The organism is Variovorax sucrosi (assembly GCF_051216635.1).
Classification (GTDB): domain Bacteria; phylum Pseudomonadota; class Gammaproteobacteria; order Burkholderiales; family Burkholderiaceae_C; genus Variovorax.
In genome coordinates this window covers 447,426-503,273 of record NZ_JBPJZU010000002.1, presented here as the reverse complement: position 1 = coordinate 503,273, position 55,848 = coordinate 447,426, and the positions used below count along the sequence as shown (strand labels likewise).

Annotated in this window: 53 protein-coding genes and 1 pseudogene (2 of these 54 running past the window's edge); 30 read left to right on the top strand and 24 right to left on the bottom strand. The window is 68.4% G+C overall.

Going from position 1 to position 55,848, the window contains the following annotated elements:
• A protein-coding gene (locus ACSFBE_RS05425; RefSeq protein WP_435489351.1) for an MFS transporter crosses the window boundary here: on the bottom strand, positions 1-1,017 show its 5' portion. 336 nt of this gene lie to the left of the window's left edge; 1,017 of the gene's 1,353 nt are visible here — the first part of the coding sequence; its start codon is at positions 1,015-1,017; the stop codon falls past the left edge of the window.
• 188 nt (positions 1,018-1,205) lie between these two features.
• Here ACSFBE_RS05425 and cyoA point away from each other — a divergent pair, with 188 nt between their 5' ends.
• From cyoA to ACSFBE_RS05390, 7 genes are read left to right on the top strand one after another with little or no spacing between them, the layout of a single operon-like run.
• A complete protein-coding gene (cyoA, locus tag ACSFBE_RS05420; protein WP_435489350.1) occupies positions 1,206-2,291 on the top strand; it encodes a ubiquinol oxidase subunit II in 1,086 nt (361 codons plus the stop codon).
• An 18-nt stretch (positions 2,292-2,309) separates the two neighbouring features.
• On the top strand, positions 2,310-4,313 hold the full coding sequence (cyoB, locus tag ACSFBE_RS05415; protein ID WP_435489349.1) for a cytochrome o ubiquinol oxidase subunit I: 2,004 nt from the start codon (positions 2,310-2,312) through the stop codon (positions 4,311-4,313).
• Positions 4,306-4,947: a cytochrome o ubiquinol oxidase subunit III gene (gene cyoC, locus ACSFBE_RS05410; RefSeq protein WP_435489348.1), complete on the top strand. Its 642-nt coding sequence runs from the start codon at positions 4,306-4,308 to the stop codon at positions 4,945-4,947. The genes cyoB and cyoC overlap by 8 nt, the downstream gene beginning before the upstream one ends.
• Positions 4,944-5,345 carry a cytochrome o ubiquinol oxidase subunit IV gene (gene cyoD / locus ACSFBE_RS05405; RefSeq protein WP_435489347.1) on the top strand — a complete coding sequence of 134 codons (402 nt, stop codon included), beginning with the start codon at positions 4,944-4,946 and terminating at the stop codon, positions 5,343-5,345. The genes cyoC and cyoD overlap by 4 nt, the downstream gene beginning before the upstream one ends.
• Complete coding sequence (locus tag ACSFBE_RS05400; RefSeq protein ID WP_435489346.1) at positions 5,342-6,157, top strand: SURF1 family protein; 816 nt, start codon at positions 5,342-5,344, stop codon at positions 6,155-6,157. The genes cyoD and ACSFBE_RS05400 overlap by 4 nt, the downstream gene beginning before the upstream one ends.
• A complete protein-coding gene (locus tag ACSFBE_RS05395; RefSeq protein ID WP_435489345.1) occupies positions 6,141-7,490 on the top strand; it encodes an ATP-binding protein in 1,350 nt (449 codons plus the stop codon). Before ACSFBE_RS05400 ends, ACSFBE_RS05395 begins: the two co-directional genes overlap by 17 nt.
• Complete coding sequence (locus ACSFBE_RS05390; protein ID WP_435489344.1) at positions 7,480-8,037, top strand: response regulator transcription factor; 558 nt, start codon at positions 7,480-7,482, stop codon at positions 8,035-8,037. Before ACSFBE_RS05395 ends, ACSFBE_RS05390 begins: the two co-directional genes overlap by 11 nt.
• A 28-nt stretch (positions 8,038-8,065) precedes the next feature.
• Here ACSFBE_RS05390 and ACSFBE_RS05385 read toward each other — a convergent pair whose 3' ends face one another.
• Both ACSFBE_RS05385 and ACSFBE_RS05380 read right to left on the bottom strand, forming a co-directional pair.
• Complete coding sequence (locus ACSFBE_RS05385; protein WP_435489343.1) at positions 8,066-9,589, bottom strand: amidase; 1,524 nt, start codon at positions 9,587-9,589, stop codon at positions 8,066-8,068.
• A gap of 5 nt (positions 9,590-9,594) precedes the next feature.
• Positions 9,595-10,593: a Bug family tripartite tricarboxylate transporter substrate binding protein gene (locus tag ACSFBE_RS05380; protein WP_435489342.1), complete on the bottom strand. Its 999-nt coding sequence runs from the start codon at positions 10,591-10,593 to the stop codon at positions 9,595-9,597.
• Between the two features lie 110 nt (positions 10,594-10,703).
• Between ACSFBE_RS05380 and ACSFBE_RS05375 the strand changes: the two are divergent.
• From ACSFBE_RS05375 to ACSFBE_RS05365, 3 genes and pseudogenes are all read left to right on the top strand, one after another.
• Positions 10,704-11,617, top strand: a pseudogene (locus ACSFBE_RS05375) (LysR family transcriptional regulator).
• Between the two features lie 132 nt (positions 11,618-11,749).
• Positions 11,750-12,994 carry an NAD(P)/FAD-dependent oxidoreductase gene (locus tag ACSFBE_RS05370; RefSeq protein WP_435489341.1) on the top strand — a complete coding sequence of 415 codons (1,245 nt, stop codon included), beginning with the start codon at positions 11,750-11,752 and terminating at the stop codon, positions 12,992-12,994.
• A 157-nt stretch (positions 12,995-13,151) separates the two neighbouring features.
• Entirely contained in the window at positions 13,152-13,508 is a 357-nt protein-coding gene (locus ACSFBE_RS05365) for an HU family DNA-binding protein (protein WP_435489340.1), read from the top strand.
• Between the two features lie 80 nt (positions 13,509-13,588).
• On the opposite strand, the gene ACSFBE_RS05360 is transcribed toward ACSFBE_RS05365, so the two are convergent.
• Both ACSFBE_RS05360 and ACSFBE_RS05355 read right to left on the bottom strand, forming a co-directional pair.
• Positions 13,589-14,260, bottom strand: coding sequence for a glutathione S-transferase family protein (locus ACSFBE_RS05360; protein ID WP_435489339.1), 672 nt, complete (start codon positions 14,258-14,260; stop codon positions 13,589-13,591).
• Between the two features lie 40 nt (positions 14,261-14,300).
• The gene (locus ACSFBE_RS05355) at positions 14,301-15,059 is read right to left on the bottom strand and encodes an SDR family NAD(P)-dependent oxidoreductase (protein ID WP_435489338.1); all 759 of its coding nucleotides are present in this window, start codon (positions 15,057-15,059) and stop codon (positions 14,301-14,303) included.
• A gap of 158 nt (positions 15,060-15,217) precedes the next feature.
• On the opposite strand from ACSFBE_RS05355, the gene ACSFBE_RS05350 reads away from it, so the two are divergent.
• The 3 genes from ACSFBE_RS05350 (at position 15,218) to ACSFBE_RS05340 (ending at position 18,247) form a co-directional block, all read left to right on the top strand.
• On the top strand, positions 15,218-16,099 hold the full coding sequence (locus tag ACSFBE_RS05350; RefSeq protein WP_435489337.1) for an AraC family transcriptional regulator: 882 nt from the start codon (positions 15,218-15,220) through the stop codon (positions 16,097-16,099).
• A gap of 226 nt (positions 16,100-16,325) precedes the next feature.
• On the top strand, positions 16,326-17,138 hold the full coding sequence (locus tag ACSFBE_RS05345; protein ID WP_435489336.1) for a hypothetical protein: 813 nt from the start codon (positions 16,326-16,328) through the stop codon (positions 17,136-17,138).
• Between the two features lie 8 nt (positions 17,139-17,146).
• A complete protein-coding gene (locus ACSFBE_RS05340; RefSeq protein WP_435489335.1) occupies positions 17,147-18,247 on the top strand; it encodes a TAXI family TRAP transporter solute-binding subunit in 1,101 nt (366 codons plus the stop codon).
• Positions 18,248-18,283: 36 nt separating this feature from the next.
• On the opposite strand, the gene ACSFBE_RS05335 is transcribed toward ACSFBE_RS05340, so the two are convergent.
• The 8 genes from ACSFBE_RS05335 to ACSFBE_RS05300 all read right to left on the bottom strand — a co-directional run bounded on the left by ACSFBE_RS05335 (position 18,284) and on the right by ACSFBE_RS05300 (position 26,735).
• Positions 18,284-18,925: a histidine phosphatase family protein gene (locus ACSFBE_RS05335; RefSeq protein WP_435489334.1), complete on the bottom strand. Its 642-nt coding sequence runs from the start codon at positions 18,923-18,925 to the stop codon at positions 18,284-18,286.
• Positions 18,926-18,958: 33 nt separating this feature from the next.
• Positions 18,959-19,537, bottom strand: coding sequence for a glutathione S-transferase family protein (locus ACSFBE_RS05330; protein ID WP_435489333.1), 579 nt, complete (start codon positions 19,535-19,537; stop codon positions 18,959-18,961).
• A gap of 36 nt (positions 19,538-19,573) precedes the next feature.
• Complete coding sequence (locus tag ACSFBE_RS05325) at positions 19,574-20,218, bottom strand: CDP-alcohol phosphatidyltransferase family protein (protein WP_435489332.1); 645 nt, start codon at positions 20,216-20,218, stop codon at positions 19,574-19,576.
• Positions 20,219-20,313: 95 nt separating this feature from the next.
• Complete coding sequence (locus tag ACSFBE_RS05320; protein ID WP_435489331.1) at positions 20,314-21,696, bottom strand: diguanylate cyclase domain-containing protein; 1,383 nt, start codon at positions 21,694-21,696, stop codon at positions 20,314-20,316.
• Between the two features lie 98 nt (positions 21,697-21,794).
• Positions 21,795-23,204: a GTPase/DUF3482 domain-containing protein gene (locus tag ACSFBE_RS05315; RefSeq protein WP_435489330.1), complete on the bottom strand. Its 1,410-nt coding sequence runs from the start codon at positions 23,202-23,204 to the stop codon at positions 21,795-21,797.
• A 2-nt stretch (positions 23,205-23,206) separates the two neighbouring features.
• Entirely contained in the window at positions 23,207-24,610 is a 1,404-nt protein-coding gene (locus ACSFBE_RS05310) for a DUF2868 domain-containing protein (RefSeq protein ID WP_435489329.1), read from the bottom strand.
• A gap of 369 nt (positions 24,611-24,979) precedes the next feature.
• Entirely contained in the window at positions 24,980-25,756 is a 777-nt protein-coding gene (locus tag ACSFBE_RS05305) for a helix-turn-helix transcriptional regulator (protein WP_435489328.1), read from the bottom strand.
• Positions 25,757-25,832: 76 nt separating this feature from the next.
• Positions 25,833-26,735: a LysR family transcriptional regulator gene (locus tag ACSFBE_RS05300; RefSeq protein WP_435489327.1), complete on the bottom strand. Its 903-nt coding sequence runs from the start codon at positions 26,733-26,735 to the stop codon at positions 25,833-25,835.
• 109 nt (positions 26,736-26,844) lie between these two features.
• Between ACSFBE_RS05300 and ACSFBE_RS05295 the strand changes: the two genes are divergently transcribed.
• From ACSFBE_RS05295 to ACSFBE_RS05285, 3 genes are read left to right on the top strand one after another with little or no spacing between them, the layout of a single operon-like run.
• Positions 26,845-28,062: a CaiB/BaiF CoA transferase family protein gene (locus tag ACSFBE_RS05295; RefSeq protein WP_435489326.1), complete on the top strand. Its 1,218-nt coding sequence runs from the start codon at positions 26,845-26,847 to the stop codon at positions 28,060-28,062.
• Positions 28,059-29,063: a hydroxymethylglutaryl-CoA lyase gene (locus tag ACSFBE_RS05290; RefSeq protein ID WP_435489325.1), complete on the top strand. Its 1,005-nt coding sequence runs from the start codon at positions 28,059-28,061 to the stop codon at positions 29,061-29,063. The genes ACSFBE_RS05295 and ACSFBE_RS05290 overlap by 4 nt, the downstream gene beginning before the upstream one ends.
• Before the next feature lie 47 nt (positions 29,064-29,110).
• Positions 29,111-30,103 carry a Bug family tripartite tricarboxylate transporter substrate binding protein gene (locus tag ACSFBE_RS05285; RefSeq protein WP_435489324.1) on the top strand — a complete coding sequence of 331 codons (993 nt, stop codon included), beginning with the start codon at positions 29,111-29,113 and terminating at the stop codon, positions 30,101-30,103.
• Positions 30,104-30,162: 59 nt separating this feature from the next.
• Here ACSFBE_RS05285 and ACSFBE_RS05280 read toward each other — a convergent pair whose 3' ends face one another.
• From ACSFBE_RS05280 to ACSFBE_RS05260, 5 genes are all read right to left on the bottom strand, one after another.
• Complete coding sequence (locus ACSFBE_RS05280) at positions 30,163-30,564, bottom strand: helix-turn-helix transcriptional regulator (RefSeq protein ID WP_435489323.1); 402 nt, start codon at positions 30,562-30,564, stop codon at positions 30,163-30,165.
• A 207-nt stretch (positions 30,565-30,771) separates the two neighbouring features.
• Positions 30,772-31,056 (bottom strand): hypothetical protein, encoded by a 285-nt coding sequence (locus ACSFBE_RS05275; protein WP_435489322.1) that lies wholly within the window; start codon positions 31,054-31,056, stop codon positions 30,772-30,774.
• 24 nt (positions 31,057-31,080) lie between these two features.
• On the bottom strand, positions 31,081-32,910 hold the full coding sequence (locus ACSFBE_RS05270) for an ABC transporter ATP-binding protein (protein WP_435489321.1): 1,830 nt from the start codon (positions 32,908-32,910) through the stop codon (positions 31,081-31,083).
• Between the two features lie 144 nt (positions 32,911-33,054).
• Positions 33,055-34,197 (bottom strand): zinc-binding dehydrogenase, encoded by a 1,143-nt coding sequence (locus ACSFBE_RS05265; RefSeq protein WP_435489320.1) that lies wholly within the window; start codon positions 34,195-34,197, stop codon positions 33,055-33,057.
• Positions 34,198-34,246: 49 nt separating this feature from the next.
• Positions 34,247-35,146 carry a LysR family transcriptional regulator gene (locus tag ACSFBE_RS05260; protein ID WP_435489319.1) on the bottom strand — a complete coding sequence of 300 codons (900 nt, stop codon included), beginning with the start codon at positions 35,144-35,146 and terminating at the stop codon, positions 34,247-34,249.
• A gap of 90 nt (positions 35,147-35,236) precedes the next feature.
• Here ACSFBE_RS05260 and ACSFBE_RS05255 point away from each other — a divergent pair, with 90 nt between their 5' ends.
• The 7 genes from ACSFBE_RS05255 (at position 35,237) to ACSFBE_RS05225 (ending at position 41,064) form a co-directional block, all read left to right on the top strand.
• On the top strand, positions 35,237-36,067 hold the full coding sequence (locus tag ACSFBE_RS05255; protein ID WP_435489318.1) for a DODA-type extradiol aromatic ring-opening family dioxygenase: 831 nt from the start codon (positions 35,237-35,239) through the stop codon (positions 36,065-36,067).
• A 122-nt stretch (positions 36,068-36,189) separates the two neighbouring features.
• Entirely contained in the window at positions 36,190-37,548 is a 1,359-nt protein-coding gene (locus ACSFBE_RS05250; RefSeq protein WP_435489317.1) for a TonB-dependent siderophore receptor, read from the top strand.
• Positions 37,521-38,363 carry a TonB-dependent receptor gene (locus tag ACSFBE_RS05245; RefSeq protein WP_435489316.1) on the top strand — a complete coding sequence of 281 codons (843 nt, stop codon included), beginning with the start codon at positions 37,521-37,523 and terminating at the stop codon, positions 38,361-38,363. The genes ACSFBE_RS05250 and ACSFBE_RS05245 overlap by 28 nt, the downstream gene beginning before the upstream one ends.
• Positions 38,364-38,453: 90 nt before the next feature.
• Positions 38,454-39,326, top strand: a complete 873-nt coding sequence (locus ACSFBE_RS05240; protein ID WP_435489315.1) for an alpha/beta fold hydrolase — start codon at positions 38,454-38,456, stop codon at positions 39,324-39,326.
• A gap of 88 nt (positions 39,327-39,414) precedes the next feature.
• The gene (locus tag ACSFBE_RS05235; protein WP_435489314.1) at positions 39,415-39,996 is read left to right on the top strand and encodes a sugar O-acetyltransferase; all 582 of its coding nucleotides are present in this window, start codon (positions 39,415-39,417) and stop codon (positions 39,994-39,996) included.
• Positions 39,997-40,084: 88 nt separating this feature from the next.
• The gene (locus ACSFBE_RS05230) at positions 40,085-40,480 is read left to right on the top strand and encodes a DUF2845 domain-containing protein (protein WP_435489313.1); all 396 of its coding nucleotides are present in this window, start codon (positions 40,085-40,087) and stop codon (positions 40,478-40,480) included.
• Between the two features lie 26 nt (positions 40,481-40,506).
• The gene (locus ACSFBE_RS05225; protein ID WP_435489312.1) at positions 40,507-41,064 is read left to right on the top strand and encodes a dihydrofolate reductase family protein; all 558 of its coding nucleotides are present in this window, start codon (positions 40,507-40,509) and stop codon (positions 41,062-41,064) included.
• A 97-nt stretch (positions 41,065-41,161) separates the two neighbouring features.
• Here ACSFBE_RS05225 and ACSFBE_RS05220 read toward each other — a convergent pair whose 3' ends face one another.
• Positions 41,162-42,097: a LysR substrate-binding domain-containing protein gene (locus ACSFBE_RS05220; RefSeq protein WP_435489311.1), complete on the bottom strand. Its 936-nt coding sequence runs from the start codon at positions 42,095-42,097 to the stop codon at positions 41,162-41,164.
• A gap of 129 nt (positions 42,098-42,226) precedes the next feature.
• Here ACSFBE_RS05220 and ACSFBE_RS05215 point away from each other — a divergent pair, with 129 nt between their 5' ends.
• The 5 genes from ACSFBE_RS05215 to ACSFBE_RS05195 are packed head-to-tail and all read left to right on the top strand — an operon-like array spanning position 42,227 to position 48,564.
• The gene (locus ACSFBE_RS05215) at positions 42,227-43,222 is read left to right on the top strand and encodes a Bug family tripartite tricarboxylate transporter substrate binding protein (protein ID WP_435489310.1); all 996 of its coding nucleotides are present in this window, start codon (positions 42,227-42,229) and stop codon (positions 43,220-43,222) included.
• 52 nt (positions 43,223-43,274) lie between these two features.
• Complete coding sequence (locus ACSFBE_RS05210; protein WP_435489309.1) at positions 43,275-44,798, top strand: UxaA family hydrolase; 1,524 nt, start codon at positions 43,275-43,277, stop codon at positions 44,796-44,798.
• Positions 44,799-44,825: 27 nt separating this feature from the next.
• Positions 44,826-46,295, top strand: coding sequence for an NAD-dependent succinate-semialdehyde dehydrogenase (locus ACSFBE_RS05205; protein WP_435489308.1), 1,470 nt, complete (start codon positions 44,826-44,828; stop codon positions 46,293-46,295).
• A 28-nt stretch (positions 46,296-46,323) separates the two neighbouring features.
• Positions 46,324-47,127 (top strand): 4-hydroxy-2-oxoheptanedioate aldolase, encoded by an 804-nt coding sequence (hpaI, locus tag ACSFBE_RS05200; RefSeq protein WP_435489307.1) that lies wholly within the window; start codon positions 46,324-46,326, stop codon positions 47,125-47,127.
• A 9-nt stretch (positions 47,128-47,136) separates the two neighbouring features.
• Complete coding sequence (locus ACSFBE_RS05195; RefSeq protein ID WP_435489306.1) at positions 47,137-48,564, top strand: FAD-binding oxidoreductase; 1,428 nt, start codon at positions 47,137-47,139, stop codon at positions 48,562-48,564.
• A 6-nt stretch (positions 48,565-48,570) separates the two neighbouring features.
• On the opposite strand, the gene ACSFBE_RS05190 is transcribed toward ACSFBE_RS05195, so the two are convergent.
• The gene (locus ACSFBE_RS05190) at positions 48,571-49,101 is read right to left on the bottom strand and encodes a DUF4166 domain-containing protein (protein ID WP_435489463.1); all 531 of its coding nucleotides are present in this window, start codon (positions 49,099-49,101) and stop codon (positions 48,571-48,573) included.
• An 11-nt stretch (positions 49,102-49,112) separates the two neighbouring features.
• Positions 49,113-50,213, bottom strand: coding sequence for a saccharopine dehydrogenase family protein (locus ACSFBE_RS05185; RefSeq protein WP_435489305.1), 1,101 nt, complete (start codon positions 50,211-50,213; stop codon positions 49,113-49,115).
• Between the two features lie 245 nt (positions 50,214-50,458).
• Here ACSFBE_RS05185 and ACSFBE_RS05180 point away from each other — a divergent pair, with 245 nt between their 5' ends.
• Both ACSFBE_RS05180 and ACSFBE_RS05175 read left to right on the top strand, forming a co-directional pair.
• A complete protein-coding gene (locus tag ACSFBE_RS05180; RefSeq protein WP_435489304.1) occupies positions 50,459-51,970 on the top strand; it encodes an MFS transporter in 1,512 nt (503 codons plus the stop codon).
• A gap of 11 nt (positions 51,971-51,981) precedes the next feature.
• The gene (locus tag ACSFBE_RS05175) at positions 51,982-52,575 is read left to right on the top strand and encodes a GNAT family N-acetyltransferase (RefSeq protein ID WP_435489303.1); all 594 of its coding nucleotides are present in this window, start codon (positions 51,982-51,984) and stop codon (positions 52,573-52,575) included.
• Between the two features lie 59 nt (positions 52,576-52,634).
• On the opposite strand, the gene cobA is transcribed toward ACSFBE_RS05175, so the two are convergent.
• The 3 genes from cobA to ACSFBE_RS05160 all read right to left on the bottom strand — a co-directional run.
• Positions 52,635-53,438 carry a uroporphyrinogen-III C-methyltransferase gene (cobA, locus tag ACSFBE_RS05170; RefSeq protein WP_435489302.1) on the bottom strand — a complete coding sequence of 268 codons (804 nt, stop codon included), beginning with the start codon at positions 53,436-53,438 and terminating at the stop codon, positions 52,635-52,637.
• Entirely contained in the window at positions 53,435-54,340 is a 906-nt protein-coding gene (gene ybiB / locus ACSFBE_RS05165; protein ID WP_435489301.1) for a DNA-binding protein YbiB, read from the bottom strand. Before ybiB ends, cobA begins: the two co-directional genes overlap by 4 nt.
• A gap of 72 nt (positions 54,341-54,412) precedes the next feature.
• Positions 54,413-55,848 carry the final stretch of a nitrate reductase gene (locus ACSFBE_RS05160; protein ID WP_435489300.1) on the bottom strand. It continues 1,447 nt past the right edge of the window, so the window shows 1,436 of its 2,883 coding nt (coding positions 1,448-2,883); its start codon lies off the right edge, out of view; the stop codon is at positions 54,413-54,415.

Sequence of the window (55,848 nt, the reverse complement as noted above, 5' to 3'; positions counted from 1 at the left end):
CACCGCCAGTGAGCCGAGCGTGCGGCGCCGGCCGATGCGGTCGGCGATCTTGCCGGAGGCGACCATCGCCAGCGCGGCCAGGCAGGCACCGATGGCCTGGATCACCAGGAACTGGCTCACCGACTGATCGGAATAGAGGGTGATCCACGACAGCGGGAAGATCGTCACGATGTGGAAGAGGGCGTAGCTGGCCAAAGCCGCAAAGGCGCCGATGAGGATGTTGGCGCCCTGGGCGCGCGCGAGCTCGACGATGCCGGTGGGTTCGAGCTCGCGCTCGTCCAGCTGCTTGGAATATTCGGTGGCTGCGACCAGGCGCAGGCGGGCGAACAGGGCCACGACGTTGATGGCGAAGGCGACGTAGAAGGGGTAGCGCCAGCCCCAGGACAGGAAGTCTTCCGCCGGGATGCTGGCCGTCAGATAGGCGAACAAGGTCGCTGCCGTCAGGAAGCCGAAGGGTGCGCCGAGCTGGCCGAGCATGGCGTACCAGCCGCGCCGGTTCTGCGGGGCGCTCATCGCCAGCAGCGACGGCAGGCCATCCCAGCTGCCGCCCAGCGCGATGCCCTGGGCGATGCGGAAGACCGCCAGCAGGACGATGGCCGACACGCCGATGCTCTCGTACGTCGGCAAGAAGGCGATGCCCGCGGTCGCGGTGCCGAGCATGAAGATCGCGGCGGTGAGCTTGGCTTCGCGGCCGTAACGGCGCTGAATGGCCATCGACAGCGCAGTGCCGAAGGGGCGTGCGATGAAGGCGAGCGCAAAGATCGTGAACGCGTAGAGCGTTCCGGTCAGGCGGTCGGCGAAGGGGAAGAAGATCGCTGGGAACACCAGCGCCGACGCGATCCCGTAGACGAAGAAGTCGAAATATTCGGAAGCGCGGCCGATCACCACACCGACGGCAATGTCGCTCGGGTCGACGTGTTCGGTGTCGCCGCCGACGGCATGGGCGATGTCGCGGCCGGTGGCGGTGCCGTTCTGGCCGGGCTGGCCCCCTGGTTGTGCGATGGAGGACGTTGTCATGGGATGCCTACAGGAACTTCGGAAAATGGACGTCGCAGCCGACTTCGGTCGAACGCACATTGCATTCGGCCCAAATTTTGCACCAGGAGACCTCCGATGCCGTAGGACAAAACGTCCAATGCCGGTCGGGCCTCGATCGGCGTAGATTCGCAGGCTTCTCGCCCCATCACAAGCTCCCTTTCCCTGGCATGCCTTCCTTCAAGATTCCGCGCGTATTGTTCCTGCTGCCGCTGAGCTTGCTGGCCGGCTGCAACATGGTGCTGCTCAATCCGTCCGGCGACATCGCGTCGCAGCAGGGGCGGCTGATCGTCATCTCGACGGTGCTGATGCTGCTGATCATCGTGCCGGTGATCGCGATGACGCTGTTCTTCGCCTGGAAATACCGCCAGTCGAACAAGGAAGCCACCTATTCGCCCGACTGGGACCACTCGACCCAGCTCGAACTCGCCATCTGGGGCGCGCCGCTGCTGATCATCATCGCGCTGGGCGCGCTGACCTGGATCAGCACCCACACGCTCGACCCGTACCGCCCGCTGGCGCGCATCGACGCCCAGCGCCCGATCCCGGCGAACACCAAGCCGCTGGTGGTCGAGGTGGTGGCGCTCGACTGGAAGTGGCTGTTCCTCTACCCCGAGCAGGGCATCGCCACGGTCAACGAGCTGGCCGCCCCGGTCGACCGGCCGATCCAGTTCAAGATCACCTCGTCGACGGTGATGAACTCCTTCTTCATCCCCGCGCTGGCCGGCCAGATCTACGCCATGGCCGGCATGGAAACCAAGCTGCACGCGGTCATCAACAAGCCGGGCGAGTACGAAGGCTTCTCCGCCAACTACAGCGGTGCCGGCTTTTCGGGCATGCGCTTCAAGTTTCACGGACTGAACGACGCCGACTTCGACAAGTGGGTGCAGCGCAACAAGGCGGCCGGTGGCGAACTCACCCGCGGCGCCTACCTGCAGCTGGAAAAGCCGAGCGAGCGCGACCCGGTGCGCCGCTTCGCCACGGTCGCGCCCGGCCTGTACGACGCCATCCTGAACCGCTGCGTCGAAGCCAACCGCATGTGCATGAAAGACATGATGGCGATCGACGCCAACGGTGGCCAGGGCATGCCCGGTGCCTTCAACGTGGCCTCGATGGACGCTGCCACGCGCGCCCGCCAGGGCCTGACCAACGCCGAGCTGGGCCGCGCCCGCACCTACGTGGGGGCCATGTGCTCGGTGAACGATCCGGTGGATGCCTTCCCGCTTTCCGTGCCCGCTGCCACGCAGCCGCTGTAATTGTTTTCCCGGATCTCCATGTTCGAATCACTCGACCTCACGAAGCTCATCTTCGGCAAACTCAGCTGGGAAGCCATCCCGCTGCACGACCCGATCCTCCTGGCGACCTTCGCGGCCGTCGCGCTCGGCGGCATCGGCCTGTTGGCCGCGCTCACCTACTTCAAGGTGTGGGGCGTGCTGTGGCGCGACTGGTTCACCAGCATCGACCACAAGAAGATCGGGATCATGTACATGATCCTCGGCATCGTCATGCTGCTGCGCGGCTTCGCCGACGCCATCATGATGCGGCTGCACCAGGCGATGGCCTTCGGCGACAACCAGGGCTTCCTGCCGCCGCACCACTACGACCAGATCTTCACCGCCCACGGCGTGATCATGATCTTCTTCGTCGCCATGCCGCTGGTGACGGGCCTGATGAACTACGTGGTGCCGCTGCAGATCGGCGCGCGCGACGTGGCCTTCCCCTTCCTCAACAACTTCAGCTTCTGGATGACCGCCAGCGGCGCCGTGCTGGTGATGGCTTCGCTCTTCGTGGGCGAGTTCGCGCGCACCGGCTGGCTGGCCTACCCGCCGCTCTCGGGCATCCTGCACAGCCCCGACGTCGGGGTCGACTACTACATCTGGTCGCTGCAGATCGCAGGGGTCGGCACGCTGCTTTCGGGCATCAACCTGCTCGCGACCATCGTGAAGATGCGCGCGCCCGGCATGGGCCTGATGAAGATGCCGGTGTTCACCTGGACGTCGCTCTGCACCAACGTGCTGATCGTGGCCGCCTTCCCGGTGCTGACCGCGGTGCTCGCGCTGCTGTCGCTCGACCGCTACGTCGGCACGAACTTCTTCACCAACGATTTCGGCGGCAACGCCATGATGTACGTGAACCTGATCTGGATCTGGGGCCACCCCGAGGTCTACATCCTGATCCTGCCGCTGTTCGGCGTGTTCTCCGAAATCGTCTCGACCTTCTCGGGCAAGCGCCTGTTTGGCTACGCGTCGATGGTCTACGCCACGGTGGTGATCACCATCCTGTCGTACCTGGTGTGGCTGCACCACTTCTTCACGATGGGCTCGGGCGCCAGCGTCAATTCCTTCTTCGGCATCACGACCATGATCATCTCGATCCCGACCGGGGCGAAGATCTTCAACTGGCTCTTCACGATGTACCGCGGCCGCATCCGCTTCGAAGTGCCGATGCTCTGGACCATCGGCTTCATGGTCACCTTCGTGATCGGCGGCATGACGGGCGTGCTGCTGGCCGTGCCGCCGGCCGACTTCGTTCTGCACAACAGCCTGTTCCTGATCGCCCACTTCCACAACGTGATCATCGGCGGCGTGCTGTTCGGCCTCATGGCCGGCATCAACTACTGGTTCCCGAAGGCCTTCGGCTACAAGCTCGATGCGTTCTGGGGAAAGATGTCCTTCTGGTTCTGGTTGATCGGCTTCTGGATGGCCTTCATGCCGCTGTACATCCTCGGCCTGATGGGCGTCACGCGCCGCGTGAGCCATTTCGAGGACATGTCGCTGCAGATCTGGTTCCAGATCGCCGCCTTCGGCGCCTTCCTCATCGCGCTGGGCATCGCGTCCTTCCTGATCCAGCTGGTGGTGAGCTACCGCCGCCGCGAATCGCTGCGTGACTTCACGGGGGACCCGTGGAACGGCCGCACGCTGGAATGGTCGACCTCGTCACCGCCGCCGGCCTACAACTTCGCGTTCACGCCGGTCATCCATGACAACGACGCCTGGTCGGACATGAAGCAACGGGGCTACGAGCGTCCGCTGCAGGGCTTCCGCCCGATCCACATGCCCAAGAACACCTGGGCGGGCATTGTGCTGGCCGGCCTGAGCACCGTCTTCGGCTTCGCGATGATCTGGCACATGTGGCCGCTGGCCGTGCTCAGTTTCGTGTTGCTGATCGGCACCGCCATCTTCCATACCTTCAACTACAAGCGCGACTACCACATCGATGCGGACGAAGTCATCCGCACCGAAGGCGCCCGCACTCGTCTCCTTGCCAGCCATGTCTGATACCGCCGCCACCCTGCATTCGGGCGACGTCCACGCGCCCGACAACCAGCGCTTCTACGTCCCTGGCGACCACCATCCGGAGAACGGCACGCTGCTGGGCTTCTGGCTCTACCTGATGAGCGACTGCCTCATCTTCGCCTGCCTGTTCGCGGTGCATGCGGTGGTGGGCCGCAGCTACGCGGCGGGCCCCTCGGGCGCCGACCTGTTCGACCTGCCGCTGGTCGCGCTCAACACCTCGATGCTGCTGCTGTCGTCGATCACCTATGGCTTCGCCATGATCGCGATGCAGAAGAAGCAGATCAGGCAAGTGCTCGTGTGGCTGGCGATCACCGGCCTGTTCGGTGCGGCCTTCATCGGGCTGGAGCTGTACGAGTTCCACCACCTGATCCATGAAGGCGCGGTGCCGCAGCGCAGCGCCTTCCTGTCGTCCTTCTTCACGCTGGTCGGCACCCACGGCCTGCACGTCACCTTCGGCATCATCTGGCTGGTCACGCTGATGGTGCAGGTGTCGCGCCATGGCCTCACCATGGAAAATCGCCGCCGTCTGATGTGCCTGTCGATGTTCTGGCACTTCCTGGACGTGGTCTGGATCGGCGTCTTCACCTTTGTCTATCTGATGGGAGTGCTGCCATGAGCGCAGGTCACGACACGCACGGCCACGACAGCCACGGCCACGACGGCGATCACCACGAAGATGCGGGCGTGCCGCACAGCACCCTCAAGGGCTACAGCATCGGCTTCATCCTGTCGGTCATCCTCACGGTCATCCCGTTCTGGCTGGTGATGGGCAAGGTGTTCGAGAGCTCGAGCACCACCGCCTTCGTCATCCTCGGCTTCGCTGCGGTCCAGATCGTGGTGCACATGATCTATTTCCTGCACATGAACACCAAGGTCGAAGGCGGCTGGTCGATGCTGGCGCTGATCTTCACGCTGGTGCTCGTGGTGATTACGCTGGCCGGCTCCTTGTGGGTGATGTACCACCTCAACTACAACATGATGCCGTCGCTGCACGACATGAAGAACATGCCTTGAGCTTGCACCCGCAAGCCGACCCGGCCGCAGAACGCGGCCCGCGCTCCGCGGCCGTCCTGGCCGCGTTGGCGTTTCTGGCGCTTCTCGTTTTCTGCGGCTTCGTCGCCCTGGGCATCTGGCAGGTCGAGCGCCGCGCCTGGAAGCTCGACCTGATCGAGCGCGTCGCCCAGCGCATTCACGCCGCGCCGGTCGATGCACCGGCGCAGGCTGCGTGGCCCCAGGTCGATGCCAACCACGACGAATACCGCCGCGTCCGGGTCGTCGGCGCCTTCCTGCACGACCGCGAGACGCTGGTGCAGGCCTCCACGGCCATCGGCACTGGCTTCTGGGTGCTCACGCCGCTGCGTGTCGCCGATGGCAGCCTGGTGATGGTCAACCGCGGTTTCGTCCCGCCGGAGCAACGCGACCCCGCCTCGCGCGGCGGGGTGCCGATCGGCACCGTGACTGTCACCGGCTTCCTGCGCATGAGTGAGCGCAACGGCTTCTTCCCGCGGGGCAACGACCCGATCGCCAACCGCTGGTTCTCGCGCGAGCTGCCAGCCATCGCGGCGGCGCGCGGGCTCGGCACCGTGGCGCCGTACTTTGTCGACGCCGACGCCGGCCCGCCCGAGACCTGGCCGGTCGGCGGGCTCACCGTCATCGCATTCCCCAACAGCCACTTCGTCTACGCCGTGACCTGGTTCGGGCTGGCCTTGATGGTGGCGCTGGCCGCTGCCTACGTCGCGCGCGAAGAGCGCCGGCTGCGGCGCCGCCACATTGGGGAGAATGCCCGCTCCATCGATTCCGAAAGCAAGGATGCTGCGCAAGACTGAGGCCCCGGCGGGTTTGCCCGGCATGTGGCCCGCCGACAACCTCGGGGCCGAGCCGGGTGACCGGACCGGGCTGAAGAACATGCAGCAGCTGATCCAGCTGCGCTGGCTGGCCGTGTTCGGCCAGATCGTCACCATCGAGGTGGTGCACTACGGCTTTCGCATTCCGCTGCCGCTGGAGCAGATGCTGCTCGTGCTGGCTGCCCTGATGGCCTTCAACGTCGCGAGCCTGCTGCGTTGGCGTACCGGGCGCGAGGCAAGCAACACCGAGCTCTTCGTCGCGATGCTGGTCGACGTGGCCATCCTCACGGCGCAGCTGTACCTGAGCGGCGGCACCACCAACCCCTTCGTTTCGCTCTACCTGCTGCAGGTGATTCTCGGGGCGGTGTTGCTCGAGGCCTGGTCGAGCGCCACGCTGGTCGTGATCACCGGCCTGTGCCTGACCGGCCTCGCGCTCTTCTCGCGGCCACTGGCGCTTCCGCTCGACCACGGCCGCGGCCTGGCGAGCCCGTACATCCAGGGCATGGTGCTGTGCTTCGCGCTCAACGCGTCGTTGCTGCTGGTCTTCATCACGCGCATCAACGCCAACCTGCGTGCGCGCGACGCGCGGCTGGCCGGCCTGCGGCAGCGCGCGGCGGAAGAAGAACACATCGTGCGCATGGGGCTGCTCGCCTCGGGGGCCGCGCACGAGCTCGGCACGCCGCTGGCCACGCTGTCGGTAATCCTCGGCGACTGGAAGCGCATGCCCGAATTCACCTCGAACCCCGAGCTGCTGCAGGAAGTCGACGAAATGCAGGCGCAGCTCAAGCGCTGCAAGACCATCGTCAGCGGCATCCTGCTGTCGGCGGGCGAGGCGCGCGGGGAATCGTCTGCCGCGACCACGGTCATCACCTTCCTCGACGGCCTGGCGCAGGAGTGGCGCGACAGCCGTCCGGTGGTTTCCTTCGTCTACGAAAACCACTTCGGCCCCGACCTGCCCATGGTCTCCGACTCGGCGCTGAAGCAGACGATCCACAACGTCCTCGACAATGCGCTGGAGGCATCGCCGAAGCGGGTGGAGATGCGGGTCGAACGGCTCGACGAGCACCTGGTGGTCACGGTGACCGACGCCGGCACCGGTTTCGCGCCGCACATGCTCCCTCAGCTGGGCAAGCCCTACCAGTCGAGCAAGGGGCGCCCGGGCGGCGGGCTGGGGCTGTTCCTGGTCGTCAATGTGCTGCGCACGCTCGGCGGCAACGTGACGGCGCACAACCTCGCCGAAGGCGGCGCGCGGGTGCGCATCTCGCTGCCGCTGTCTGCCGTCATCCTGGAAGAAGAGGAACCGAATGCAAGTTGATCCCGAGGCGGTGCCCGCGCGCCGGCTGCTGATCGTCGAGGACGACGCGGCCTTCGCACGCACGCTCGGCCGCTCCTTCGAGCGGCGCGGCTACGCCGTGGTGCATGCGGCCAGCCTCGAAGACATGGACGCACTGTTGCGGGCCGCCGATTCGCCCGGCTATGCGGTGGTCGACCTGAAGCTCGGCGGCGAGGCCTCGGGCCTGGCCTGCGTGCAGCGCCTGCATGCGCACGACGCCGACATGCTGATCGTGGTGCTGACCGGTTTCGCGAGCATCGCGACGGCGGTCGAGGCGATCAAGCTGGGTGCCTGCCATTACCTCGCGAAGCCGTCGAACACCGACGACATCGAGGCCGCTTTCGGTCGCGCCGAGGGCACGACGCAGGTCGTGCTCACCAATCGCTCGACGTCGATCAAGACGCTCGAATGGGAGCGCATCCACGAGACCCTGGCCGAGACGGGCTTCAACATTTCCGAGACTGCGCGCCGCCTGGGCATGCATCGCCGCACGCTGGCGCGCAAGCTCGGCAAGCAGCAGGTGAAGTAGCGCGCACCGCGGCGCGCGTGCCGCCGGCTCAGACGGCGGAGATGGCGTGCGATGCGCAGTCGCTGCCGTCGATCACCGGCGGCGCAGTCACGATGGACCGCAGCGCCGGCTCCACCATCGACGCCCGCAGCTTCACCAGGTCCGGCCGCGGCCGTCGCAGTTCGGGGATGGCCGCGAAGGCCTGTTCCATCGCATGCGACGCGCCGAGCACCTGCGCGTCGGCGCGGAAGCCGCCCACGACCTGCAGGCCGAAGGGCATGCCGCGGTGGTCGATGCCGCAGGGCAGGGCCATCGCGGGGTTGGTCGCGAGCGTGACGACGTAGGTCAGCGCGAGCCAGCGGTAGTAGTTCTCCTGCGGCTCGCCGTTGATGGTGTCGGCGTACATCTGCGTCCACGGGAAGGGCGACACCGGCGTGGTGGGCGAGAGCACCAGGTCGTACTCGGCGAAGGTGCGCTGGAAGCGGGCGATGAGCCGGGTCTGCTCGGCCTGTGCCCAGGCGGCGTCGGGCAGTGACATGCGCGCGCCCATCTCGTAGTTGGCGCGCGAGTTGGGGCCGAGGCTGGCCGGGTCCTTCTGGTAGGCGGCCTGCAGGCCGGCGACGAAGGATTCGGCGCGCAGCACGTCGAAGCAGCGGTGCGCCTCGCCGAGGTCGAAGCTCACCTCGTCGCAGCGCGCGAACAGGTGCTTCATCGCAGCGATCTTCTGGCGGAAGGTGGCGCGGATGTCGTCGTCGACGGCGCAGGTGCCGAAGTCTTCGGTGAAGGCCACGCGCAGGCGGCTCAGGTCGATGTCCTGCGGCTTCAGGAAGGCCAGCGGATCGAGCGGATAGCTCAGCGGGTCGCCCGCATGCATGCCGGCCGAGGCGGCCATCTGCAGGCAGGCGTCTTCCACGCTGCGGCCCATGGGGCCGACGACCGAGATGGGCGTCCAGCCCAGCAGCTTGCGCACGCTCGGCACCACGCCGGGCGAAGGGCGGAAGCCGACCACGCCGCACTTGGCGGCGGGAATTCGCAGCGAGCCGCCGGTGTCGGAGCCGGTGCACAGCGGCAGCATGTCGCAGGCCAGCGCCGCGGCCGAGCCGCCCGAGGAACCGCCGGCGTTGAGGTTCGGGTCGAAGGGGTTGCCCGTCGCGCCCCACACCACGTTGCGCGAATTCGCGCCCGCACCCATCTCGGGCACGTTGGTCTTGCCGGCGACGATGGCGCCGGCCTGGCGCAGCCGCGCGACCAGCACGATGTCTTCGTCGGGCACATGCGCGCGGTAGATCGGCGAGCCCCAGGTGGTTAGCAGGCCGGCGGTTGGTTCGAGGTCCTTCACGCCCAGCGGCAGGCCGTGCAGCAGGCCGAGCGGCTCGCCGGCCAGCACCGCGTGTTCGGCGGCCTTGGCTTCGCCACGCGCGCGCTCGAAGGCGGTGGCGGTGACGGCGTTGACGTGCGGGTTGAGGTCTTCGATGCGCGCGATGCAGGCATCGAGCAGTTCGACGGGGGAGATCGCCTTGCGGCCGATCAGTCGGCGGAGTTCGACGGCGGAGGTCTCGACGAGTTCGCTCATGGCCCTCAATCCGCCGTGATGTTGGCGCGCACCGCCAGGGCACGCATCACCGGCAGTTCGCGGTTGATCAGCGCGGCGGAGGCGGCCGCGTTGCTGTAGGCGGGTTCGAAGCCCTGGGCGACCAGCTTGGCGCGGGTGTCGGCGTCGGCCATGGTGGTGGCCAGCGCCTTCTCGAGCTTGGCCTTGACGTCGGCCGGCAGGCCCTTCGGCGCGGCCAGGATGAGCCAGGTGTCCATGTCGATGTCCGGGTAGCCGCTCTCGGCCATCGTCGGCACGTTGGGCAGCAGGGCGGAGCGCTTGGCCGCCGTCACCGCGATGGCCTTGATCTTGCCGCTCTTGAGCTGCGGAATGGCCGCCGACACGGTGTCGACGCTGAACGGGATCTGCCCGCCCATCAGGTCGGTCATGGCCGGCGCGCTGCCCTTGTAGGGCACGTGCGTCATCTTCAGGCCGGCGGCGTACAGCACGGTTTCGCCGGCGAACTGCGCCGTGGTGCCGCTGCCGTAGGAGCCGTAGGCGTACTTGCCGGGCGAGGCCTTCACGTAGTCGACGAACTGCTTGACCGTGGTGACCGGCACGTCCTTGTTGGCCAGCAGGATCAGGCTGGTGCGGCCGGTGATGCCGATCGGGTCGAAGCTCTTCACCGGGTCGTAGGGCAGGTTGTTGCGGATGGCCGGGTTCACCGTGAAGGTGGTGCCCGAGCTCACCAGCAGCGTGTAGCCGTCGGCCGCCGCCTTGGCTACGTAGGTCGCGCCGATGACGGTGCCGGCACCGGCGCGGTTCTCCACCACCACCGGCTGGCCCAGCTCCTGGCCCAGGCGCAGGCCGATCACGCGGCCGAGCACGTCGGTGGCGCCGCCCGGCGGGAAGGGGATCACCAGCGTGATCGGCTTGCTCGGATAGTCGGCCGCGAAGGCGGCGCACGGCGCTGCCAGGGCGGCCACAACGGTGACAGCGAGGCAGCCGGCGGTCGCAAGGCGGGTGAGGGCGGTGGAGGCGTTCATGGGCTCATGCTAGGCCCCGGCATCGCTTGCAACAAGCGCCATGTTTAGAATATTCGATTGCCGAAATGGCAATCGACTCACGCTGCATTTTCCCCCGGACGAAAGCACCCATGGCCCCGCATGTCCTGCAAGAGACCGCGGTCCGCTACTTCCTCGAAGTGGTGAAGGCGGGCTCGATCAAGGATGCCGCGGCCAAGCTGAACGTCGCGCCCTCCGCGGTGAGCCGGCAGGTGGCCCGGCTCGAAAGCGAACTCGACACGCTGCTGTTCGAACGTCGCGCGCGGGGCATGGTGCCCAACGCCGCCGGCGAACTGCTCGCTGCGCATGCCAAGCGCACCCAGCAGGACATCGAGCGCGTGACCGGCGACATCTCGGCGCTGCGCGGGCTGCGCAGCGGCCATGTGCGGGTGGCGAGCGCCGAGGGCTTCGCCTTCGATTTCATCCCCACGCTGATCGCGCGCTTCCGCGAGCGCTACACCGGCATCCGCTTCCACCTGGAGGTGTGCGCGCAGAGCGAGGTCGCTCGGCGCATCCGCGACGGCGAGGCCGACGTCGGCCTCACGCTCAGCGGGCTGCCGAGGTCGGCATCAAGCTGGCGCTGCGTCATCCGAGCCCGATCCTCGCGGTGATGGCGGCCGACCATCCGCTGGCCGGGCAGCGCCAGCTGTCGTTGAGCCAGGTGGTGGCCTATCCGCTCGCGCTGCCGTTGAAGAACAGCTCGGTGCGGCAACTGCTCGACATCAGCTGCAGTCGCCAGGGCCTGCATTACGACGTGGCGCTGTCGAGCAATCATGCCGATGCGCTGGTGAGCTTCGCGGCGGCCGGCGGCGGCGGCATCGCCTTCTATGGTGAGTTGTCGATCCGCACCCGCCTGCTGGCCGGCGCGATGGTCGCCGTCCCGCTGCGCGACCGCGAGATGAACGAGCGCTACCTCGAGGTCGAGACCCTCGCCGGGCGGCCGCTGCCCGAGGCGGGCAAGGCCTTCGTTCAGTACCTGACGGAAGCCATCCAGGCCGGGCGGTAGGGCGCAGCGATTGCCGGAACGGCAATCGAGCCTTCGATTAATTGCTGCCGCCGGCTTCGTCGCCGCTGGCGTCGGCGGGCACAATCCTCACGGCCCCGGACGGGCTGTCACTTCTCGGAATACGCCTCTCGCATGAAGAACACTCCCACCCTCGTGCTCGGGGCCGGCATGGTCGGCCTCGGCACGGCGCTGGCGCTGCAGCAGCGCGGCCACGATGTCACGCTGGTCGATCGCAAGCCGCCCGGCCGGGAAACCTCCTATGGCAATGCCGGGATCATCCAGCGCGAGGCGGTCGAGCCCTATGCCTTTCCGCGCAGTTGGCACACCCTGCTGCGTGTGGCGACCGGCCGCAGCAACGACGTCCACTACCACCTCGGCGCCATGGGCGCGCTGCTGTCGCCGCTGCTGCGCTACTGGATGGCCTCCGCGCCGGCACGCTATGCCGTCATTGCCGAGGCCTACGGCAAGCTGGTCGAGCACTGCATCGATACGCACCGGCCCTTGATCGCCGATGCCGGCGCCGACGACCTGGTGAGCCGCCTGGGCTGGCGGCAGGTCTACCGCAACCCGGCCGACTTCGAAGCTGCGGCCGTCGCGGCGCGCCGGCTCGCGCAGCGCAGCGGGCTCGACTGCACGGTGCTCGATGGCCCCGCACTGGCGGCCGCCGAGCCCGCGCTGCGCCAAGCGCTTGCGGGGGCCGTCCACTGGCGCGACCCGTGGTCGATCAGCGACCCGGGGGAACTCGTCGCGCGCTATGGCCAGCTCTTTGTGCGCCGAGGCGGGCGCTTCGCGCATGGCGATGCGGCGACGTTGCGCCAGCAATCGGCGGGCTGGTCGGTCCAGACCGATGACGGGCCCGTGCAGGCCGAACGCGCCGTCGTCGCCCTCGGCCCTTGGGCCGACACGCTGACGCGCCAGCTCGGCTACCGGCTGCCGCTCTTCGTCAAGCGCGGCTACCACCGTCACTATGCGACGCCGGTGCGGCTGCGGACGCCGATGCTCGACGTCGACAACGGCGTGATGCTGGCGCCGATGGCGCTCGGCCTGCGCCTCACCACCGGCGCCGAGTTCGCGCGCATCGATGCACCCCCGACGCCGGTGCAGCTGCAGCATGCGGAGCGCAGCACCCAGGCCCTGATCGCGCTCGGCGCGCCGGTCGAAGCCACGCCCTGGCTGGGCGCGCGTCCGTGCACCGTCGACATGAAGCCGATCATCGGCCCGGCGCCCCGCCACAACGGGCTGTGGTTCAACTTCGGCCATGCCCACCAGGGCTTCACCCTCGGCCCCGCCACCGGCCGCCTGCTGGCCGAACTGATGGATGGCGAGACGCCCTTCATCGAGCCGGCACCGTACCTGCCGAGCCGCTTCGGCGGCTGAACGCAAGGCGTCGTGCGGAGGGCGCCAGCGCGCGGCCTTCTGGCAGGCACGGCTCGACGTCTCGGGGCTCGGCTACACTCCGCGCCGCTTGCAGCCAGTCTCTTGGCTGCGGTGCCAGGGACATCCCTGGCGAATCACTTTTTCCAAGGACATTGAATTGAACCGCATCGAACTCGTCGAAAAGATCACCACCGCCCACGGCGTCAGCAAGGCTGAAGCCGCGCGCATCCTGGAAACCGTCACCGGTTCCATCATCCAGGCGGTGAAGAAGGGCGACCCGGTGCAGATCGTCGGTTTCGGCACCTTCAAGCAAGTCGCACGCGCGGCCCGCACCGGCCAGAACCCGAGCACCGGCGAGAAGATCAAGATCGCAGCGGCCAAGCTGCCGAAGTTCGTGCCGGGCACCGCGTTCAAGGCGGCCGTGGATCCGAAGGCCGCCAAGCGCAAGGCCGACAAGGCCGCCGCCAAGCCGGCTGCCAAGAAGAGCGCGCCTGCCAAGAAGGCCAAGAAGTAAGCTGCGGCCCACCGCAGAAGGAAAGCGGCCTGCGGGCCGCTTTTTTTTGTTCCGGAGGAGCGCCTCTTGGATGCTCGTTCTTAAATAATGATTGCCTGATGCTGACGGAGGTGCTGATAAAGACGATCCTGGTAATTCGCTGCTACAGCCAAGCTGACGCTTTTACGTCCTGCCAGAGCAGCCCTCCATGCAAGGACCCGTGTAAGGCCGTCAAAAATTGGCTTTGGAATTGCTGGTTCGAGCAAATCGAAATATCGGAAAAGAGGCGCGTACACCGCATCGACCATGCCAAACTCAGACCCCGCGAAGAAGGGGCCTTGGTCGACCTTGCTCTCGAGTTGTTCTAGCCGTGCTCGTAAGTCTTTCTGCTTGGCCTCGGCGGTGTCGCGATCCTTTGCGTTGACGAATTGCCAAACAACGGCAAGCGTCGCCGTACCAAATTCAATCCATGCCCGGTGATGCGCGCGGGTTATGGGGTCAGCGGGATAGAGGTCGGCGCCACCCTGTGTCTCCTCAAGATATTCGCAGATGGCGACGCTCTCGAAAAGTATCGCATCTTTCCCATTCGACTGTTTGATCTTGAGTAAAGGCACTTTGCCCGTCGGAGAAATTTCCAGGAACCAATCCGGTTTGGCAGAAAGATCGACATTGATCCTGTCGAAGAGAATAGCTTTCTCTAAAAGCACGATCGCCGCCCGTTGAACGAACGGACAAAGAGGATGGCTTATGAGCGTGAGGGCTGCGTTTGGCATGGTGCTTTCTTATTGAGTCGGTCGCAATGCCGCGGCCGCCTTACAGCAGTTGTCCGCCCGAAATGTCGAAGGTCGTCCCGTTCGCCCAGCCCATTTCTTTGGACAGGATCGCAGCCACCGCGCCGCCTATGTCGTCCGGCAACCCAACACGACCAAGCGCTATGGTTTTGGCCACATATGCGTTCGTACCCTCATCATCACGCACGCCCCCACCGCCGAAATCGGTGGCGATCGCGCCCGGCGCGATGGCGTTGACCCGGATCTTGCGCTCCCCGAGCTCTACCGCCATGAAACGGGTCAACACCTCGACTGCGGCCTTCATCGCCGCATAGATGCTGTATCCAGGCACTGTGAACCGCACAAAGCCAGACGAGACGTTCAAGATACGGCCGCCATCTTCGATGAGTGGTAGCAGTTGTTGGGTCAGGAAAATCGGACCGCGAAGGTGCGTAGCGACCAAAGAATCAAATTGGGGTTCGGTGGCATCGATGAAATTGGCAGCGATGCCGTTTCCAGCGTTATTGACAAGGAAGTCGAATCGTTCTCGGCCGAAATCAACCTTCAGAACATTTTCCACCTTGTTCGCAAAGGACTTGAAGCTCGATGTATCAGTGACATCAAGCGCCAGCATCGATGCGCGGCCACCTTGGTCCACTATCTCGCGTTCCAATGCTGCGGCTTCTGCGGCGCCACTCCTGTAAGTGCCGATGATATGGACGCCACTTTTTGCAAGGTGCAAAGCCATATTTCGGCCAAGTCCACGGCTCGCGCCGGTGATGAGAGCGATCTGATTGGTCATAAATGTCTTTCTATCTTTTCAGGAGTAGGGAAATGCGTACCGGTGATCCGACTTGCGTTTTGCAACGATAGTGGATCTATTGGCCACAAGCACTCCCGATAGACTCAACGTCTTGCCCAATCGTCTCAGGCTTCTCCGGGGAATGTCATACTGCGGGCATGAGCGACGATCTAGCACAGCATCTCGGAATTGCCATGCGTCACGCCTCGCAGGGAACCGTTGTCACGCCGATTCCGCGCCTGGAACTGAGTATTGGCCAAGCTTCCGAGGGGAAAGCGCCGTGCCTGTATCGCTCCATGATTTGCTTTATCTTGCAGGGGTCAAAGCGTGTTTCCGTCAACGACCGCCAGCTCAGCTACACCAGTGCGCAGTACTTGATAAGCGCTCTTGATTTGCCACTGGTCGGTGAGATTCTGGACGCCGGGGCGGGGAAGCCTTACACGGCTGTATCCCTCACCCTCGAACCCGCTTTGTTGGCAGAGTTGGCACTGACGATGCCGCCGGTGAACAAGAGCGAGCCGAACAGCATGGGCATTGCGATCCATCCGATGGGCGCCCCGCTTCGTGAGACGTTGCTTCGGTTGCTGTCTCTGCTTGACACGCCCGCCGACATATCAGTTCTCGCGCCTATGGTTGAGCGCGAATTGCTCTATCGTCTCTTGCAGGGCCCGCAGGGACAGCTGCTGCGCCAAATCGCCCAGCCCGACGGGGCATTGAGCCGCATTCGACGTGCCGTCGGATGGATCAGGGACAACTACGATGTCAGGTTGCGCATCGAGGCCTTGTGTGAGGCGAGCAGCATGAGCAGGGCGAGCTTGCATCGCCATTTCTTGGCCATCACGGGTCTGTCCCCTTTGCAATACCAGAAGCAGATTCGTCTGCAGGAAGCACGTCGGTTGTTGCTCACCGGCGATCGCAAAGCATCTGACGTCGCATTCACGGTTGGCTATGAAAGCGCCTCTCAATTCAGCCGAGAGTACCTTCGGCAGTTTGGCGCTCCGCCGACACGGGACGTTCGGCAACTCAGGCAGGCCATCTGAATTTTGCCGGCGCGTTGTAGGCCCGTTGCTGCGGGTCACAGCGCCGACCTTTCAGGGGAGTGGCTCGAGCTCTTCCTGATTTTTCGTCGCTGCCGCCCAGCCGCCTTGCACCTTGACACATCTCGGGGGCGGCTCTGTGGGTTGACCCTGATGCCTTCGTTTAACAAAGTGCTAAACATGTACTCCTTTTTATTACTTGCCGTCGGGCGAAGTCATGGGGGTCTGCATGACAGCTACCAGTCTTCGGATGTTCGGATCGATGGATGGCGCGCCTGCCGTCGGCGAGCGCCGCGACGACACGGCCTTCGAGCAGTCCTTGCGCGATCTCACGCGCGGCGCGGCCGACGATCTCGAAACCCAATCGCCACCGCTCGATGACGACATCGCGGCGGCAATGGCGACGGGGCGGGAGCGGCCCCAGGCCCGGACGCCGGATGCCTCCGCGCCATCCGTCGCCTCACTGCCGGTAAGCGCCTGGGACGGCACGACGCCTGCGCACGAGTCGCCCGGCTATTGGGCCAGCCCGGTCGGCGCCACACGGCGGCTGCTGACCAGCGTCGCCGTCGTGCTGGGGCTGTTCGGCGCGGCGCTGGCGCTCGAACACCTGTATGCCGGCCGGCCGGGCGACGGCAGCCGGCGGCATGCCTTCGAAGTGTCGGTGTCGCAGGCGCAGGCCGCCGTTGCGCGCGGAGACGTCGCCGCGGCCGAACGGGCGCTGGCCCTGTTCGACGCGCCGCAGGACACCGACCCGCGGGTGCAGGCCGTGCGCCGCGAGGTCGACACCCGCCGCCAGGCGCATGCTGCCCGCCTCGACGCGCTGCAGGACGCCGGCCGCCGCGCGTCAGCGGCGCTGGGCTTTGCCGAGCCGGCGCGTGCGGTGCCGGACCCGGCCCCGGCCCGTCCGCCGGAGACGGTGCAGATCGTCGGTGCGATGGGGGTCGCTGTCGCCGCAGCGCAGCCCGGCCCCTGCAACGAGGCCCTGGTGGCGCTCGCCCTCTGCCGGCCGGAGGCCGTCAGCGGCCTGCAGGCCTCCCGGTGAGCCCGACCATGGCGCGCCGTTTCGCCCCCGTGCTGCGCGAGGCGAGCGCGGCACTGCTGGCGCTGCTCTGCCTCGCTGCGAGTGGCGTCGCCGCGGCGGCCGACTACAAGATCGTCACCGCCTCGAGCACCGGCACCTACATCCAGATCGGTCGCGATTTGTCCAAGTGGGTGGCCGCGCCGGCGGGCATCGGGCTCGAGGTGCTGGAATCGAAGGGCTCGGCCGAGAACATCTCGCGCATGCGCTTCGAGCCGGGCGTCAAGCTCGCGCTGGTGCAGTCCGATGTCTACCAGGCCTTTCTCGACGAGGCGAACGCAGGCAACGTGGACGCGGGCAACATCATCCGGCCGCTACGGCTGGTGATGCCGCTTTACGCCGAGGAGATCTATTTCGTGGTGCGGGCGGATTCGCCGCTCAACTTCATCCATGAGATCCGCAACCGCAAGATCGGCGTCGGGCCGCTGGGCAGCGGCACCGCGCTCACCGCGCGCACGCTCTACCAGCGCATGTTCGACGAACGCATCCCGGCGGAAAGCGCCCAGTACCTGGACAACGAAGAAGCGTTGGCACGGCTCACGGTCGAGAAGAGCATCGACGTGGCGGTCATCGTGGCCGGGCAGCCGGCCAAGCTCTTCACCGAGATGAAGCCCGAGGCCCGCAAGTTCATCAAGCTGCTGAAGTTCGACCCCACCGCACCGCAGAGCCAGCGCGTCCAGGGCACCTACCAGCCGGCGAGCATCCGCACTGCCAGTTATGCCAGCTGGCTCGATGCCGACGTACCGACGCTCAGCGTGCAGGCCTACCTGGTGACCTATGACTACGGGTTGCGTTCGACGGTGGGCGACCTGGTGCGCTTCGCCGATTCGCTGTGCGCCAGCTTCGATCAGTTGCAGTCGCAAGGGCATCCCAAGTGGAAGCAGGTGCGGCTCGAACTCCCGCCGCTCGGTCGCGGATGGCGTTACTTCGCGCCGATGGAAAAGCGCCTGCGTGCCTGCGCCGCGCAGCGGATGGCGGCTGCGCCGCCGGCCGCGGCCGTGGGCACCGCCATGCCCGCCAGGACCAAGCCCTGCACCGAGCAGGAACTCGTGCTCGGCATCTGCCGGCGCTGAGACACGCAGTGCGTCGCTTCGGAGGTGGTCACATCTCTAGGCCAGCGACGCCGCCTCGTTCGTGCGCGCCAGAAGGGGTTCGACCGTCCAGTGGGTGCCGGTGCGGGAGAAACGCAAGGGCTGCGCATTGCCGAGCACGGCCGGCTCGATCGCGACGCCGAGCAGCGCCGTCAGCACATAGAGCGTGCCGCCGTGCGCCACCACCAGCACCGGCGCGGGTTGGGCCAGCGCGAAGCTCAGCGCCACGCGCTTGCGGTCGATGAACTGCTGCAGCGTCTCGCCGCCTTCGGGCGCGCAGGCCCAGTCGAGGTCGACCGACGAGGTGCCGATGAGGGCGCCGAAGTGCCGCTCGCGCAGGTCGTCGCGGGGCATCGGCACGATGCGCAGGCGCTCGGCCACCGCATGGGCGGTGTCGAAGGCGCGCCGCGCGTCGCTCGCGACGATGGTGCGGATCGGCTCGCCGGCCAGCCGCTCGGCGGCCCGTGCGGCCTGCTGCTGGCCGAGTTCGCTCAGCGGCTCGTCGACCGACTGGTAGATGCGCGCGGCGTTGCGGCCAGTCTGGCCGTGGCGCAGGAAATAGAAATGATCGCAGTCCGGCGAGATCGGGTCGGCGGCCGCGAGGCGGACCAGTTCTTCGAAGCCGGCCGGATGCTGTTGCGTGAAGTGAGGCGTCGTCATGGGTGGGGAGGAAAAGGAAAGGGGGAGGCGGCGTCAGCCCATCTTCATGGCCAGCGGCCGCGCGGCCAGCCGGTCCACGTAGGCATCGATCCGGGCGTTGTCCGCCCGGGCGCCGAACAGCCGCTGCCACATGAACATCGAGCCCACCAGCACATCGGCCACGGTGAACTGTTCGCCGAAGAGGTAGGGGCCTTCGCCGAGTTCCCGCGCGACCACCTCCTTGGCGGTGGCGAAGTCGGTCCAGCCGCGTGCCGACGGGGTCGGCAGCTTCAGCATCGCGTCGCCCATGGCCGGCTCCAGCTGCGCGGTGGCATAGACCATCAGCGACAGGTAGCGGCCGCGCTCGGGGGCGCCGACCGGCGGTGCCAGCCGCGCCTGCGGAAAGGTCTCGGCGACGTAGAGGCCGATGGCCGCGTTCTCGAACAGCCGCGTGCTGCCGTCGACCAGCGCCGGCAGCTTGCCCGCCGGGTTGATCTGGAGAAAGGCGTCGGACTTGTGTTCGCGTCGCTCGAAGTCGATCGGCACGATCTCGTAGTCGGCACCGGCCTCGTCGAGCAGCCACTTGGCGATGACGGCGCGGCTGCGGGGATTGAAGTAGAGCTTCATCGGCATGGTCGACCTCGTCCCTCGTTCGCTTCGCTCCGGCGCCTACAGCTTGGGAATGCGCAGCGTCTTGCTGATCATCAGGGTGCCCGACAGCGCGAACAGCAGCACCAGCGGATGCAGCGTCCATGGCCCGAGCGCCCAGGCACCGCCCCACACCGCGTCGCCGAGCCGGCCCTGCCAGGCCGCCCAGGCCAGCAATCCAACCAGCACCACGCTGGTGGGGATCGGTGTGCCCTCGAAGTACTTCACCTTGGCGGCACCTTCGGACAGCGATTCGGCCGTCACGTTGTAGCGCGCGAGGCGGCTCACGCCGCAGCCGACGAAGTAGATCAGCACCGCGCAGTCCCAGCCGCCGTCCAGGCCTGCGGCAAAGGCCAGCGCCGCCGGCGCCACGCCGAAGGAGATCACGTCGGCCAGGGAATCGAGTTCGCGGCCGAGCGCCGAATGGGTCTGGCGCCAGCGGGCGATGCGGCCGTCGAACACGTCGAAGACGAAGGCCGCCGGCGCGAGGGCGGCGGCCCACAGGAACTGCGCAACCGACTGGCTTGCCATGTAGGCCATCGCCAGGAAGACCGCGCCGACGCCGCAGGCCGCGTTGCCGAGCGTGAACACATCGGCCAGATGGAAGCCACGGATCATCGAGAAATGCTTGCGGGCCGGTGCGGCCTGGGCGGGCGGAGAAGACATGGCGGGGTCCCTCGGAAGGAGATCGAAAAGGATGTGGCCCCCGATGGGAGCGCTGCGCTGCACCTTAGCGCAATTGCTCGCCTAGCCTTGTAGGTTCAATCCGGCGCGGTCGCAGCGGTCGGCGCGCCGCTGAGTTGCGCCCGGTTGCCACCGGATTTCTTGGCCGCGTACATCGCTTCGTCGGCATAGCGGATGAGCTGCTTGAAGTCGCCGCCCTGCTCCGGGTAGAGCGCGATGCCGATGCTCGGCGACACCGTCACGTCGCGGTCGGCCAGCGTGACGGGCTGGCCCAGCCGCGTGCGCAATTGCTCGGCGATCGCTTGCGCCTGGTCGGCGCGGGGGTCGCCGTCGAGCAGCACCAGGAATTCGTCCCCGCCGATGCGCCCGACCATGCCGGCCGGGCCCACCCCGCCGCGCAGCCGCGCCGCGGTTTCCTGCAGCAGCCGGTCGCCGGCCGCGTGGCCCAGGCTGTCGTTGACCTGCTTGAAACCGTCGAGGTCGATGTAGAGCAGTGCCAGTCGGCGCTTTTGATCGCGTGCCCGCCGCAGCGCGGCCTGGATGCTGTCGTGCACCAAGGTACGGTTCGGCAGGTCGGTCAGCGGATCGTGGCGGGCGATGTGCTGCAGGCGCGCGTCCATCTGCTTGCGCTCGATGGCGCTGGCGACCTGCGTCGAGACGAACTGCAGCAGTTCGAGGTCACGCTCGGTGTAGCGCTCGTCGCCGGTGTAGCTCTGGACCACCAGCACGCCGATGGGGCCGTGCTGGGTCGGCAGGGGCACGCCGAGCCAGTCGAGCGCGTTGCGGCCGACGTCGAGCCTCACGCGGGGCGGCAGCTCGCGCGCGGTGTCGGCACGCAGCAGCATCGCCTGGCCGCTGCGGATCAGCTCGGCGCTCAGCGTGCCCGAATCCAGCGGCCGCGGTGCCGGCGGCGCGTGGTAGGTGTCGACGTAGTAGGGGAAGGACAGCTCCTCCTTTGCCTTGTCGTAGAGCGCGACGAAGAAATTGATGGCCGGCATCAGCCCGCCGATGATCACGTGGATGCGACGGAACAGCGCCAGCAGGTCTTCGGCCGCGTGCGCCGCCTCCGAGACCGCGTAGAGCGCCGCCTGCATCGATTCGGCCCGCTTGCGCTCGGTCACGTCGCGTGCCACGGCGACCCGGACACCCGCCTCGGGCGCCCAGCGGGCCGACCACATGATGTGCACCGTGCTGCCGTCCTTGCGCAGGTAGCGGTTCTCGAAGTGCGGGTCGTTGACGCCGGCATAGACCGCGTCGACGCCCGCCAGGGTGCGCTCGCGGTCGTCCGGATGGACGAAGTCGATCATCGGCCGGCCGATCATTTCGTCCGGCATGTAGCCGAAGGTCTGCTGGCAGGCGGCGCTCACGAAGACGAAGCGGCCGGCCGTGTCCACCACGCAGATGGTGTCGACCAGCAGGTCCATGACGTTGGAGAGAAAGGCGTCGCCGTTGATGTCCATGGCAGGAAGCAGGGGGAGCAGGGGAGAAGGCGTCGCCTCGGCGCGTTCATCCGGATCATGCCCCAGTCGCGCGCCCGCTTGCCGCGCGAGTGAAAGAATCACATTTTCGCCTGAGTCGCAAGGATCTGATCCAAGCGCCCGCCGATGTCGGCCACCAGCGCCTGGCGCTGCGACGATTCCGCCGCGAGCCAGCGGTGCGCGGCACGGTCCCATTCCGGATGGCTGCGCGCCGGTGCGGTGGCGCGCACCGCTGCCGCCAGCCGGCGCGGGTCTGCCTCGGCGCCACCGTGCTGGGCCTCGATGCGGCCGGTCGCGGCATGGCCGCGCAGCGCCAGCGCACGCACCAGTGCCAGCTGCCAGTCGGCCAGCACGAAGAGCACGCCGTCGTCCACGCTCAGCTCGTGCACGTCGCGCAGGGCGTTGAACAGCTTGCGGCCGAGCGGCCCGACACCCTGCGAGAGCGCGCCGCCGATGGCGCCTCCGAGCGCGGCACCGGCACCCAGAGATAGGCCACCAGCGGCCAGGTCGGCCACCACGCCCACGGCAGCACCGACGGCCGCGCCCTTGCCCAGCCGCAGGCCGGCGTCCTTCATGGCCTCGGGGCTGAAAAAATCCATCGACCAGCGGCCTTCGAGCAGCGGCAGCGGCGCCTCGCTGGCATCGCCTTCGCGAAAGCGGTGCAGCGCCAGCAGCTCGGAGGCGCAGCGCTGCGCCTTGTCGAACACCGCCTGCTGCAGCGCGGCCACCAGCGGCGCGCGACGCGCCTCGTCGTCGAAGTCCGCGGCCGGCACGTTGCGCCGCATGGCCGCGACATCGACCAGCAGTTCGGCGATGCGGGCCGACGCTGCGGCCCGGCGCTCGTCGAACTCGCGCGCCAGCGCATCGATCACCGCTTCCAGTTCCTGGCGGCGGTCGCGCAGCAGGGTGACCAGGTCCTGGTAGAGATCGCGCTCGGCGCCGACGAAGGGCGCCGCGGCGTCGAAGCGAACCACCGCATGCATGCCGTAGGCGGCCAGCAGCTCTTTCCACGCGGCCTCGCGGCTGGCCGGGCCGCGCACGAAGTTGAGCACCGGCAGCACCGGCCGCGCGCAGGAGCGCAGGAGTTCGATCTCGTCGCGGTACTTGGGCAGCACCGGCTCGCGGGCATCGATCACCAGGAAGGCGGCATCGACCTCGAGCAGGGCGCGCAGCACCTTGGCTTCTTGCTCGAAGACGCCGTGGGCTTCGGGGCCCTGCAGGAACTGGCGGATGCGCTCGGGCGGCGTGGCGCCGTCGGTGCTGCGCTCGATGTGTTCGCGCAGGCTCACCGCGTCTTCCAGGCCCGGCGTGTCGAAGAAGCGCACGGCGGCGCGCTCTCGCACCGTGAGTTCGATGCGCTCGACGTGGCGCGTCGTGCCGGGGCGGTCGGACACCTCGCCGAAGTCGGCCCGGCGCGTCAGGGTGCGCAGCAGCGAGGTCTTGCCGGCGTTGGTGTGGCCGACCACGGCAATGGAGAGCGGCTGGTCCATGCTCACCATCCTGCCAGTGCGTCCGCCAGGCGGTCGTGCGCGCCGATGCGCTCGAGGCCGGTGTCGGCCAGCCAACGCCGCCAGCGCGTCACGGCCGCATCCCCGGCCGCATCACCGGCTGCGGCAGGCGTGTCCGGGCCGGCCAGCAACCAGAGCCGGCAGTCGCCGCAGTGGGCCAGCAGCTCGCGCAGCAGCCGCTCGGTGCCGCGATCGGGGCTGGCTGCCGCGCGGCAGGCCAGCAGCAGGGCACGCGGTCGCAGCCCGGCGGTGGTGTCGAGCAGGCGGCGGCGGTCGGCCGCACTGCCGTCGATGCGCAGCACCGGCGCAGCGTGGGCCGGCAAGTCGGCCGGCGGCCAGGGCTGCTCGGTCGGCAGCTCGAACGCCGCCACCATCAGCGCGTCGCCGGTGCCGCTGGCGCGCGGCGGTGCCGGCGCATGGACGGCACCGGGGTCCGCATCGACGATCGCGGCCGGAGCCATCGCGTCGAAGCGCGCTGCCAGCTGGCGGTAGTAGGGTGCCTCCAGCGGCGGCTGCAGCGCCGGCTTGCGCAGTTGCCAGAGGGCGGCGCACAGCCCCAGCAGCAGCACGCGGGGCAGCAGTCCGTAGACCACGATGCAGCCGGTCAGCCACAGGGCCCAGGCGCGCTGGCCGGACAGGTCGTCCGCGGCGGCGGTCAGCACGGTGCCGGCATCGGGCGTGGCGAAGCCGAACCAGCCGGGCGCCCGGCCCAGCGCCTGCACGGCCTGGAGGAAGAACTGCGGCGCGAGGATCGTCGTCTCCCAGTTCAAGGTGTAGCGGTGAAAGGCCAGCGCGAAGAGCATCGCGCCGAGCACCACCACGAAGGACAGGGCCCAGATGCCATGACTCGCCAGGCCGAGCGCCCAGGGCAGCAGTCGCGCCTGCTGCAGCAGCCGGAGGGTCGCCCGCAGCAGCACCGGCGCCTGGCCATGGCGGCCGCCAGCGACCCGTGCGGTCAGCGTCATCCAGAGCCAGCCGAAGGAGGCCCGCGGTGCACGCATGGGCAGCAGCAGCCCAACCAGCCAGGCAAGGAGCGTGAGCAGGTGCAGGCCGAGCAGGCTGAGCAGGGCCGCCATGATGTTGATGCGCCGGTCGCTGCCGCCGACCACGCTGCCGGCCAGCGCGAGCCCTGCCAGCACGATCAGCACCACGATGCCCAGCCCGACCCAGGGCGCTGCGTGGCGCAGCCGGACGAGTTCTGCGGGAAGACCGATGCGCTGGGCCAGCGACTGGCCGCGCTGTTCGATGCGCTGCGGCGTGCCTTGCGTGCGGGCGGCGGCTTCGCGCATCGCGGCCGCATCGTCCAGCGGGCCGGCTTCTTCGACCAGACGGACGGCTTCGGTGAGCACCGCGCGGGACAGGGCGGACGGGCGCGGGGCGAGGTTCAACGGCTTCCCTTGGTTCGGCGGCACCGGCAGCGGGTGCCGGCGGGCGGAAATTATGCCGTGCGGGGTCGGCCACATCGGCGACATTGGCCTTGGCGGCCGCTCCAACGGCAAACGGGGCCGCAAGCGGCCCCGTTCGGATCGGCTGTCTGCCGGAAGCGAAATCGAGAGAGAAAAGCGAAAGGCTTGTCTTCAGCGCAGGCCGAAAAACGACAGGACGGCGACCACGACCACGACCAGACCGACGATATAAATGATGGAATTCACGCGAGGGCTCCTCTTTGTTAACAACAGCGCTAGCGTCTCATGGCCTCGTTTTTTACCTGTCGGCGGTCGGCGGCGGGTGCTGTAGGACGCACCGCGTTTCGGCGGTTAGCGCAGGTTGCCCTGCCACAGGGCGCTCAGCGCGGAGCGCTTGGTCACGCCGTACTTGCCGTAAATGGATTTCACCTGGACATGGATGTCGTGGGAGCTCTGTCCGAGGTCCTGCGCAATCTGCTTTTCCGTCCGGTCCTCGATCAGCGCCGGCAGCAGATCGCGCTCGGCGCTCGTCAGCGGGGTGCTGGCCATCAGCAGCCCGTGGCCGAGCAACTGGCGGCGCAGGAACCACTTGAGCCCGCGCACGGCCAGGGCGAACGGCTCCTTGTCAGCCGCATCGAAACGCGGCGTTGCTGCGTCCCTGAAGAGGATGCAGTGGATCCGCACATCGGCATTCAGCGCCCAGCGCACCGACATGCTGTCCGCGAAGCCGATGCCCAGGTAATGACGGCGGTAGTGCTCGCCGTCGAACCAGGCCGGCGCGACTGCATCGACGAGGCGTTGGACACGGAAGGGCGCGTCGCCGGTGACGGCCTGAAGCAGCGACGCATCGACGTTTGCCGACCCGAGCTGGTCGAAGCGCTGCTGGACCGACGCGGCGACCGCCGGAACGGCATGCAGCAGCCGCACCAGGCGCGGCCGCCAGCCGTCCAGCCGATCACCGGCCGCCGGCACCGCCAGGCGCAGCGACGCGCACCAGAGGGCGTTCTGCGCACCGAGGATCTGGCACAGCGCGTCGAGCAAATGGATCAGTGCCGCATCGCTCTCGCCCATCGAAAAGTCCGCCAGCCGGTCCCAGAGGGCGTAGATGGCGTCGATCCGGTCGGTCATGGCGATGCGTCGGTGTTTTTCTTGTCTGCCACCGCAGTCTAGGCCGTCGGGCGGCCGGGCGGGAAGGCCGTTGGGCCTATACCGTTCGGTGTGGCCGCTGCTGCTGCAGGTGTTCGACCAGCAGGCGCGTGGCGGGCAGCAGCTCGCCGTCCTGGCGCACGCACAGCACCAGCTCGCGGCGGGCCCAGGGCTCGTCCAGTTGCACCGCCACCAGCGGAAGGGCGCGCAGGTAGAGCCGGGCGCTGCCGCGCGGCAGCACGCCGAAGCCCATGCCGTTGGCGACCATCAGGCACAGGGCGTCGTAGCCGGTCACCTGCATGCGGGTCTTGAGCGTCAGCCCCATCTCGGCGGTGGCCTGGGTGATGCGGTTGTTGATGGCGCTGCCGGGATGCATGCCGACGAAGTCGAAGGCCAGCGCCTCGCGCAGTGTGACCCGCTTGCGCGCGAGTGGATGCGCCCTGGGCACGACCAGCACCAACTCATCGGCACGGTAGGGCAGCAGCGCGATGCGCGGATCGCCGTAGTGGCCGGCGTTCAGGATGCCGATGTCCGCCACGTTCTCGGCCACCTCGCGCGCCACCGCAGTGCTGATGCGTTCCTGCAGATGCACCTGCACCCGCGGGTAGCGGTCCATGAAGGCGCGCAGTTCGGTCGGCAGGAACTGGGTGATGGCCGAGATGTTGGCCGACATGCGCACCTGGCCGCGCACGCCGTCGGCGTAACCCTGCATCTGGGCGGTGATGTCGTCCAGGCCGTTGAGCACGCCGCGCGCCAGGCCGAGCAGCGCATAGGCCGCGGCCGTAGGCTCGGCGCCCTTGTTGCTGCGCGCGAACAGCACCGCCGCCAGCGCGCCTTCGAGTTCGCTGATGCGCCGGCTGGCGGCCGCGGTGGCGATGTGCTCGCGCGCGGCAGCGGCGGCGATGGTGCCGGTCTCCATGACCGCGACGAATAGGCGCAGGGATGTCGGATCGAGCTTCATGGGGTGCCCATCATCGCGGATCGCGATGGTGCGCTCGTCGATGAGCGCTTTGCAGGGCCGTGGCGAGTGACCATGATCCGACCTCCGTGCCCATCCGAGAGACAACACCTTGATTGCTGCCCCCACCACACCTGCCCGCACCGCCGCGCTCGCCGGCGTGCGCATCATCGAGATGGGTCAGCTGATCGCCGGCCCTTTCTGCGGCAAGACGCTCGGCGAGTTCGGCGCCGAGGTGATCAAGATCGAGGCGCCGGGCGCCGGCGACCCGCTGCGCAACTGGCGGCTGCTGCAGGACGGTACCTCTGTCTGGTGGCAGGTGCAGTCGCGCAACAAGCGCAGCGTCGCACTCGACCTGCGCAGTGCCGAAGGCCAGGACATCGCGCGCACCCTGATCGCCGAGGCCGACGTGCTGATCGAGAACTTCCGCCCCGGCACGCTGGAAGGCTGGGGCCTCGGATGGGACGAGCTGCGCCAGCGCAACCCGGGCCTGGTGATGCTGCGCATCTCGGGTTACGGCCAGACCGGCCCCTACCGCGACCTGCCGGGCTTCGGCGTGATCGGCGAGGCCATGGGCGGCCTGCGCCACCTCACCGGCGAGCCCGGCCGGGTGCCGGTGCGCGTGGGCGTGTCGATCGGCGACACGCTGGCGGCGCTGCATGGCGCCATCGGCGTGCTCACCGCGCTCTACCACCGCAAGGTGAACGGCGGCCAGGGCCAGGTGATCGACGTGGCGCTGCACGAAGCGGTGTTCAACGTGATGGAGAGCCTCCTGCCCGAGTACAGCGCCTTCGGTGCGGTGCGCGACGCCGCCGGCAGCGCGCTGCCGGGCATCGCGCCCAGCAATGCTTACCCATGCACCGACGGCTACGTGCTCATCGCGGGCAACGGCGACAGCATCTTTCGCCGGCTGATGGACACCATCGGTCGGCCGGAGCTGGCGAGCGCGCCCGACCTGCAGACCAACGCCGGGCGCGTGGCCCGTGTGGAAGATCTCGATAGCGCCATCGGCGCCTGGACGCGCACGCGGCCCATGGCCGAGGTGCTGGACGTGCTGGGCGCGGCCAAGGTGCCGGCCGGCAAGGTCTACACCGCCCGCGACATCCACGAAGACCCGCACTACCGGGCGCGCGACATGATCCTTGCGCAGCAGACCCGCGACGGCCACACGCTGGACGTGCCGGGCATCGTGCCCAAGCTGTCGGGCACGCCGGGCAGCATCCGGTCTTCGGCGCCGCGGCTCGGCGACGACACCGATGCCGTGCTGCGCGAAGCCGGCCTCACCGACACACAGATCGCGGTTCTGCGCGAGAAAGGCATCGCGGCATGAACACGCCGAACACGCCCATCACCCCGACCTCGACGGTCTGGCAGGGCGCGCGCCGCCGCATCCACCTGCAGGACGTCGGCCCGCGCGACGGCCTGCAAATGGAGCAGGCCTTCGTTCCCACGGCCGACAAGATCGCGCTGGTCGATCTGCTGTCCACGGCCGGCCTGGCGAAGATCGAGGTGACGTCCTTCGTGTCGCCGCAGGCCATCCCCGCGCTGCGCGATGCCGAGATCGTGCTGCGCGAGATCCGGCGCGCGCCGGGCGTCGTCTACACCTGCCTCGTGCCCAACCTGCGTGGTGCCGAGCGCGCGATCGAGGCCCGTGCCGACGAGCTGAACCTCGTGATGTCCTGCAGCGAGACGCACAACCTCGCCAACCTGCGCATGACGCGCGAGCAGTCCTTCGCTGCACTGACGGCCGTGGTGGCGCTGGCGCAGCAGGCGCAGGTGCCCATCAACGTCTCGCTCTCCTGCGCCTTCGGCTGCCCGATGGAAGGCGACGTGCCGCCCGACGTGGTGCTCGACTGGGCGGCGCGCTTCGTCGCGCGCGGCGCCCGCGGCATCACCCTGTGCGACACCACCGGCATGGCCTTCCCGACCCAGGTCGCGGCATTGACGCGCGGCTTTCGCGAGCGCTTCGCCGGCACCGAGCTGACCCTGCATTTCCACAACACGCGCGGCATGGGCCTGGCCAACGTGCTGGCGTCCATCGACGCCGGTGCGGACCGCTTCGACGCCTCGCTCGGTGGCCTGGGCGGCTGCCCCTATGCGCCCGGCGCCAGCGGCAACGTGTGCACCGAAGAGATCGTGCATGCGCTCGAACTCATGGACTACGACAGCGGCTGCGACCTGGCGGTGCTGCTGGAAGCCGCACGGCGACTGCCGGCCCTGATCGGCCACGACACCCCGAGCCAGATCGCCAAGGCCGGCCGCCGGCTCGACCTGCACGCGCCGCCGTCCGATTTCGAGACCTGGCGCGAGCGCGCCGCGGCACGCGGCTGATCGACGCCATCCCACACACCCATACCTATAGCAACGGAGACTCCCTCATGCATTCCATTCCTTGTTCCCGCCGCCACACGCTCGCCGCCGCCGCCACGCTGCTCGCGGTGGTCGCCGCCAGCGCATCGGCCCAGCCGGGCAACTACCCGACCCGTCCGGTCGCGCTGCTGGTGCCCACCGCCGCCGGCGGCACCACCGACATCTCGGCGCGCATGCTCGGCGTGCCGCTCGGCACCGCGCTGGGCCAGACGGTGGTGGTCGACAACCGCGGCGGCGGCAACGGCGCCATCGCGGCCATCGCGGTCAAGCGCGCCGAAGCCGATGGCTACACGCTGCTGATGCAGTACTCCGGCTACCACGTCATCACGCCGCTGGTCAGCAAGCAGGCGCCGCAATGGGGCCCGCAGGACCTCACGGCGGTTGCCAATGTCATCTCGGCACCGCAGATCGTGGTGGTGCGGGCAGACCTGCCGTACAAGACCATGGCCGAGTTCGTGGCCTATGCCAAGGCCAACCCCGGCAAGGTGAACTACGCCTCGTCGGGCAACGGCTCGCTGCAGCACGCCACCGGCGCCATGCTGGAGCAGCAGGCCGGCATCCGCATGACCCACATCCCGTACAAGGGCACCGGCCCGGCGCTGCAGGACCTGCTGGCCGGCCAGGTCGACATCACCTTCGGCACCGCGCCGCCCTTCATTCCGCATATCCACAGCGGCAAGCTGCGGGTGCTCGCGACCACCGGCAAGGCGCGGCTGCCGAGCCTGCCCGATGTACCGACCACCGCCGAAGCGGGCCTGCCGAAGCTCGACGCCACCTCCTGGTTCGCGGTCTATGCGCCGGCCAAGACGCCGAAGCCGATCGTCGACAAGCTGTCGGCGGACATCGCCAAGGTGGTCGCGGCGCCGGCCTTCCAGAAGAAGGCCGAAGAGCAGGGCGCCACGGCCGACTACCAGACGCCGGCACAGCTCGACGCCAAGGTGAAGAAGGAGTCGGAGGACTGGGCCGCGGTGGTGAAGGCCGCCAAGATCGAGGCCGACTGAGGGCCCGCGGCCATCGAGCGCCTGTCGCGATGCGCGCGACGGCTGCGCTGCGGTCGCGATCAACCGGCGTGCGCGGTTCCGCCGGCATGGCCGCGGCCGACCTCTGCCTGAAGATGTGCGCGACGCCAGTGCACCGGCGGCACGCCGACTTCCTTGGCGAAGGTGCGGGTGAAATGGCTCTGGTCCGCGAAGCCGCAGGTCACCGCGATCTCGGCCACCGGAATGTCCCGTGCCAGCAGCAGGCGGCGGGCTTGCTCGATGCGTTGTGCCGTGAGCCAGGCATGCGGCGAGTGTCCGACGCTTTGCTTGAAGGCCTTGCCGAAATGGCCGCGGGACAAACGGCAGGCGGCTGCGGCTTCCGCGCAGGACTGCCCCTGCGAGAGCAACTCCTGGGCCACGCGCGCCTGCCAGGGCGCGAGGCCGCCGCGCACGATCAGCAGGTGGGTTGACGACGAACGCATGAAGGCTCCTTGAACGACCAGCTCGGCCTGCTCTTTCAGGCACAACGGATGTGTTGCGCTGGAGCCCATGATGGGTGGGCGTGGTTGCTGCGGGGTTTCAGGACCTGGCGCGAAGATTTCAGTTGTAGTCGGCGCCGCGGCACTGCATGCACCGGCGTGCGGATGCGCGAATGCACCCACCGGCGCCAAGCCGTGCGTTCGAAGAGCCTATCGGGGCAGCATGTCCCGCGCGTAGTTCAAGCCGATGCCATAGCTGCCGCCGTTGCGCGCGATCACAGCGCGCGCGGCGTCGTAGGTGGCCTTGCGTGTCCAGTCGCGCTGCAGCCCCAGCAGCACCTGCAGCCAACCAGCGCGCAGTTCTCCGGTGTGATCAGCTGGGTGGATGCAGTCGACCTTATCGGTCGGACGCCCACCGGTCTTGAATGAAAGCGCGGGAGATGTTTCGTTCGCGCGGTCGCCGCCGTGCGGCTGAACAAAGGGCGTGACCGGCATGCTCACGGCCTCGGCCCGGCCGCCTCAGCTCTCGCCCAGGAAGCCGCCGCTCTGGTGCGCCCACAGCCGGGCGTAGAGCCCGCCCTGCGCCAGCAGCGTCTGGTGGTCGCCGTCTTCCACGACCCGGCCCTCGTCGAGCACGATGAGCCGGTCCATCGCCGCGATGGTCGACAGGCGGTGCGCGATGGCGATCACCGTCTTGCCTTCCATCAGGCGGTACAGGCTGGCCTGGATCGCGGCCTCGACCTCGGAGTCGAGCGCGCTGGTGGCCTCGTCGAGCAGCAGGATCGGTGCGTCCTTCAGCATCACCCGCGCGATGGCGATGCGCTGGCGCTGGCCGCCCGACAGCTTCACGCCGCGCTCGCCCACATGGGCCTCGTAGCCGCTGCGGCCGGTCGCGTCGCCCAGCGTGCCGATGAAGTCGTGCGCCTCGGCGCGTTCGGCCGCGGCCCGAACCTCGCCGTCCGGTGCATCGGGGCGGCCGTAGGCGATGTTGTCGGCCACCGAGCGGTGCAGCAGCGAGGTGTCCTGCGTGACCATGCCGATGTGCTTGCGCAGCGAATCCTGCGTGACCTGGGCGATGTCCTGGCCGTCGATCAGGATGCGGCCGCCGTCCAGGTCGTGAAAGCGCAGCAGCAGGTTCACCAGCGTCGACTTGCCGGCGCCCGAGCGGCCGACCAGGCCGATCTTCTCGCCGGGGCGCACCACCAGCGTCATGTCGTCGATGACGCGCGGGCGGCCTTCGGCGTAGCGGAAGCTCGCATGCTCGAAGCGCACTTCACCGTGCGGCACCTGCAGCGCCTTCGCAGCCGGCGCGTCGACCACCGTGCGCGCGCGCGACAGCGTCTTCATGCCGTCCTGCACCGTGCCGATGTTCTCGAACAGGCTGGTCATCTCCCACATGATCCAGTGCGACATGCCCTGCAGGCGCAGCGCCAGGGCGGTCGCGGCCGCCACCGTGCCCACGCCCACCGTTCCCTGCGACCACAGCCAGAGGCCGGTGCCGGCCATGCCGGCGGTCAGCCCCATGCTCAGCGTGTGGTTCACGATCTCGAAGGCGCTGACCAGCCGCATCTGCGCCTGGCCGGTGGCCTGGAATTCCTGCATGGCCGAACGCGCGAAACCGGCCTCGCGGTGGGTGTGCGAGAACAGCTTCACCGTGGCGATGTTGGTGTAGGCATCGGTGATGCGACCGGTCATGAGCGCGCGTGCATCGGCCTGGGCCTTGCCGATCTTGCCGAGCCGCGGCACGAACCAGGCGAGCTGCGCGACGTAGAGCAGCACCCAGACCACGAACGGGATCATCAGCTGCGGATCGAGCACCGCCGACAGCACGATCATGGTGGCGACGTACACACCCATGGTGACCAGCACATCGGCCAGCACGAAAACGGTGTCGCGCACCGCCAGCGCGGTCTGCATCACCTTGGCGGTGATGCGGCCGGCGAACTCGTCCTGGTAGAAGGCCATGCTCTGGCCCAGCATCAGGCGGTGGAAGTTCCAGCGCAGCCGCATCGGCAGGTTGATGGCCAGGGTCTGGTGCTTGACGATGGTCTGCAGCGCCACCACGACGATGCTCGCGGCCAGGGCGAAGGCCAGCCACAGCAGCGTGGTGCCGCGCTCCTCCCACAGCCGCGACGGCACCTGGCCGCCGAGCCAGTCGACGATGCGGCCCAGCATGGCGAAGAGCAGGGCCTCGAAGGCGGACATGCCGGCAGTGAGCAACGCCATCGCGGCGATCTTGCTGCGCAGGCCGTCGGTGCAGGCCCAGAGGAAGGCGAAGAAGCCGTCGGGCGGGCGCGCCGGTTCGGTGACGGGATAAGAGTCGAGGAGTCTCTCGAAGAAGCGGAACAAGGCGGGGGTCTCTCTCTGACGTCGTCGGCGCGGCAGGCGCGTCGATCATGCGGTGAAGGGCATCGACTTTAGCGGCCTCGCCGTGCCCTCGTGCGCATCAGGCCTTGGCCGGGCAGACGCCCTCCGCCGCGAGGCCGCGCGTGCTCAGCGCTTGTGCGGCGCGATCAGGAACTTCTCGCCGGTGGCGCGCTGGTTGTAGCGCGCCACCGCGGCCGGCGACAGCACCTCAGCCAGCGAAAGCTCACCCGCGTAGCGGCTCGCGAAGGTGGTCTTGAGTTCCGCCGCCACGCGCTGCTTCAGCACCCCGGCCGCGGCCGCGCCGATCTTCTGCAGGAACGGGAACAGCAGCCAGCCGCCCATGCCCCAGGCCATGCCGAAGGTGCGGCGGAATTCGGTGGGTCGCGTGTCGAGCCCGCCGTAGAGGTAGAGCTGCTTGTGGGTGCTGGTGCCATAGCGGCTGTACACCGGCGCGGTGCGCAGCAGGGCGGCTTCCATGCAGCCGAGGATCTGCCCGGCCAGCGGGCCGCCACCGGTGGCGTCGAAGGCGAGCGTGGCGCCGGTCGCCACCAGCGCCTCGGTCAGGTCGTCGAGGAAGGTGGGCGCGCTGGCGTCGCACACATGCACCGCCCCCTGCGACTGGAGGAGCGCGACCTGCTCGGGCTTGCGCACGATGTTGACCAGCGCGATGCCGTCCTTCAGGCAGATGCGCTGCAGCATCTGGCCGAGGTTCGACGCTGCCGCCGTGTGCACCAGCGCGGCGTGGCCTTCGCGCTTCATGGTCTCGACCATGCCGAGCGCGGTCAGTGGATTGACGAAGGACGACGCGCCTTCCGCGGGCGTCGCATCGTCGGGCAGCCGCAGGCACTGGTCGGCCGCGATCACGCGGTACTGCGCGTACATCGCGCCGCCGATCAGCGCCACGGTCTTGCCGAGCAGCGCCTGCGCCGCGGGCGAACTGCCGGCCTCGACCACCGTGCCGGCACCTTCGTTGCCCACCGGCATCGATTCACCCAGCCGCCCGGCCATCGCCTTCATGCCGGCCTCGGGCACCCGTGCCTTCACCACCGGCCGCGCGGGCGTGCCGGACACGGCGGCCGTCGTCATGTCTGCGGCACCGAAGAGCAGGCCGAGGTCCGACGGATTGATCGGCGCGGCCTCCAGCCGCACCACCACCTCTTCGGGGCCGGGGGTGGCGATCGTCACCTCGGCCAGGCTCACTTCGAGCTCGCCGGATGGTGTGATCAGCGAGCGGAGTTCGAGGGCGGTGCGGTCGATGTCGAAGGGCATGGCGTGATCTCTGGGCTGTGAAGGAAGCCAGTCTAGGCCCCGCTGCGTGTCACGGCCTGTCACCCGTGCGCGCCAGCGCCTGCCCCAGGAAATCGATGAAGCTGCGCAGCTTCGGCGCCATGTACTGGCGGCTGGTGTAGACCGCGAAGAGCGTCACCGGCGCCACGCTGTAGGCGGGGATCACCTGCACGAGGCGGCCGGCCGCGATGTCCTCCTCGACCAGCCACGCCGGCAGGAACGACACGCCCATGCCGGCGCGCACCGCGTGCAGCGTGAGGTTGGTGTCGTCGGAGCGCAGCACCGGGGCGAGTCGCAGCGGTGCCTGTCGCCCGGCCGGCCCTCGCAGCACGAAGCCCTCCAGGTTGACGTAGCTCGGCACGATGGCGCCCAGCCGCGCCAGCTCGGCCGGGTTCGCAGGCGTGCCGTCGCGGGCCAGCAGCGCGGCCGAGGCGACCAGATGGAATTGCACTTGGCACAGCGGCCGCGCGATGAGAGCGGGCGAGGGCTCCTGGGTGGCGCGCAAAGCCAGGTCGTAGCCGTCGGCCGCCAGGTCGACCTTGCGGTTTTCCAGGTGCATGTCGACCAGCACTTCGGGGCAGGCCTCGCGGTAGTCGGCCAGCACGCGGGCGATGCGGGGCGTGGCACACCACACCGGCGCGCTGACCTTCAACTGGCCGCGCGGCGCCTCGTTCTTGCGGCCGATGGTCGCCTCGGCGGCATCGAGCAGGTCGAGCGCCTGGGCGCTCTGCGCATACCAGGCGGTGCCGGCTTCGGTCAGGCTCAGGTGGCGGCTGGAGCGGTTCAGCAGCCGTGCGCCGAGCGACTTCTCCAGTTGCGCGACATGCTTGCTGGCCATCGGCGCCGAAAGGTCCAGGCGGGCCGCCGCGGCGGCGAAGCTGCCGGCATCCACCACCTCCCGGAACACGCGCAGGCTGGTCAAACGGTCCATGGATGATTTCCTCTGGAGAAATGATGCGATGAATGCTAGCCCATCGATTTCCGCAGGTGAAATCTCTAGACTCGTGCCAAGGAGCATTCCATGACCGCGACCCACACCACCCTTCCCACCTATTTCATTTCGCACGGCGGCGGCCCCTGGCCGTGGATGAAGCGCGAAATGGGCGATGCCTATGCCCAGCTCGAGGCTTCGCTGGCCGACATCCCGCGCCAGCTCGGCCGCACGCCGCGCGCCATCCTGATGGTTTCCGCCCATTGGGAAGCGCCGGCCTTCACCGTGCAGACGCACCCGCGGCCGCCGATGGTCTACGACTACGGCGGCTTCCCGGCGCACACCTACCAGATCCACTACGACGCGCCCGGTTCGCCCGAGCTGGCGGGGCGCGTGCGCCAGCTGATCGATGCGGCCGGCCTGCCGTCGGCCGTCGATGCCGAGCGGGGCTACGACCACGGCATGTTCTCGCCCATGGCTGCGATCTATCCGAAGGCCGAAGTGCCGGTGGTGCAGTTGTCGCTCAAGCGCGGGCTCGACCCGGCCGAGCACCTGGCGCTGGGCCGCGCGCTGGCGCCGCTGCGCAGCGAAGACGTGCTCATCATCGGCAGCGGGCTGAGCTATCACAACCTGCGCAACTTCGGCCCGCAGGCGCGCGAGGTGTCCAAGGCCTTCGACGACTGGCTCGGCCGGGCGGTGGTGCAGGCCACGCCGGCCGAGCGGGTGGCGCAGCTGATCGACTGGCCGTCGGCGCCGGCTGCGCGCGTCGCGCATCCGCGCGAGGAGCACCTGATCCCGCTGATGGTCGCCGTCGGCGCGGCGGAAGGCGAGGCCGGCGAGCGCGTCTATCACGAGGACGCCTTCATGGGCGGCATCGCGGTGTCGAGCTTCCGCTTCGGGGCCGTCCTCGATTCGCGTTGAGCGACGACGCGGCAGCCGGCGTCATCGCGCACGGGGTAGCGGCCCGCGCCAGTTCACCTTTGCAAATAAGAGTCATTCTCATCGGCAGCTAAAATCACGGCTCTCTTCTAGCAACCGATGTTGTGGCGACAAGCCTCGACGAGGCAGCGATCTCCGGCGCCACGCCTCCACCTTGTCGGCATCTGTTCATGCTTGTCTGTTCTCTGATTTCGCGCTCGTCCCTGACCAGCGCCGCCCTGGCGTTGTCCGCATTCCCCTTGGCCGCCCTTGCCCAGGAAGCCCCCACTCTGGAGGAGGTGCAGGTACGTGAGACCAACGACGCCACCGGCTACCGAGGCACACAACGCAACACCGCCGCCACCCGCACCGACACGCCGCTGATCGAGACGCCCCAGGCCGTGCGCGTGGTGCCCCGGCAACTCATCGACGACCTGGGCGCCACGCGCCTGTCGGACGCCGTGGACTTCGTGAGCGGGATTTCGCGTCTGAACGACTTCGGTGGCACTTGGGACAACTACGCCATCCGTGGTTTCAGCAATACCGACGGTGGTTCGCTGCTCAATGGCTTTGCCTCGGGACGGGGCTATGGCCCGCAACGCGACATGGCGACCGTCGAACGCGTGGAATTCCTCAAGGGTCCTGCGGCCGCGCTGTACGGCAGCAGCGAGCCTGGCGGCACGCTCAACGTCGTGACGAAGAAGCCTCAGTTCACGCCCTCGCACGTGGCCGACTTCCAGATCGGCGGTCTGGGCTTTCGCCGCGCCACGCTCGACACCACCGGACCGCTTGCCAAGAACCTGGCCTATCGCCTGAATGTGGCAGCGGAAGACGGCGCGAGCCGCACCAGCCTGGTGGATAACAAGAAGTACGTGGTGGCACCTGCCTTGACCTGGCTCATCAATGACAACACGGTGTTGCAGTACGAGGCCGAGTTCATCCGCATCCGCACGCCGCTGGATCGGGGCCTGGTCCAGGTCAACGGCAACGTCGATGCCTTGCCGCGCAACCGCTACCTGGGCGAGCCCTCGCGCGACAACCTGCACGTGGGCGGCAACACGCACCAGCTCACCTTGGATCATGACCTGGGCAGTGGCTGGCGCACCCGCGTGGGTGCGTCGTACCGCGAGACGGATTTCACTGGTGACGCCGTGGATCTGAACGGCACGCTGAGGGCGGATGGGCGCACGCTCACACGCCGCGACAGCTGGCGAAGCCTGCCCTCGCGCGACACCTCCGTGCAGGCCGAGCTGGAAGGCAGGGTCCGCACGGGAGCCTTCAATCACACCTTGCTGGCAGGCCTGACTTCGTCACGGGTCGCGATGGGCCAGGACATCTGGTACTCGAACCTGGCCACCCAGCCCCAAGCGATCGACATTTACAACCCCGTGTACGGCCAGCCACGCGGGAGGCTAATACGCAGCATTTGGCAGGACGACCGCCAGCGTGCCACGGGGTGTTCCTGCAAGACCAGATCGATCTGACCGACAGGTGGAAGCTGCTGACCGGCGTGCGTTTCGACCGGTTCAACCAGGACCTGACGAATCTGCTCACCGACACGCACCAGGTGCAGGCGCACTCGGCCACGTCGCCACGCGTGGGTCTGACCTACATGCTGAACGAGCGCAGCTCGCTCTACGTGACGGCAGGCCGCTCGTTTCGTCCCAATTCCGGTCTGGACGAAAACGGTGCCGCCTTCGCGCCGCAAAAGGCAAAGGCGCTCGAGGTGGGCGCCAAGTGGCTGTCGCCCGACCAGCGCATGAACGGCGCGGTGGCGGTGTTCGACATCACCAAGTCCAACGTGCTGACGCCCAGCCCGACCAGTGCCACCTACAGCATCGCCGCAGGCGAAGTGCGCAGCCGAGGCTTCGAGGCAGACCTGGCGGGTCAAATCGACACGCACTGGCGCCTGAGCGCCAACTTCGCCTACACCGACGCGACGGTCACACGCGACAACAACGCAGCGCTGGTGGACAAGCGGCTGTCGAACATCCCACGGGTGAGCGCCGGCCTGTTCGCGCTGCGCGAAGACAAGCTGGCCTCCGGTGGCCGCTATGGGGTCGGCGGCGGACTGGTGCATGTCGGCGAGCGCACCGGCACGGCCACCGATACCTACCGCCTGCCGGCCTACACCACGGTGCGCCTGACGAGCTACTGGCAGATGGACCAGCGCACGCGCCTCACGCTCGAAGTGCACAACCTGCTGGACAAGACCTACTACGCCGCATCCTGGGGCGGCCTCACCGTGCTGCCCGGGCTGGGCCGCCAGGTGGTGGCAAGCGTCAGGGTCGCGTTCTGATCGCACGGAAGATCGCACACAAGGGCAGGGCGCCAATGACCCGGCGCCGGCACAGCTGAACCAACCACAGGTCTTGGCGAAAATGCGGGCATGACCTTGCCCCCCACTGAAATCACCGAGGCTGCTCTGGCAGAGATTGCGCGCGTCGAGCACCTGGGCAACGTGCACGACGCGGTGCACGACGGCGTCCGCGTCCGCTGGCGCCGTTTCGGCCCGGCGCAGTCGAGCCTGCCGCCGCTCGTCCTGCTGCACGGCGGGCACGGCAGCTGGATGCACTGGATCCGCAATGTCGATGCGCTGTCGGCAGACCGCGCGCTGTGGCTGCCCGACATGCCGGGCTTTCACGACTCCGACGTGCCGCGTGCGCTCGCCGCCGGCGAGGCGCCGCTCGACCCGCTGCTCGCGGCGCTCGGCGGCACGCTGGATGCGCTGATCGGCATCGGGACGCCGATCGACCTGGGCGGCTTCTCCTTCGGCGGCCTCGCCGCCGCGAAGTTCGCCGCCCGGCGCGGCAACGTGCGCAGGCTCGCGTTGCTCGGCAGCGGTGGCCACGGCAGCTTGCGCCGCATGACGGTCGAGATGATCAACTGGCGCGCGGCGACGGATCGCGCGGCAGAAGTCGCCGCGCTGCGCCACAACCTCGCGGCGCTGATGCTGCACGACCCTGCCGCCATCGACGCGCTGGCCTTCGCCGTCCACGACATCTCGTGCCATGGCACGCGCCTGCGCAGCAAGGAGATTTCGCTCGCCGGCGGTCTGCAGCAGGCGCTCGCGGCGCACGCCGGCGCGCAGCTGCTCGTGTGGGGCGCGTTCGATGTGACGGCGGACCCCCGGCCGCTGGTCGCCCAACTGACCGAGGGGCATCCGCAACGGCAGGGCCGGGTCGTCGACGAGGCCGGCCACTGGGTGCAATACGAGCGGGCCGACGAAACCAATCGCTTGCTTCGGGCGTTCTTCGACTGAGAGCGGCTCGGAAAATTCCGGGCAAATCCCGGCGTCTGCTGGGGATGCCACGGGGGCGGGCGAGCGCCCGCCGCACCACAATGCGTCGATGACCATCGACCTTCGTTCGCAGAAAGAAAAGATGCTCGCCGGCGATCTCTACGATGCCGGCGCCCCCGAGTTGCAGGCCGACCTGGCCGCGACCCGCGAATGGCTGGTGCGCTACAACGCCTCGCTCGGCGCCACCTCGGCCGAGCGGCACCGTCTCTTGCTGCAACGCTTCGCATCGGTCGGCCGCGGCGCGGTCATCCGCCCGCCCTTCCATTGCGACTACGGCTTCAACATCCACGTCGGCGAGGGCGTGTTCCTCAACTTCAACTGCGTGATCCTCGACGTGGTCGCGGTGCACATCGGCGACAAGACGCAAATCGGCCCCGGCGTGCAGATCCTCGCGGCCGACCATCCGCGCTCGGCCGAGGAGCGCGCGTCGGGGCTGGAATTCGGGCGGCCGGTGCGCATCGGCCGCAACGTCTGGATCGGTGGCGGCGCGATCCTGCTGCCAGGCGTCACCGTCGGCGACGACGCGCTGATCGGCGCGGGCAGCGTGGTGACGCGCGACGTGCCCGCCGGCGCGACGGTGGTCGGCAATCCGGCGCGGCAGCGCCCTTCAACCCCCGGAGATCCCGCATGACGCCGCGTGTGGGGGGTGTGCACCACCCAACGCGTCTGGAGTCGAACGCAGTACAGTGAGGCGCATCGGATCTCTTCGATGGTTGCTCATGAAGAAAAGCGCTCACACCCGGCCTGCGTCATTGCGTCTTCGCCGCTGGACCTGCGGGCTCGCGGTGGCGTCCATGGCCCTTTTTGTTCCATCCGTTGAAGCTTCTCAATCGATGGGCTGCAACGGCTCGCTCGTGGGCAAGGGGGACTCGCCCGTGTCCCTGCTTCAGAAGTGCGGCGAGCCGGTGTATCGCCAGAGCATCTGCGTGTCGATGCTGCAGCTGGGCTGGGTCGTTACCCCCTATCGTGCGGGGGGACCCAGTGCGATTCTGGCGAACCAGTGCGTTCCCATGGAGGAGTGGACCTACGACCGGGGGCAAGGCGCGTTCTTCGGGGTCGTTCGCATTTACAACGGCACGATCGAATCCGTGCGCGACGGCGACCGCAACCGATGAAAGCCAGACCAGCGGAACCGCTCGGTATGAAGACCCAGTACTACACCGCGTGCAGCCTGGATGGCTTCATCGCGACAGACGACCATTCGCTGGAATGGCTGTTCCCGCTCGGCGATATCAACGACACCGGCTATCCGAGTTTCATCCAGGGTGTGGGTGCGCTCGCGATGGGTTCGTCGACCTACGAATGGATGCTGCGACACGTCGTCAAGCCAGGGACGAAGGATGGCGCGGCATGGCCGTACCGGCAACCCACCTGGGTGTTCAGCCACCGCGAACTTCCTGACTTGCCCTCTGCAGCCCTTCACTTCGTCCGAGGTGACGTCAGGCCGGTGCACGAAGCCATGACGCTGGCTGCGAAGGGCAAGAACGTCTGGCTCGTTGGCGGTGGCGATCTTGTCGGTCAGTTCCACGACGCCGGGTTGCTCGACGAGATCATTGTTCAAGTCGGCTCGGTCACCCTGGGCTCGGGCAAGCCGCTGCTGCCCCGCCGCATCGTGTCGCCGCCCCTGCAGCTCAAGGCAGTGAAGCTTGTCGGACCGGGGTTTGCCGAGCTCACCTACGCAGTGCCAGTGAAGCAGTGAGGGCCGGGCACGCGGTCCGTGTTTCCCGTCGAGTGCGCCGCGTCCGACGATGTCGGGAATCGGCTGATTGCGGCCATCTGCGAAGGACGTGGCGTCTTCAGGCCTTCTGATTGGCCGCGCGCCGCAGGCAGTCCACCAGTTGCTCGGTGCTCGGCGTGGCGCGCCGACCGCGCATCGTGATGATGCCCACGGGCGGGATCTCGATCGGCACCTTGAGCGCCAGCACCTTGAGCAGGCCCTGGCGCTGGAAATGCAGCCCCACGGTGCGCGACATGAAGGCGGCGGCCCCGCGCTTCTGCAGGAAGCTGATCTGCGCGAGGAAGGACGCGGACTCCACGATGTCCACCGGCGGGTGCAGTCCCTCGCGGTAGAACATCTGGTCGAGCTTCACGCGCAGCGAGGCCCAGGGCGGCGGCATCACGCAGGGCAGGGCCGCGAGGTCGGCCCAGCCCGGCTTGCGCTTCACGGCCAACGGATGCCCGGGCGCGACCACCACCGTCATCGGTTCGGTATAGAGCGCCTCGGGGACGAGGTCGGGCGCGGCGTAGCCGGGCTCGAGCCGACCGACGAACAGATCCAGCTCGCCCAGCCGCAGCTTGGGCAGCAGCCGCGTGAGGTCGCCTTCTTCCACCAGCACCGTCGTCTGCGACGAACGCCCCTTGAGCAGCTCGATGGCACGCGCCACCAGCACGGGCATCGCGACCACCATCGCGCCGAGGCTGGTGCGCCCCGCGGCACCGCTGGCCACGGCATCGATCTCGTCGCGTGTGCGGTCGTAGTCGGCAAGCACCGAGCGCGCGAAGCGCACCACGCTGTCGCCATACGACGTGGGTACGGTGCCGCGCGTGGAACGGTCGAACAGCTGCAGGCCGAACATGCGTTCGATCTCGGCCAGCGTCTTGGAGACCGCGGGCTGCGTCACCGACAGGAACTCCGCCGCGCGCCCCAGGTGACGGAACTGGTCCAGCGCGACGAGCATCTGCAGGTGCCGCAGCTTGAGATTGGAACGAATAACGCGATCGATCTGGCTCATGGCGGGGAGGGCGCAATCGGCTTCATAACCTAAATGACATGAAGAGAGTCCGCTATTTCATTGGATTGCAATGATTGTCTCCGAAAGAATCCGTCGCTCGACCCCACAATGATTCCTTGGAGACAAGACATGAACTTGCTTCGCCCCACGCAGCGGCGCCACTTCCTCCTGGGCGGCCTGAGCGCCGCCGCCCTGGCCACCACCACCGGCCGCGCTTTCGCCGCGGACTACCCGGACCGTCCCATCAACTTCATCTGCCCCTGGCCCGCAGGCGGCACCGCCGACCGCTCGATGCGCGCCATCTGTCAGATCGCAGCGCGTGAACTGGGCCAGCCGATCGCGCTGGAGAACCGCGCCGGCGCCTCCGGCATGATCGGCACCAAGATGCTTGCCAGCGCCCGGCCCGATGGCTACACCGTCGGCCAGATCCCGATTTCGGTCACGCGCTTCGCGCAGATCGGCACCGTGCAGCTGGACCCGCTCAAGGACCTGACCTACCTCACGCGCACCTCGGGCCAGACCTTCGGCATCGCGGTGCCCGCGGACTCGCCCTTCAAGACGCTGGCCGATGTGGTCGCGCAGGCCAAAGCCAAGCCGGGAACCGTCACCTACGCGCATGCCGGCATCGGCGGCGCGACCCATGTGGGCATGGAGCAGTTCGCCCAGGCTGCCGGCGTGAAATTCAACGCCATTGCCTACAAGGGCGGCGCTGCAGCCCTGCAGGACGTGCTGGGCGGCCAGGTCGAACTGCTGGCCGACAGCAGTTCCTGGGCACCGCATGTGGAAGGCGGCAAGCTGCGCCTGCTCGCGACCTGGGGCGAGTCGCGCACGCCACGCTTCAAGTCCACGCCCACGCTCAAGGAGCTGGGTTACGACGTTGTGGTGGAGGCGCCCAACGGCATCGGCGCACCGCGCGGCCTGCCGCCCGCGGTGGAGCAGCGCCTGCGCGATGCCTTCCGCGTCGCGGTGAACAGCGAGGAGTTCCGCAAGGTGGCCGAGAGCATCGATGCCCCCGTCATGTACCAGGACGGCCCGGACTATCAGAAGTACGTGCAGAGCGTCTACCGCCAGGAAACAGAACTGATCAAGAAACTCAATCTCAAGGAACTGATGCAGAAGGGCTGAAGCGCTGGCGACCTGTTCGCCGCGCAGCCCCAAAGCTCTCGCCCCAAGCCCCATGAACGACAGCCCGCTTCTTCGCCTGCACCCGAACGACAACGTTCTGGTCGCCAGGACCCCCATCGCCCTGGGCGAGACCATTGCCGAATTCGACGTGCGCGCCCGCGCGCAGGTGCCGGCCGGCCACAAGATCGCCGCCCGCGCCATCGCGGCCGGCTCGGAGGTCAAGAAGTACGACACCGTAATCGGGGTGGCCTCGCGCGACCTGGAGGCCGGCGACTACGTGCACAGCCACAACCTCACGCTGGTCGACACCTACCGCGACCCGGGCTTCTGCCAGGACGTGCGGCCCGTGGCCTACGTGCCCGAGGCCGAGCGCGCGACCTTCATGGGCTTCGTGCGCGCCGACGGCCGCGTCGGCACACGCAACTTCATCGGCATCCTGTCATCGGTGAACTGCTCGTCGACGGTGATCAAGCGCATCGCCGCGCACTTCACGCCCGAGCGGCTCGCGGCCTTTCCCAACATCGACGGCGTGGCCGCCTTCGCGCAGACCAGCGGCTGCGGCATGTCCTCGCCGAGCGAGCACTTCGACGTGCTGCGGCGCACGCTGGCCGGCTATGCACGCCATCCCAACCTGGCCGGCGTGCTGATCGTCGGCCTGGGCTGCGAGCGCAACCAGGTCGATTCGCTGGTCGATTCGCAGGGCCTGAAGCAGGGCCGGCTGATGCGGACGCTGGTGATGCAGGAGGTCGGCGGCACGCGCGTGACCATCGAGGCCGGTGTCCGCGCCATCGAGGACATGCTGGAAGAAGCCAATGCGGCGCAGCGCCAGCCGGTGAGCGCGAGCCATCTGAAGATCGGCCTCGAATGCGGCGGCTCCGATGGCTTCTCCGCCATTTCGGCCAACCCCGCGCTGGGCGCGGCGATGGACATCCTGGTGCAGCATGGCGGCACCGCCATCCTCTCCGAGACGCCCGAGATCCACGGCGTGGAGTTCATGCTCACGCGCCGTGCCATCACGCCCGAGGTCGGCCAGAAGCTGCTCGACCGGCTGGCTTGGTGGGAGCGCTATGCCGCCGGCCAGAACGCGCAGTTCAACGGCGTGGTCGGCCACGGCAATCAGGCCGGGGGCCTGGCCAACATCTTCGAGAAGTCGCTGGGCTCGGCGATGAAGGGCGGCACCACACCGCTGCAGGCGGTGTACGAGTATGCGGAGCCGATCGAGCAGGCCGGCTTCGTCTTCATGGATTCGCCGGGCTACGACCCGGTGGCGGCCACCGGGCAGATCGCCAGCGGTGCGCAGCTGATCTGCTTCACCACCGGGCGCGGCTCGATGTTCGGCAGCAAGCCCGCGCCCACCATCAAGCTCGCCAGCAACACGCCGATGTACCGACGGCTCGAAGAGGACATGGACATCAACTGCGGCGTGGTGATCGACGGCGAGATGAGCGTGCACGAACTCGGCCGCGAGATCTTCGAGCAGATCCTGCGCCATGCCTCGGGCGAGGCGACCAAGAGCGAGGCGCTCGGGCTGGGCGACCACGAGTTCGTGCCGTGGCACCTCGGCATCGTGAGTTGAAGCCCCATCCTTTCTCTGGAACCCCCCATGCCCCTGACCCTCACCCATCCCGAACTCCAGCGCAACGCCAACTTCATCGGTGGCCAGTGGCTGCCGGCCACCGGGCGCACGCTCGATGTGACCGATCCCGCCACCGGCGCGCTGATCGCGCAGGTGCCGGACTCCGGCGCCGACGAAGCGCGCGCCGCCACCGATGCCGCGCATGCGGCCTTCCCGGCCTGGCGCCGCACGCCCGCGAAGCAGCGCGCACAGATCATCAAGCGCTGGAACGACCTGGTGATGGCGCACCAGGACGACCTGGGCCGGCTGATTTCGCGCGAGCAGGGCAAGCCGCTGGCCGAGGGGAAGGGCGAGGTCGCCTATGCGGCGGGCTACATCGAGTGGTTCGCCGAGCAGGCCACGCGCAGCAACGGCGACGTGATCCCGGCACCGGTGCCGGGACGGCGCATGTTCGCGCTCAAGGAGCCGGTGGGCATCGTGGCCGCCATCACGCCCTGGAACTTCCCCGCCGCGATGATCGCGCGCAAGATCGCGCCCGCTCTCGCAGCGGGCTGTACCGTGGTGTGCAAGCCGGCCGAGGACACGCCGCTGACCTCGCTCGCGCTGGTGGCGCTGGCCGAAGAGGCGGGCGTGCCGCCCGGCGTGCTCAACATCGTCACCGCCTCGCGCGAACGCACGCCCGAGGTGGTCGACAGCTGGCTGGACGATGCGCGCGTTCGCAAGATCACCTTCACCGGCTCGACGCCCGTCGGCAAGCACCTGGCGCGGCGCTCGGCCGACACATTGAAGAAGCTGTCGCTCGAGCTCGGGGGCAATGCGCCCTTCATCGTGTTCGAGGATGCCGACCTCGATGCCGCGGTCGACGGCCTGATGGCCGCCAAGTTCCGCAACGGCGGCCAGACCTGCGTGTGTCCCAACCGCGTGTTCGTCCACGACGCGGTGCACGACGCCTTCGCCGAACGCCTGGTGGCGCGGGTCGCCGCACTGCAGGTGGGCCCGGCCACCGAGGCCGGCTCGCAGATCGGGCCGATGATCAACGCGCGCGCGGTCGAGAAGATCGAACGCCATGTGCAGGACGCGGTCGCACGCGGCGCGCGGATCCTGACCGGCGGCGTACGCCTGCCCGCGCTGGGCCCGAACTACTTCGCGCCCACGGTGCTGACCAACGCCGACGCCACCATGGCCTGCGCCTGCGAAGAGACCTTCGGCCCGGTCGCGCCGCTCACGCGCTTCCACGACGAGGCCGACGTCATTGCCCAAGCCAACGACACGCCCTTCGGCCTCGCCGCCTACTTCTATTCGCAGGACCTGCGCCGCGTCTGGCGCGTCGCGGACGCGCTCGAGACCGGCATCGTCGGCATCAACGAAGGCGCGATTGCGGCCGAGGCAGCGCCCTTCGGTGGCGTCAAGGATTCGGGCTATGGTCGCGAAGGCTCGGTGCACGGCCTCGAGGACTATCTGCACACCAAGTACGTGTGCCAGGGCCAGCTGGACTGATCCTCCCTTTCATCTTCATCAAGAACCCATGCCCGCACACAACGCATTCAAGGCCGCTTTGGCCGCACGCCGGCCCCAGGTCGGCCTCTGGCTCTCGATGGCCGACCCGTACCTGGCGGAGGTCAGCGCCACCGCACGCTTCGACTGGCTCCTGATCGACGGCGAGCACGCGCCCAACGACCTGCGCTCGACACTCGCGACGCTGCAGGCCGTCGCGCCTCATCCCTCGCAGCCCGTCGTGCGTGCGGTGCAAGGCGACACCGCGCTGATCAAGCAGCTGCTCGACATCGGCGCCAAGAACCTGCTGGTGCCGATGGTCGACACGGCCGAGCAGGCACGGGCGGTGGTGGGTGCCACGCGCTATCCGCCGCAAGGCATCCGTGGCGTGGGCAGCGCGGTCGGCCGGGCGTCGCAATGGAGTGCGCGCACCGACTACCTGAACGTCGCGGACGACGAGATCTGCGTGCTGGTGCAGGCCGAGACGGTGACCGCGCTGCAGAACCTCGAGGCGATCTGCGCGGTCGACGGGGTCGACGGCGTCTTCATCGGGCCGGCCGACCTGGCGGCGTCGATGGGCCATCGCGGCAACCCCGGCCATCCGGAGGTGCAGGCCGCGATCGAGCAGGCGATGCGCACCATCGTCGCCGCGGGCAAGGCGGCGGGCACGCTGACCTCCGATTCGAAGCTCGCGCGCCGGTATCTCGAACTCGGCTGCACCTTCGTCGCAGTCGGCGTCGATGTGCTGCTGTTCGCCTCGGCGGCGCGCAAGCTCGCGGCCGACTTCATCAACGCCGTGCAGGTGCCCGCGCCGGCATCGCGCGCCGCGTACTGAAAGCCTCCCATGACCTCAACCGAAGCCATTCAGGATGCCTTGCGCGCCATCGTCGGTCCCAAGGGCTGCCTGACCGAACCCGCGGACGTTCAGCCCTTCGTGACCGACTACCGCAAGCTCTACCACGGCCGCGCCGCGGCGGTGGTGCTGCCCGCGTCGACCGACGAGGTCAGCCAGGTCATGGCCTGGTGCCATGCGAACGATGTGGCGGTGGTGCCGCAGGGCGGCAACACCTCGCTGATGGGCGGTGCGGTGCCCGAGGCCGACGGCACGGCCGTGGTGCTCAACCTGCGGCGCATGAACCGCGTGCTGGCCGTCGACACGGTCAACGACACGATGACGCTCGAGGCGGGCGTCACGCTGCAGGCCGCGCGCGCGGCCGCGGAAGAGGCGGCGCGCCTGTTCCCGCTGCGCATCGGCTCCGAAGGCTCGTGCCAGATCGGTGGCAATCTTTCCACCAATGCGGGGGGCACCGCGGTGCTGCGCTATGGCAGCATGCGCGACCTGACGCTGGGTATCGAGGCCGTGCTGCCCGACGGACGCATCTATTCGTCGCTGCGCGGCCTGCGCAAGGACAATACCGGCTACGACCTCAAGCAGCTCTTCATCGGTTCCGAGGGCACGCTGGGCGTCATCACGGCCGCGGTGCTCAAGCTCGCGCCCCAGCCGAAGTTCTCGGCCGTGGCCCTGGTCGCCGTCACCGGTCCTGCAGCGGCGGTCGCGCTGCTCACTGCCGCCAAGCGCCTGGCCGCGCAGGCCGTCTCGGCTTTCGAACTCATCTCGGGTCCGGCACTGGAACTCGTGCTCGGTTATCTGGGCGGCATGCCTTCGCCGCTGCCCGAACGCCACGACTGGATGGTGCTGATCGAACTCAGTGCCGCGAGCGACGGCGACGGTCTCGACGCGCTGCTGATGCAGACGCTTGAAGCGGGCATGGAGGAAGGGCTGGTGGTCGACGCGGCCGTGGCGTCGAGTCTGGCCGACATCCAACGCTTCTGGCGCATCCGCGAGGAGATCTCGGATGCGCAGACGCGCGAGGGTGGCAGCATCAAGTGCGACGTCTCGGTGCCGCTGTCGAAGATCGCAGGCTTCATCGAGGACGCATCCGCCGTGGTGCTGGCGCTCGAGCCCGCAACGCGGATGGTGATCTACGGCCACATGGGCGATGGCAACGTTCACTTCAATCCGCTGCGCCCCAAGGACCGCCCGGCGGCGGACTTCCTGGCCGAGAACTACACGCGCATCTCGCACGCGGTCGACGGCCTGGCACACGGCCAGGCCGGCTCGGTCTCTGCCGAGCACGGCATCGGCGTGGCCAAGCGCGACGATCTCAAGCTGTACAAGTCACCGGTCGAACTCGAACTCATGTGGCAGATCAAGCGCACGCTCGACCCCAAGAATCTGCTGAACCCTGCGAAGGTGCTTCCGGTGCTGTGAGCCGATTCAGCGGCTTACGGCCTCGCCGATGGTCAAGTGGCCGCAATAGCTTGCCACCGTACCGATTCCGGGCAGCGATGCCTGGACTCGAAAGTGAAGCCGGTCACTGTCGCCCGTCTCCTCCGCAATGACTGTCGGGAGCAGCCAACGTGGGCATCGCACGCCCCAAAACTGAAGCCCCATCAGGCGCATTTCGAGCCGCCCCCCCGCCTCGCACAGGTTAAAGGTCAAGCGAGCAGCGCCCAGTTGCTCGACGACCTGACGAGCGTCAAGGCACATGTGGGAGGTCATTGTCTGGCTCGGGAAATGTCGGGTCCATGTTTCGGCTTCCGGTGTCGCCTGGAGTTCGAATCGAATGGGGCCGCTTGTCGCCCGAAGAGGTGTGCCAAGGCAAAGCGCCAGGAGCCTTGCCGCCAGCGTCGAAGGCGCATCGGTGTCGACCCAGCCGTGAAGCTCCTGCACGCCGACCAATCTGTGAAAGCGCTGCACCGCAGGCGGAAGACGGTCGAAACTCTCGCCCATGGCGCGTTCGTACATCGACGCTGTTTTCACGCAACGACCTCCGCCATGTGGATGTTCAGGCCCCGCGCCTCTTCCACGAAGTCTTCAAGCGACAGGCTGCCTACGCAGGGCGTTGCGCCAGCTGGCAGGACGCCGCCTGCATTGAGCTTCCGAACCAATGCAGCAGCCGCCAGCGTCGGAACGTAGGGCCCGTCGCCCTGCGTGGCGACCAAACTCCAAGTGCGCGATGCCTCGGCCCCGTCGGGCAGGGCCCCAGTCACCGATACGTGCATGGCTCCCGCATCAGACCCCCAGCCCTTGAAGATGTCTGCGGCAGCTTTGAGCCAGCGCGCATGCGTTGACCAGTCTCGGACGAACCCGCGGTGCGCCGCCCACGCCATGGCGTTCATCCCCCAGTGCAAGAAGGCGAGCTCGAGGCCGGCCCCAAACTGTACGCGCGGCGCGCCGGCGTATCGGCCTGGCAGCAATGCGAGGTCCGGAACATCGCACGGCGACAGCCATCGCCCTCCGACCGGGGCTGGGTAGCGGTGCCGGCGAGAGCCACTCCAACCGATCGCTCGCGTGTTGCCATCCATGGGGATCGGCTTTCCGCAGTAGCTGAGAATGCTCCTCACGGTCGACAAGCCTCGCTCGGTCCTGTTGCCGGGACTGATGCCGATGTCGATGGTGCGAACGGTCGTCATGCCTCGCGCGAGATGGTCGACGGCCGCGCTGGAAAGGGCCGGGACAGAGCTTGCCCCGCTGCTCACGAACACGCCCGCTGTCTTGGCGCGCGAGTCGAACGCTTCGATTCCGACCACGAACGCGCGCGCATCGGCCAGATCGATGTAGTTCGCGCCGACGGATATGCATGACAGCGCAACTCCGTAGTCGTGCCCTTGAAACGGTCCGGAAGCGAGAACGACGGTGCCGGGGGAAAGTCGTTCAAGCTGTTGTGGCAACTTCGCAGACGTGACGTCCAACTCGGTGGCGTCAAGGCGTGCCTTCGACGGGGGACCGAGTTGACCGATCAAGGCTTGACCCTCTGCGAGGGAGCGACCCGCGACGGTCACGTGAAGATCAGGTTGCAACGCGAGGCGTTCAACCAGGCGACGGCCGAAGAAACCGTAGCCTCCAATGACGACCACTCGATGTTCAGTCAACGCTCGGGCCCATGGACTCGCGTCGCACACCCAGTTCTACGGCAATTCCGAGGTTCAATTTTGGGGGCGGCATGCAGCTGAGAAGAGATGCGCCAGCTTATATCAGGCCCGGAGAGAGTGCCTGCCTCGGGGACCAGTCCGCGGGCTGCCGTGCAGCCGTCAGCGAAGCCGAGCACTTCTCGGTAGCATTCCCCACTTCGACGACAGCGACCGGCCCCGCGCGGCACCCCATGAGCTCCTCTTCCCGAACCACCCACCGGCCGCTGGTCATCGCATCGATCATGGCGTCCATGGCCATGGTGGCGATCGAAGCCACCATCGTCTCCACCGTGATGCCGCAGATCGCCTCGTCCCTCGGTGGCCTGCATCTCTACAGCTGGGTCTTCGCCTCCTTCCTGCTCGCGCAGACCGCGATGACGGTGGTGTTCGGCAAGCTCTCCGACCTGTACGGCCGCAAGCCGGTGATGTTCGTCGGCATCGCGATCTTCCTGCTCGGCTCGGTGCTCGCGGGCTTCGCCTGGTCGATGCCGGCCATGATTGCCTTCCGCCTCATCCAGGGCATCGGTGCCGGCGCGATCCAGCCGGTGTCGCTGACCATCGTCGCCGACCTGTACCCGGTGCGCGAGCGCGGCAAGGTGCAGGGCTACCTGGCGAGCGTGTGGGCCGTGGCCGCGGTGCTCGGGCCGATGCTGGGCGCACTGATCGTGCAAAAGCTCTCCTGGGCCTGGATCTTCTGGATCAACATTCCGATCGGCGTGCTGGCGGCGCTTGGTTTCTGGCTGTTTCTGCGCGAGGCGCCGTCGGCACGCCGCAGTTCACTGGACCTGGCCGGCGCCTTTCTCTTCACCGTCGGCATCGCAGCGCTGATGATCGCGCTCACCGAGTTCGGCATCGGCAACAGCAGGTCAGCGTTGGCCTGGGCGCTCGGCTTCGGGGTCGCGGCGGTGCTCTTCGTGCTGCAGGAGCGGCGCGCGGCGGACCCGATGGTCTCGTTCCGCCTGTGGAGCGCGCGGGTCATCGCGACGCTCAACGGCGCGTCCATGCTCACCGGCATGTCGCTGATCGGCATCACGACCTTCCTGCCGATGTACGTGCTGGTGGTGCTCGAACGCTCCTCGGTGGTGGCCGGGCTGGCGCTCACGATGGTGATGCTCGGCTGGCCGCTGGGCGCCACCCTGGCGTCGCGCATCTTCCATCGCGTCGGCCTGTGGCGCATGGTCTTCGTCGGGTCGGCGCTGATCCCGCTCGGTGCGCTGGCCTTCGCGATGCTGCGGCCCGACAGCTCGCCGGTGCTCGCCGGCGTCGGCTCCTTCGTGATCGGACTGGGCATGGGCCTGCTCAGCCTCAGTTCGCTGATCCTCATCCAGGAGGCGGTCGAGCTGTCGCAGCGGGGCAGCGCGACGGCCTCCAACATCTTCTCGCGCAACCTCGGCAGCGCGCTGGGCGCCACCTTCTTCGGCGCCATCTTCAACGTCGGCCTGACCCGTGCCAACGGCGGCGCGATGATCTCCGAAGCGCAATTGCGACAACTGCTCCAGGGCGCGCACGGCAGCGCCGTCGCGACGGCGGGCGAGGCCGGCATCCGCACGGCGCTGGCCGGCTCGCTGCAGTTCACCTTCCTGGTGATGCTGGTGGTCACGCTGGGCCTCGTCGCGCTGGCCTTCGTGCTGCCACGGCATGGGCTGGGCGTGCGTCTCGACACAGCACCGTCCAAAGACGCGGTGCCGCAGAACCTGCATTGAGGCGTCGGACCATGCATGCCAGTTCCGGACCCGCACCTCCGGCGACCAACGCCGACGTTCCCCACGGCATCGAAACAGATCGCCTGCTGCTGCGGCCCTGGCGGGAGGCCGACCGCGCGCCTTTCGCCGCCCTGTCCGTCGATCCCGAGGTCATGGCCTACCTGCTCCCGTTGGCGTCGCCCGAGGCGGCCGACGGCTGGATCGACCGGCAGCAGGCGCACCTCGCGGCGCACGGCTTCTGTTTCTGGGCCGTCGAGTCTCGCGCATCGGGCGAGTTCATGGGCGCGGCCGGGCTGTTGCGCGTGGGGTACCAGGCAGCTTTCACGCCGGCGGTGGAGGTCGGATGGCGCCTGGCACGGCGCTTCTGGGGCCAGGGCTATGCGCCGGAGGCCGCGCGTGCGGCCATCGGCTTCGGATTCGGGCGCCTCGGGCTGCAAGAGATCGTCGCGAACACCGTCCCCGGCAACCGCAATTCACGCCGGGTGATGGAAAAGCTCGGCATGTCGACCGACCCTGCAGACGACTTCGATCATCCGCTGGTGCCGCCAGGCCATGCGCTGCGTCGGCAGGTGCTGTACCGGCTCCGGCGCGAAGCTGGGGCCTGACTGCCGGGGGTAGGGGGCGGGTCCCTCGTTCGGACCGAGCCGAACGCACTCTTGCGGCGTCAGGTGCCGAAGCGGTCCCGCGCCTGCGGTGCGGTGGCAGCCACCAGGCCGCGCAGCACGTCGCCCACCACGATCACCGCCGGGCTGCCGAGGCCGGCATCGGCCATGTCGATGCACAGGCGATCCAGCGTGGTGGCGATCTGCCGCTGGTGCGGCAGCGTGGCGTGCTGGATCACGGCGACCGGCGTGCTCGCGGGCAGGCCCTGCAGCAGCTCGCGCTGGATGTGCGCCGCGCCCGCGACGCCCATGTAGATGACCAGCGTCAGCCGCGCGTGGTGCACCATGCCGGCGAGCCCGCGCCAGTCGGTCGGGTCCTGCTGGGCGCCGGCGCCGGTCTTGGCGTGGCCGGTGACGAACACGACGCCCTGCGCGTGGTCGCGGTGGGTGAGCGGCACACCGAGCGAACTCACGGCCGCCAGTCCGGCGGTGATGCCGTTCACCACGGCAACCTCGATGCCGGCCTCGCGCAGGTGCTCGACCTCTTCGCCGCCGCGGCCGAAGATGAAGGGGTCGCCGCCCTTGAGGCGGACCACCGTCTCGCCTTCGTGCACCGCGGTGATCATGAGCTTCTCGATGAAGGCCTGCGGTGTGCTCTTGCAGCCGCCGCGCTTGCCCACGTGCACGATGCGCGCGCCGGGGCGGGCGTGTTCGAGGATGGCGTCGTTCACCAGGTCGTCGACGAAGAGCACGGTGGCGGCGCCGATGGCCTTGACCGCCTTGAGCGTGAGCAGTTCCGGGTCGCCGGGGCCGGCGCCGACCAGCGTGCAGCGGCCATGGTGGCCGTGATGGGTGAGGTCGTTCATGCGTGGGATGCCAGTTGTCTTATGTACGCGATCTGCGTGGCGATCGCTTCGGGAACGGGCAGTTCGCCCGCCAGCACGCGGCGCGTGTAGCGCACCGTCGATTCGATGTCGATCTCCACCGGCAGGCCCGGCACCTCGGCCAGCGTGCCGGCCTGCTGCGCCTGCAGTTCCTGCCGCTCGCCGCGCAGGTAGCCGTCGATCTGCGCGGTGCGGCGCGGGTCGGACACGACCTCGCCCTCGAGCCCGCGCGACAGCAGCGCCGTGGTGCCGGTGAGCGCGAAGGTCTCGCCCATCACCGTGGCGTAGGCCGGGTGCGTGTAGCTGGCCACCACCACGCAGGGGCCGGCGCTCGGGCGCATCAGCTTGACCACGCTATGGCCGGGATTGCGCAGGCCCACCACGCGGCGCACGTCGAGCAGTTTCTTCAGGGCCGGGTTCAGCAGCTCGGTCGGTGCGAAGGCCGCCTCGCCGTTGGCCACCGGCCGCACGGCGGCGAGCGCCGGCACGTCGAGTGCCGCCAGCACGCTGGAAGCCAGCACGCGGCTCGACTCGCTCGCGCTGCCGTGCACCAGCACCGGCAGGCCTTCGCGTGCCAGCAGCAGCGCCAGCAGCGGCGTCAGGACCGGCAGCTTGCGCGCACCGTTGTAGCTGGGCAGCACGACCAGCGCGCGCGCGCCGGCCGGAAAAAGGTCGAGCCGCGCATGGGTGGCGTCGAGAAAGCCGGCCATCTCCTCGGGCGTCTCGCCCTTGATGCGCATGGCCAGGCAGAAGCCGCCGATCTCCAGGTCGGTGACGGTGCCGTCGAGCACCTGGCCGAACAGGTCGGCCGACTGCGCGCGCGTGAGCGGCTTGGCGCCTCGCGCGCCGCGGCCGATTTCCTTGATGTACTGGCTGATTCCCATGGGTACTCGGATTGTCCCGCAAGGCTTATGCCGGAACGTCGCTTCGCTTATGCCCGTGGGCGCACAAAGGGCTCATGGAAGGGCCGCCTCGGGCTGCGCTGCGGCCGGCGTCGCATGCAGCATGCGCTGCAGCTCCGGCAGGCAGGAGCCGCAGTTGGTGCCGCATTTCAGCGCGCTCTGCAGCGCGCCCAGGCGTTCGCGATCGGAGCCGGTGCATTGCGGCAGCTGCGCGAGGATGGCGGTTTCGGTCACGCCGAAGCAGCTGCAGACGGTCTTGCCGCGCGACTGGATGCTCGCCGGCGCCGTCGCCCCCGGGCGCAGCAGCTGGCGGCCGAAGGCCTGCGCCGGCAGCTGGTCCTGCAGCAGCGTCTTGATCCAGGCCTCGGCGCGGGTGTCGCCGGCCAGCAGAAAGGCTTCGAGCCGCGCTTCGCCCGGGTCCGACGCGGCGCGGACCAGCCGCACCGCACGCCGCTGGCCGTGGCGCGCGTCCGCATAGCGCAGCGTGTCGGCCGCGGCCAGGCCGAGCAGCGTCTCGATCTCGGTCAGCAGTTCCGCCGGCGCGGCCTCGTGGTCGGCCGCACGGAACAGCAGGCCGCTGCGTTCGGCCGCGCCGCCCTGCAGCGCGCCGCCGCTGCCGAAAGGCACACAGCTGGCGAAGGCGAAGCGCTCCATCCGCGCGCGCAGTGCGGTCTGCGCGGCCAGCACCCGGTCGGCCGGGAGCCAGGCCACTGCCAGCAGCGACCATGGCAGTTCGGCCTTGAGGATCTTGACCGCCGCATGCTTGAGTTCGGGCTGCTTCGAGTCGGGGCAGTAGGCCGGCGTGCTCAGCGCGTTGACGCCCGCCAGCCGGTGGCCGGTGCTGGCCCGGCCGCTCAGCGCTTCCTCGCCCCAGTGCATCGCGATGAAGCTCTGGCTCAGGCCCAGGTCGGTGCTGCCTTGCGCCGGCAGCACGATGGAACCACGCTTGGAGGTGACGTGGACCAGGTCGCCGTCGCGGATCTGGCGCCGCGCCATGTCCTGCGGATGCATCTGCACCACCGGCTCGGGCACATGGCCGAACAGGCGGCCGAGCGTGCCGGTGCGGCTCATGCCGTGCCACTGGTCGCGCAGGCGGCCGGTGTTGAGCGAGAAAGGGAAGCGCGCATCGCGAGGCTCGGCGACCGGCTGGTAGGCGGCGTTGAAGAAGCGGGCCCGGCCGTCGGGCGTGGGGAACACGCCGTCTTCGTACAGGCGCGCCTTGCCGAGCGGGCTGCCGCTGTCAAGGCCTTCAGTGGAGCCCGCAGCGCCCGCAGCACAAGGCCACTGCTGCGGCCCGTGCGCGTCGAGCGTCGCCCAGCTCAGGCCGGTGATGTCGAGGTCGCGGCCACGCGTGCTCTCGCGGTGCTCGTTCCAGATGGCTTCGGCACCGGCCGCCGTGTCGAGCGGGTAGGGGAAGAGCGGTGCCGCGCTGCGCGCCGGCAGCCGGCCCTCCAGGCGTTGCGCGAAGTCGGTCACGGCCGACCAGTCGT

Coding starts and splice junctions, on each gene's coding strand:
- cyoA (WP_435489350.1), top strand. CDS start 1,206: ATGCCTTCCTTCAAGATTCCGCGCGTATTGTTCCTGCTGCCGCTGAGC.
- ACSFBE_RS05305 (WP_435489328.1), bottom strand. CDS start 25,756: ATGACCGACCGGATCGACGCCATCTACGCCCTCTGGGACCGGCTGGCG.
- ACSFBE_RS05175 (WP_435489303.1), top strand. CDS start 51,982: ATGCATGCCAGTTCCGGACCCGCACCTCCGGCGACCAACGCCGACGTT.
- ACSFBE_RS05285 (WP_435489324.1), top strand. CDS start 29,111: ATGCATTCCATTCCTTGTTCCCGCCGCCACACGCTCGCCGCCGCCGCC.
- hpaI (WP_435489307.1), top strand. CDS start 46,324: ATGCCCGCACACAACGCATTCAAGGCCGCTTTGGCCGCACGCCGGCCC.
- ACSFBE_RS05260 (WP_435489319.1), bottom strand. CDS start 35,146: ATGGACCGTTTGACCAGCCTGCGCGTGTTCCGGGAGGTGGTGGATGCC.
- ACSFBE_RS05390 (WP_435489344.1), top strand. CDS start 7,480: ATGCAAGTTGATCCCGAGGCGGTGCCCGCGCGCCGGCTGCTGATCGTC.
- ACSFBE_RS05280 (WP_435489323.1), bottom strand. CDS start 30,564: ATGCGTTCGTCGTCAACCCACCTGCTGATCGTGCGCGGCGGCCTCGCG.
- ACSFBE_RS05230 (WP_435489313.1), top strand. CDS start 40,085: ATGAAGAAAAGCGCTCACACCCGGCCTGCGTCATTGCGTCTTCGCCGC.
- ACSFBE_RS05330 (WP_435489333.1), bottom strand. CDS start 19,537: ATGCCGATGAAGCTCTACTTCAATCCCCGCAGCCGCGCCGTCATCGCC.
- ACSFBE_RS05350 (WP_435489337.1), top strand. CDS start 15,218: ATGAGCGACGATCTAGCACAGCATCTCGGAATTGCCATGCGTCACGCC.
- ACSFBE_RS05215 (WP_435489310.1), top strand. CDS start 42,227: ATGAACTTGCTTCGCCCCACGCAGCGGCGCCACTTCCTCCTGGGCGGC.
- ACSFBE_RS05190 (WP_435489463.1), bottom strand. CDS start 49,101: ATGTACGAACGCGCCATGGGCGAGAGTTTCGACCGTCTTCCGCCTGCG.
- ACSFBE_RS05325 (WP_435489332.1), bottom strand. CDS start 20,218: ATGTCTTCTCCGCCCGCCCAGGCCGCACCGGCCCGCAAGCATTTCTCG.
- ACSFBE_RS05380 (WP_435489342.1), bottom strand. CDS start 10,593: ATGAACGCCTCCACCGCCCTCACCCGCCTTGCGACCGCCGGCTGCCTC.
- cobA (WP_435489302.1), bottom strand. CDS start 53,438: ATGAACGACCTCACCCATCACGGCCACCATGGCCGCTGCACGCTGGTC.
- ACSFBE_RS05205 (WP_435489308.1), top strand. CDS start 44,826: ATGCCCCTGACCCTCACCCATCCCGAACTCCAGCGCAACGCCAACTTC.
- ACSFBE_RS05195 (WP_435489306.1), top strand. CDS start 47,137: ATGACCTCAACCGAAGCCATTCAGGATGCCTTGCGCGCCATCGTCGGT.
- ACSFBE_RS05340 (WP_435489335.1), top strand. CDS start 17,147: ATGGCGCGCCGTTTCGCCCCCGTGCTGCGCGAGGCGAGCGCGGCACTG.
- ACSFBE_RS05290 (WP_435489325.1), top strand. CDS start 28,059: ATGAACACGCCGAACACGCCCATCACCCCGACCTCGACGGTCTGGCAG.
- ybiB (WP_435489301.1), bottom strand. CDS start 54,340: ATGGGAATCAGCCAGTACATCAAGGAAATCGGCCGCGGCGCGCGAGGC.
- ACSFBE_RS05370 (WP_435489341.1), top strand. CDS start 11,750: ATGAAGAACACTCCCACCCTCGTGCTCGGGGCCGGCATGGTCGGCCTC.
- ACSFBE_RS05210 (WP_435489309.1), top strand. CDS start 43,275: ATGAACGACAGCCCGCTTCTTCGCCTGCACCCGAACGACAACGTTCTG.
- ACSFBE_RS05345 (WP_435489336.1), top strand. CDS start 16,326: ATGACAGCTACCAGTCTTCGGATGTTCGGATCGATGGATGGCGCGCCT.
- ACSFBE_RS05240 (WP_435489315.1), top strand. CDS start 38,454: ATGACCTTGCCCCCCACTGAAATCACCGAGGCTGCTCTGGCAGAGATT.
- ACSFBE_RS05335 (WP_435489334.1), bottom strand. CDS start 18,925: ATGACGACGCCTCACTTCACGCAACAGCATCCGGCCGGCTTCGAAGAA.
- cyoD (WP_435489347.1), top strand. CDS start 4,944: ATGAGCGCAGGTCACGACACGCACGGCCACGACAGCCACGGCCACGAC.
- ACSFBE_RS05255 (WP_435489318.1), top strand. CDS start 35,237: ATGACCGCGACCCACACCACCCTTCCCACCTATTTCATTTCGCACGGC.
- ACSFBE_RS05275 (WP_435489322.1), bottom strand. CDS start 31,056: ATGCCGGTCACGCCCTTTGTTCAGCCGCACGGCGGCGACCGCGCGAAC.
- ACSFBE_RS05360 (WP_435489339.1), bottom strand. CDS start 14,260: ATGCCAAACGCAGCCCTCACGCTCATAAGCCATCCTCTTTGTCCGTTC.
- ACSFBE_RS05180 (WP_435489304.1), top strand. CDS start 50,459: ATGAGCTCCTCTTCCCGAACCACCCACCGGCCGCTGGTCATCGCATCG.
- ACSFBE_RS05385 (WP_435489343.1), bottom strand. CDS start 9,589: ATGAGCGAACTCGTCGAGACCTCCGCCGTCGAACTCCGCCGACTGATC.
- ACSFBE_RS05300 (WP_435489327.1), bottom strand. CDS start 26,735: ATGAAGCTCGATCCGACATCCCTGCGCCTATTCGTCGCGGTCATGGAG.
- cyoC (WP_435489348.1), top strand. CDS start 4,306: ATGTCTGATACCGCCGCCACCCTGCATTCGGGCGACGTCCACGCGCCC.
- ACSFBE_RS05395 (WP_435489345.1), top strand. CDS start 6,141: ATGCTGCGCAAGACTGAGGCCCCGGCGGGTTTGCCCGGCATGTGGCCC.
- ACSFBE_RS05355 (WP_435489338.1), bottom strand. CDS start 15,059: ATGACCAATCAGATCGCTCTCATCACCGGCGCGAGCCGTGGACTTGGC.
- ACSFBE_RS05225 (WP_435489312.1), top strand. CDS start 40,507: ATGAAGACCCAGTACTACACCGCGTGCAGCCTGGATGGCTTCATCGCG.
- ACSFBE_RS05220 (WP_435489311.1), bottom strand. CDS start 42,097: ATGAGCCAGATCGATCGCGTTATTCGTTCCAATCTCAAGCTGCGGCAC.
- cyoB (WP_435489349.1), top strand. CDS start 2,310: ATGTTCGAATCACTCGACCTCACGAAGCTCATCTTCGGCAAACTCAGC.
- ACSFBE_RS05265 (WP_435489320.1), bottom strand. CDS start 34,197: ATGCCCTTCGACATCGACCGCACCGCCCTCGAACTCCGCTCGCTGATC.
- ACSFBE_RS05320 (WP_435489331.1), bottom strand. CDS start 21,696: ATGGACATCAACGGCGACGCCTTTCTCTCCAACGTCATGGACCTGCTG.
- ACSFBE_RS05235 (WP_435489314.1), top strand. CDS start 39,415: ATGACCATCGACCTTCGTTCGCAGAAAGAAAAGATGCTCGCCGGCGAT.
- ACSFBE_RS05315 (WP_435489330.1), bottom strand. CDS start 23,204: ATGGACCAGCCGCTCTCCATTGCCGTGGTCGGCCACACCAACGCCGGC.